Origin of the sequence: Rhodococcus coprophilus NBRC 100603 (assembly GCF_001895045.1) — a bacterium.
Classification (GTDB): domain Bacteria; phylum Actinomycetota; class Actinomycetes; order Mycobacteriales; family Mycobacteriaceae; genus Rhodococcus; species Rhodococcus coprophilus.
In genome coordinates this window covers 1-57,671 of sequence record NZ_BDAM01000011.1, presented here as the reverse complement: position 1 = coordinate 57,671, position 57,671 = coordinate 1, and the positions used below count along the sequence as shown (strand labels likewise).

Annotated in this window: 53 protein-coding genes and 1 riboswitch; of the genes, 21 read left to right on the top strand and 32 right to left on the bottom strand. The window is 67.2% G+C overall.

What is annotated here, in order from left to right:
• Positions 1 to 319: 319 nt before the first annotated feature.
• The 7 genes from groL to RDCOP1_RS18740 form a co-directional block, all read right to left on the bottom strand.
• Positions 320 to 1,945, bottom strand: a complete 1,626-nt coding sequence (groL, locus tag RDCOP1_RS18770) for a chaperonin GroEL (protein ID WP_072704038.1) — start codon at positions 1,943 to 1,945, stop codon at positions 320 to 322.
• 220 nt (positions 1,946 to 2,165) lie between these two features.
• Positions 2,166 to 2,693, bottom strand: coding sequence for a DUF6764 family protein (locus RDCOP1_RS18765; RefSeq protein ID WP_072704036.1), 528 nt, complete (start codon positions 2,691 to 2,693; stop codon positions 2,166 to 2,168).
• 120 nt (positions 2,694 to 2,813) lie between these two features.
• On the bottom strand, positions 2,814 to 3,590 hold the full coding sequence (locus tag RDCOP1_RS18760) for an HAD-IIA family hydrolase (RefSeq protein WP_072704034.1): 777 nt from the start codon (positions 3,588 to 3,590) through the stop codon (positions 2,814 to 2,816).
• A gap of 85 nt (positions 3,591 to 3,675) precedes the next feature.
• Positions 3,676 to 5,601 carry a molecular chaperone HtpG gene (htpG, locus tag RDCOP1_RS18755; RefSeq protein WP_072704032.1) on the bottom strand — a complete coding sequence of 642 codons (1,926 nt, stop codon included), beginning with the start codon at positions 5,599 to 5,601 and terminating at the stop codon, positions 3,676 to 3,678.
• A 54-nt stretch (positions 5,602 to 5,655) separates the two neighbouring features.
• A complete protein-coding gene (gene fmdA, locus RDCOP1_RS18750; protein WP_072704030.1) occupies positions 5,656 to 6,909 on the bottom strand; it encodes a formamidase in 1,254 nt (417 codons plus the stop codon).
• Between the two features lie 38 nt (positions 6,910 to 6,947).
• Positions 6,948 to 7,238 (bottom strand): FmdB family zinc ribbon protein, encoded by a 291-nt coding sequence (locus tag RDCOP1_RS18745; RefSeq protein WP_084722724.1) that lies wholly within the window; start codon positions 7,236 to 7,238, stop codon positions 6,948 to 6,950.
• Between the two features lie 188 nt (positions 7,239 to 7,426).
• Positions 7,427 to 8,797: a cytochrome P450 gene (locus tag RDCOP1_RS18740; RefSeq protein WP_072704027.1), complete on the bottom strand. Its 1,371-nt coding sequence runs from the start codon at positions 8,795 to 8,797 to the stop codon at positions 7,427 to 7,429.
• Positions 8,798 to 9,109: 312 nt separating this feature from the next.
• Here RDCOP1_RS18740 and RDCOP1_RS18730 point away from each other — a divergent pair, with 312 nt between their 5' ends.
• Positions 9,110 to 10,351 carry an NAD(P)/FAD-dependent oxidoreductase gene (locus tag RDCOP1_RS18730; protein ID WP_072704021.1) on the top strand — a complete coding sequence of 414 codons (1,242 nt, stop codon included), beginning with the start codon at positions 9,110 to 9,112 and terminating at the stop codon, positions 10,349 to 10,351.
• A gap of 306 nt (positions 10,352 to 10,657) precedes the next feature.
• Here RDCOP1_RS18730 and RDCOP1_RS18725 read toward each other — a convergent pair whose 3' ends face one another.
• Positions 10,658 to 11,128, bottom strand: coding sequence for a pyridoxamine 5'-phosphate oxidase family protein (locus RDCOP1_RS18725; RefSeq protein WP_072704626.1), 471 nt, complete (start codon positions 11,126 to 11,128; stop codon positions 10,658 to 10,660).
• A gap of 294 nt (positions 11,129 to 11,422) precedes the next feature.
• Between RDCOP1_RS18725 and RDCOP1_RS18720 the strand changes: the two genes are divergently transcribed.
• The 11 genes from RDCOP1_RS18720 (at position 11,423) to mnhG (ending at position 23,523) form a co-directional block, all read left to right on the top strand.
• Complete coding sequence (locus RDCOP1_RS18720) at positions 11,423 to 11,887, top strand: SRPBCC family protein (RefSeq protein ID WP_072704018.1); 465 nt, start codon at positions 11,423 to 11,425, stop codon at positions 11,885 to 11,887.
• A gap of 124 nt (positions 11,888 to 12,011) precedes the next feature.
• The gene (locus RDCOP1_RS18715) at positions 12,012 to 12,740 is read left to right on the top strand and encodes a phosphatidylserine decarboxylase (protein ID WP_072704015.1); all 729 of its coding nucleotides are present in this window, start codon (positions 12,012 to 12,014) and stop codon (positions 12,738 to 12,740) included.
• Positions 12,741 to 12,799: 59 nt separating this feature from the next.
• On the top strand, positions 12,800 to 13,654 hold the full coding sequence (locus tag RDCOP1_RS18710) for a CDP-alcohol phosphatidyltransferase family protein (protein ID WP_231922899.1): 855 nt from the start codon (positions 12,800 to 12,802) through the stop codon (positions 13,652 to 13,654).
• A gap of 20 nt (positions 13,655 to 13,674) precedes the next feature.
• Positions 13,675 to 15,861, top strand: coding sequence for an AAA family ATPase (locus RDCOP1_RS18705; RefSeq protein WP_072704012.1), 2,187 nt, complete (start codon positions 13,675 to 13,677; stop codon positions 15,859 to 15,861).
• A 1-nt stretch (position 15,862) separates the two neighbouring features.
• Positions 15,863 to 17,044: a hypothetical protein gene (locus RDCOP1_RS18700; protein WP_072704009.1), complete on the top strand. Its 1,182-nt coding sequence runs from the start codon at positions 15,863 to 15,865 to the stop codon at positions 17,042 to 17,044.
• A gap of 277 nt (positions 17,045 to 17,321) precedes the next feature.
• Positions 17,322 to 20,159 carry a Na+/H+ antiporter subunit A gene (locus tag RDCOP1_RS18695; protein ID WP_072704006.1) on the top strand — a complete coding sequence of 946 codons (2,838 nt, stop codon included), beginning with the start codon at positions 17,322 to 17,324 and terminating at the stop codon, positions 20,157 to 20,159.
• The gene (locus tag RDCOP1_RS18690; RefSeq protein WP_072704003.1) at positions 20,159 to 20,803 is read left to right on the top strand and encodes a Na(+)/H(+) antiporter subunit C; all 645 of its coding nucleotides are present in this window, start codon (positions 20,159 to 20,161) and stop codon (positions 20,801 to 20,803) included. Before RDCOP1_RS18695 ends, RDCOP1_RS18690 begins: the two co-directional genes overlap by 1 nt.
• Positions 20,800 to 22,389: a Na+/H+ antiporter subunit D gene (locus RDCOP1_RS18685; RefSeq protein WP_072704000.1), complete on the top strand. Its 1,590-nt coding sequence runs from the start codon at positions 20,800 to 20,802 to the stop codon at positions 22,387 to 22,389. The genes RDCOP1_RS18690 and RDCOP1_RS18685 overlap by 4 nt, the downstream gene beginning before the upstream one ends.
• Complete coding sequence (locus tag RDCOP1_RS18680; RefSeq protein WP_072703997.1) at positions 22,389 to 22,937, top strand: Na+/H+ antiporter subunit E; 549 nt, start codon at positions 22,389 to 22,391, stop codon at positions 22,935 to 22,937. The genes RDCOP1_RS18685 and RDCOP1_RS18680 overlap by 1 nt, the downstream gene beginning before the upstream one ends.
• Positions 22,934 to 23,194, top strand: coding sequence for a monovalent cation/H+ antiporter complex subunit F (locus RDCOP1_RS18675; RefSeq protein WP_072703994.1), 261 nt, complete (start codon positions 22,934 to 22,936; stop codon positions 23,192 to 23,194). The genes RDCOP1_RS18680 and RDCOP1_RS18675 overlap by 4 nt, the downstream gene beginning before the upstream one ends.
• Entirely contained in the window at positions 23,191 to 23,523 is a 333-nt protein-coding gene (mnhG, locus tag RDCOP1_RS18670) for a monovalent cation/H(+) antiporter subunit G (protein ID WP_072703991.1), read from the top strand. The genes RDCOP1_RS18675 and mnhG overlap by 4 nt, the downstream gene beginning before the upstream one ends.
• Before the next feature lie 10 nt (positions 23,524 to 23,533).
• On the opposite strand, the gene RDCOP1_RS18665 is transcribed toward mnhG, so the two are convergent.
• The 4 genes from RDCOP1_RS18665 to napA form a co-directional block, all read right to left on the bottom strand.
• Positions 23,534 to 24,655, bottom strand: a complete 1,122-nt coding sequence (locus tag RDCOP1_RS18665; RefSeq protein WP_072703986.1) for a glutamate--cysteine ligase — start codon at positions 24,653 to 24,655, stop codon at positions 23,534 to 23,536.
• 91 nt (positions 24,656 to 24,746) lie between these two features.
• Positions 24,747 to 25,406, bottom strand: a complete 660-nt coding sequence (locus RDCOP1_RS18660; RefSeq protein ID WP_072703984.1) for a superoxide dismutase family protein — start codon at positions 25,404 to 25,406, stop codon at positions 24,747 to 24,749.
• A gap of 115 nt (positions 25,407 to 25,521) precedes the next feature.
• The gene (locus tag RDCOP1_RS18655; protein WP_072703980.1) at positions 25,522 to 26,127 is read right to left on the bottom strand and encodes a LytR C-terminal domain-containing protein; all 606 of its coding nucleotides are present in this window, start codon (positions 26,125 to 26,127) and stop codon (positions 25,522 to 25,524) included.
• Between the two features lie 32 nt (positions 26,128 to 26,159).
• Positions 26,160 to 26,519, bottom strand: a complete 360-nt coding sequence (gene napA, locus RDCOP1_RS18650) for a nucleoid-associated protein NapA (protein WP_072703977.1) — start codon at positions 26,517 to 26,519, stop codon at positions 26,160 to 26,162.
• Positions 26,520 to 26,649: 130 nt separating this feature from the next.
• Between napA and RDCOP1_RS18645 the strand changes: the two genes are divergently transcribed.
• From RDCOP1_RS18645 to RDCOP1_RS18635, 3 genes are read left to right on the top strand one after another with little or no spacing between them, the layout of a single operon-like run.
• On the top strand, positions 26,650 to 27,246 hold the full coding sequence (locus RDCOP1_RS18645) for a peptide deformylase (RefSeq protein ID WP_072703974.1): 597 nt from the start codon (positions 26,650 to 26,652) through the stop codon (positions 27,244 to 27,246).
• Positions 27,236 to 28,225 (top strand): N-acetylglutamate synthase, CG3035 family, encoded by a 990-nt coding sequence (locus RDCOP1_RS18640; RefSeq protein ID WP_072703971.1) that lies wholly within the window; start codon positions 27,236 to 27,238, stop codon positions 28,223 to 28,225. The genes RDCOP1_RS18645 and RDCOP1_RS18640 overlap by 11 nt, the downstream gene beginning before the upstream one ends.
• A gap of 35 nt (positions 28,226 to 28,260) precedes the next feature.
• On the top strand, positions 28,261 to 29,073 hold the full coding sequence (locus RDCOP1_RS18635; protein WP_072704623.1) for an exodeoxyribonuclease III: 813 nt from the start codon (positions 28,261 to 28,263) through the stop codon (positions 29,071 to 29,073).
• A gap of 18 nt (positions 29,074 to 29,091) precedes the next feature.
• On the opposite strand, the gene RDCOP1_RS18630 is transcribed toward RDCOP1_RS18635, so the two are convergent.
• Positions 29,092 to 29,469 (bottom strand): GNAT family N-acetyltransferase, encoded by a 378-nt coding sequence (locus RDCOP1_RS18630; RefSeq protein ID WP_072703968.1) that lies wholly within the window; start codon positions 29,467 to 29,469, stop codon positions 29,092 to 29,094.
• A gap of 151 nt (positions 29,470 to 29,620) precedes the next feature.
• Between RDCOP1_RS18630 and thiD the strand changes: the two genes are divergently transcribed.
• A complete protein-coding gene (gene thiD / locus RDCOP1_RS18625) occupies positions 29,621 to 30,466 on the top strand; it encodes a bifunctional hydroxymethylpyrimidine kinase/phosphomethylpyrimidine kinase (protein ID WP_072703965.1) in 846 nt (281 codons plus the stop codon).
• Between the two features lie 24 nt (positions 30,467 to 30,490).
• Here the strand turns inward: thiD and RDCOP1_RS18620 are convergent, their stop codons facing one another.
• From RDCOP1_RS18620 to thiO, 6 genes are all read right to left on the bottom strand, one after another.
• Positions 30,491 to 31,984, bottom strand: a complete 1,494-nt coding sequence (locus tag RDCOP1_RS18620; protein WP_072703962.1) for a M20/M25/M40 family metallo-hydrolase — start codon at positions 31,982 to 31,984, stop codon at positions 30,491 to 30,493.
• 40 nt (positions 31,985 to 32,024) lie between these two features.
• On the bottom strand, positions 32,025 to 32,792 hold the full coding sequence (locus RDCOP1_RS18615; RefSeq protein ID WP_174555838.1) for an ABC transporter permease: 768 nt from the start codon (positions 32,790 to 32,792) through the stop codon (positions 32,025 to 32,027).
• Positions 32,793 to 32,806: 14 nt separating this feature from the next.
• Positions 32,807 to 33,736, bottom strand: coding sequence for an ABC transporter ATP-binding protein (locus tag RDCOP1_RS18610; protein ID WP_072703956.1), 930 nt, complete (start codon positions 33,734 to 33,736; stop codon positions 32,807 to 32,809).
• Positions 33,737 to 33,784: 48 nt separating this feature from the next.
• Positions 33,785 to 34,585, bottom strand: a complete 801-nt coding sequence (locus RDCOP1_RS18605) for a thiazole synthase (RefSeq protein WP_072703953.1) — start codon at positions 34,583 to 34,585, stop codon at positions 33,785 to 33,787.
• A complete protein-coding gene (gene thiS / locus RDCOP1_RS18600; RefSeq protein ID WP_072703950.1) occupies positions 34,578 to 34,793 on the bottom strand; it encodes a sulfur carrier protein ThiS in 216 nt (71 codons plus the stop codon). Before thiS ends, RDCOP1_RS18605 begins: the two co-directional genes overlap by 8 nt.
• A complete protein-coding gene (thiO, locus tag RDCOP1_RS18595; RefSeq protein ID WP_072703947.1) occupies positions 34,790 to 35,854 on the bottom strand; it encodes a glycine oxidase ThiO in 1,065 nt (354 codons plus the stop codon). The genes thiS and thiO overlap by 4 nt, the downstream gene beginning before the upstream one ends.
• Positions 35,851 to 35,963, bottom strand: a riboswitch (TPP riboswitch). Its footprint overlaps the gene before it by 4 nt.
• A 28-nt stretch (positions 35,964 to 35,991) precedes the next feature.
• On the opposite strand from thiO, the gene thiE reads away from it, so the two are divergent.
• A complete protein-coding gene (gene thiE, locus RDCOP1_RS18590; protein ID WP_072703944.1) occupies positions 35,992 to 36,681 on the top strand; it encodes a thiamine phosphate synthase in 690 nt (229 codons plus the stop codon).
• 10 nt (positions 36,682 to 36,691) lie between these two features.
• Here thiE and RDCOP1_RS18585 read toward each other — a convergent pair whose 3' ends face one another.
• Positions 36,692 to 37,549, bottom strand: a complete 858-nt coding sequence (locus RDCOP1_RS18585; protein WP_072703941.1) for an NUDIX hydrolase — start codon at positions 37,547 to 37,549, stop codon at positions 36,692 to 36,694.
• 135 nt (positions 37,550 to 37,684) lie between these two features.
• On the opposite strand from RDCOP1_RS18585, the gene RDCOP1_RS18580 reads away from it, so the two are divergent.
• From RDCOP1_RS18580 to RDCOP1_RS18570, 3 genes are read left to right on the top strand one after another with little or no spacing between them, the layout of a single operon-like run.
• Positions 37,685 to 39,037: a GlnX family signal transduction membrane protein gene (locus tag RDCOP1_RS18580; RefSeq protein ID WP_072703938.1), complete on the top strand. Its 1,353-nt coding sequence runs from the start codon at positions 37,685 to 37,687 to the stop codon at positions 39,035 to 39,037.
• Positions 39,034 to 40,005, top strand: coding sequence for a glutamate ABC transporter substrate-binding protein (locus tag RDCOP1_RS18575; protein WP_494410401.1), 972 nt, complete (start codon positions 39,034 to 39,036; stop codon positions 40,003 to 40,005). Before RDCOP1_RS18580 ends, RDCOP1_RS18575 begins: the two co-directional genes overlap by 4 nt.
• Positions 40,006 to 40,013: 8 nt before the next feature.
• Positions 40,014 to 42,296 (top strand): serine/threonine-protein kinase, encoded by a 2,283-nt coding sequence (locus RDCOP1_RS18570; RefSeq protein ID WP_072703935.1) that lies wholly within the window; start codon positions 40,014 to 40,016, stop codon positions 42,294 to 42,296.
• Between the two features lie 18 nt (positions 42,297 to 42,314).
• Here the strand turns inward: RDCOP1_RS18570 and RDCOP1_RS18565 are convergent, their stop codons facing one another.
• The 10 genes from RDCOP1_RS18565 to RDCOP1_RS18520 form a co-directional block, all read right to left on the bottom strand.
• Positions 42,315 to 42,980: an SRPBCC family protein gene (locus tag RDCOP1_RS18565; protein ID WP_072703932.1), complete on the bottom strand. Its 666-nt coding sequence runs from the start codon at positions 42,978 to 42,980 to the stop codon at positions 42,315 to 42,317.
• Between the two features lie 27 nt (positions 42,981 to 43,007).
• A complete protein-coding gene (locus RDCOP1_RS18560; protein ID WP_072703929.1) occupies positions 43,008 to 43,502 on the bottom strand; it encodes a (2Fe-2S)-binding protein in 495 nt (164 codons plus the stop codon).
• Positions 43,499 to 45,880 (bottom strand): xanthine dehydrogenase family protein molybdopterin-binding subunit, encoded by a 2,382-nt coding sequence (locus RDCOP1_RS18555; RefSeq protein WP_072703926.1) that lies wholly within the window; start codon positions 45,878 to 45,880, stop codon positions 43,499 to 43,501. The genes RDCOP1_RS18560 and RDCOP1_RS18555 overlap by 4 nt, the downstream gene beginning before the upstream one ends.
• Positions 45,877 to 46,728 carry an FAD binding domain-containing protein gene (locus RDCOP1_RS18550; protein WP_072703922.1) on the bottom strand — a complete coding sequence of 284 codons (852 nt, stop codon included), beginning with the start codon at positions 46,726 to 46,728 and terminating at the stop codon, positions 45,877 to 45,879. Before RDCOP1_RS18550 ends, RDCOP1_RS18555 begins: the two co-directional genes overlap by 4 nt.
• Positions 46,728 to 48,089: an MFS transporter gene (locus RDCOP1_RS18545; protein WP_231922898.1), complete on the bottom strand. Its 1,362-nt coding sequence runs from the start codon at positions 48,087 to 48,089 to the stop codon at positions 46,728 to 46,730. Before RDCOP1_RS18545 ends, RDCOP1_RS18550 begins: the two co-directional genes overlap by 1 nt.
• A gap of 92 nt (positions 48,090 to 48,181) precedes the next feature.
• A complete protein-coding gene (locus RDCOP1_RS18540) occupies positions 48,182 to 49,441 on the bottom strand; it encodes an FAD-dependent monooxygenase (protein WP_072703919.1) in 1,260 nt (419 codons plus the stop codon).
• A gap of 1 nt (position 49,442) precedes the next feature.
• Entirely contained in the window at positions 49,443 to 50,474 is a 1,032-nt protein-coding gene (locus tag RDCOP1_RS18535; RefSeq protein WP_072703916.1) for a 2,5-dihydroxypyridine 5,6-dioxygenase NicX family protein, read from the bottom strand.
• Position 50,475: 1 nt separating this feature from the next.
• A complete protein-coding gene (locus tag RDCOP1_RS18530) occupies positions 50,476 to 51,351 on the bottom strand; it encodes a carbon-nitrogen hydrolase family protein (RefSeq protein WP_072703913.1) in 876 nt (291 codons plus the stop codon).
• Entirely contained in the window at positions 51,348 to 51,980 is a 633-nt protein-coding gene (locus RDCOP1_RS18525) for a flavin reductase family protein (RefSeq protein WP_072703910.1), read from the bottom strand. Before RDCOP1_RS18525 ends, RDCOP1_RS18530 begins: the two co-directional genes overlap by 4 nt.
• A gap of 150 nt (positions 51,981 to 52,130) precedes the next feature.
• Positions 52,131 to 53,165, bottom strand: a complete 1,035-nt coding sequence (locus RDCOP1_RS18520; RefSeq protein ID WP_072703907.1) for a formamidase — start codon at positions 53,163 to 53,165, stop codon at positions 52,131 to 52,133.
• Positions 53,166 to 53,297: 132 nt separating this feature from the next.
• Between RDCOP1_RS18520 and RDCOP1_RS18515 the strand changes: the two genes are divergently transcribed.
• Entirely contained in the window at positions 53,298 to 54,290 is a 993-nt protein-coding gene (locus RDCOP1_RS18515) for a LacI family DNA-binding transcriptional regulator (protein ID WP_084722708.1), read from the top strand.
• A 16-nt stretch (positions 54,291 to 54,306) separates the two neighbouring features.
• On the opposite strand, the gene RDCOP1_RS18510 is transcribed toward RDCOP1_RS18515, so the two are convergent.
• Together RDCOP1_RS18510 and pta are read right to left on the bottom strand one after the other, a co-directional pair.
• On the bottom strand, positions 54,307 to 55,515 hold the full coding sequence (locus RDCOP1_RS18510) for an acetate kinase (protein ID WP_072703901.1): 1,209 nt from the start codon (positions 55,513 to 55,515) through the stop codon (positions 54,307 to 54,309).
• On the bottom strand, positions 55,512 to 57,596 hold the full coding sequence (gene pta, locus RDCOP1_RS18505; protein ID WP_072703898.1) for a phosphate acetyltransferase: 2,085 nt from the start codon (positions 57,594 to 57,596) through the stop codon (positions 55,512 to 55,514). The genes RDCOP1_RS18510 and pta overlap by 4 nt, the downstream gene beginning before the upstream one ends.
• Positions 57,597 to 57,671 lie beyond the last annotated feature (75 nt).

Sequence of the window (57,671 nt, the reverse complement as noted above, 5' to 3'; positions counted from 1 at the left end):
TCAGGGCTACGTGTGGGATATCGAGTCGCAACCGCACTGGTCGCAGCCGTAAGCAAGGCATCGGGCCCGGCGTACGGGCCTCCATTTTCCAGGTACAGGAAGACGCCGGAACCTTGCGGGAGCTACATATTCCAGTCCCGGTACTCCCGCAATGCGTTCCTGGCGAACGCATCAGGAATTCGCGCCGGAGATCCACGCCCGAAAATGGTCTACCGCGTCGAATTGTGAAGACGATTCCCCGGATATGCCGCGAGGCCCGACCCCACCGGAGTGGGATCGGGCCTCGCGGAGGACTACCTGGCAGATGCCGGGGGCTGGATCAGAAGTCCATGCCGCCCATGCCGCCGGTCGGATCGCCGACCGGAGCGGAAGACTTCTCCGGCTTGTCGGCGACGACGGCCTCGGTGGTCAGGAACAGAGCCGCGATGGACGCCGCGTTCTGCAGTGCCGAGCGGGTGACCTTGACCGGGTCGTTGATGCCGGCAGCAAGCAGGTCGCCGTACTCGTTGGTCGCGGCGTTGAGGCCGTGACCCGCGGGCAGGTTGCGAACCTTCTCGGCAACCACGCCGGGCTCGAGGCCGGCGTTGAAGGCGATCTGCTTCAGCGGAGCTTCGAGAGCGACGCGGACGATGTTCGCACCGGTGGCCTCGTCACCCTCGAGCTTCAGGTCGTCCAGAGCCGGAGCGGCCTGCAGCAGTGCAACGCCACCACCGGCGACGATGCCCTCTTCGACGGCTGCCTTGGCGTTACGCACGGCATCTTCGATGCGGTGCTTGCGCTCCTTGAGCTCGACCTCGGTCGCAGCGCCGGCCTTGATGACGGCGACGCCACCGGCCAGCTTGGCGAGGCGCTCCTGCAGCTTCTCGCGGTCGTAGTCCGAATCCGACGCCTCGATCTCGGCGCGGATCTGGTTGACGCGACCGGCGATGGAGTCGGGATCGCCCGCACCCTCGACGATGGTGGTCTCGTCCTTGGTGACGACGACCTTGCGTGCCTGGCCGAGCAGCTCGACGCCGGCGGTCTCGAGGGAGAGGCCGACCTCTTCGCTGATGACCTCGCCACCGGTGAGGATGGCGATGTCGGCGAGCTGAGCCTTACGGCGGTCGCCGAAGCCCGGAGCCTTGACGGCGACAGACTTGAAGGTGCCGCGGATCTTGTTCAGCACGAGCGTCGACAGGGCTTCGCCCTCGACGTCCTCGGCGATGATCAGCAGCGGCTTGCCCGACTGGATGACCTTCTCGAGCAGCGGCAGCAGGTCCTTGACCGTGGAGATCTTGGAGCTGACGAGCAGGATGTAGGGATCCTCGAGGACCGCTTCCTGACGCTCTGCGTCAGTGGCGAAGTAGAGGGAGATGTAGCCCTTGTCGAAGCGCATGCCCTCGGTCAGCTCGAGCTGGAGGCCGAAGGTGTTGGACTCCTCGACGGTGATGACGCCTTCTTTGCCCACCTTGTCGATGGCCTCGGCGATGAGCTCACCGATCGCGGGGTCACCGGCGGAGATGCCGGCGGTAGCAGCGATCTGCTCCTTGGTCTCGACTTCCTTGGCGGTGTCGAGCAGGCGAGCCGTGACGGCCTCTACAGCCTTCTCGATGCCGCGCTTGAGGCCGAGGGGGTTCGCGCCGGCTGCAACGTTGCGCAGACCCTCGCGCACCAGCGCCTGGGCGAGAACGGTGGCGGTGGTGGTGCCGTCACCCGCAACGTCGTCGGTCTTCTTGGCGACTTCCTTGACCAGCTCGGCGCCGATCTTCTCGTACGGGTCCTCGAGCTCGATCTCCTTGGCGATGGACACACCATCGTTGGTGATCGTGGGAGCGCCCCACTTCTTCTCGAGAACGACGTTGCGACCCTTGGGGCCCAACGTCACCTTGACTGCGTCGGCGAGGCTGTTGAGGCCCCGTTCGAGGCCGCGACGAGCCTCTTCGTCGAACGCGATGATCTTGGCCATTGCGAAGTGATCCTCCGGGTATGGGGGTGACACGCTTGCCGGCCGGGTTCAGTGCCCGCGACGGACGACCAGGGAGTGTCGTTATTCCCGGTCTCACCGTCCCGACCTGGCACTCACGTGTTGCGAGTGCTAAGTGCATTCTTAGCACTCGGGGGTGGTGAGTGCAAGATTACAGGCACTCACCACCCCCGTCACAGTGCAGCGGAAAAACGGGAAATCTTTATCGAGGCGTGGAACCGACCCCCACCGCGCACCACTGGCCGGTTCCCGTATTCATTGCGAAGGATTGCGCGCCGACGCAGGTGACGCCGGTCGTATCGGCGGTCGCGCCCGATCCCCAACCCGACACCGACACCGTCATCGCGGGGCCCTGTGCCCACGAGTGACTCAATCCGCCGCCGAGTGCGAGTGCATACGAGCGACCCCCGTCGGCCGCTCCGCTCAGAGCGGTACCGAATCCGGTCGCGTGCGACTCCGCAGCGCCACCTTGCTGCGCGACAGACACCGCAGTGCCGCTGTCTGCAGCGGACGCGCGGGCCGACGCACCCGGAGCAGCCGTCGCGCCGCAACTCGCCGTCTCGGAAACGAGGATCTGATTGTCGGACGGCGGAGACAGGCACGTCACCGGGGCGGCCGCCGCAGTCCCGGTGCCCATGAAGGCGGCCGACGCAACGCCGATTGCGACGAGCACGCCGGCGCGCGCGACACGGCGACCGGTGAGAACGGATCGGAACGAACGAATGGACAAAGAGCACTCCTCTGCGCTGGATTGCCTCTACAGGAGACGGTGAGGGCAGATCCCCCGGCGGAAGGGTACCGATCACATCGGCCGGGCGCGAGGGTCCGTGTCACACGGCGCGGACGGTCGTCAGAGCGTGTCGAGGAGCGTCGGCAGATCGGCCACCGAATCGATCACATGGTCGGGCAGGTCGATCGACAGCTCGAGAACAGATTGGCGAAACTTCCCGGTACGCACCAGAACTCCGGTCATACCGAGGCGCTGGCCCGGAACGACTTCACCCGCGAGGTCGTCACCCACCACGACCACCGAGTCCGGCTCGACGCCCATCAGGTCAGCTGCGACGAGGAACCCTCTCATCGAGGGCTTACCCACCGTGACGGCGGTCCGGCCGGTCAATTCTTCGAGGCCGGCAAGATACGCGCCGGTGTCGAGGCGCAGCCCGTCGTCCGTCTGCCAGGACATGGCCCGGTGCATTGCGACGACCGGTACTCCGTCGAGCATCAGTTCCGCCACCCGGCTGAGCGTCCGGTGATCGTATCGAGGTCCCGCACCCCCGAGGACGACGACCTCGGGATCCGCGTCGTCCTGCACGATCCCCTCGAGGTCGTCCGCGATGTCACCGTCGTTGAGAATCCAGCAACGCCGTCCCGGGTAGGTCTGCCGCACGTATTCCGCCGTGAGCCACGCTGCAGTGACTATTTCGCCGGGGTCGACGGGCATTCCCAGGTCGGTGAGGCTTCGCGCGATAGCGGCGCACGTGCGCGAGGTGGTGTTGGTGAGGAACGCACGGGTCACGCCGTCCTCGCGCAACCGGGCCAGCACATCAGCGGCCCCGGGAACCGGTTTCCACGAGGTGACGAGCACGCCCTCGATGTCGAACAGAACTCCACCCACGGCACTCATGATCTGACCCTATCGGGGAAGTTCGGACAGGAGCCAGCCGCCCGGGGCCGGAACGGATCCTTCGCGCCGTTCCGGCCCCGGTCGCTCACACCGTGCGGGCGAGGCGATCGGCGAGGAGCCGGGTGAAACGCGCCGGGTCCTCCACTTCACCGCCTTCCGCGATGAGTGCCATCCCGTAGAGCAGTTCCGCAGTCTCGGCCAGCGCAGGATCGTCGTTGCGTTCCCCGTGCGCCGTGCGAAGTCCCGTGACGAGGGGATGCGCGGGATTCAGCTCGAGGATGCGTTTGGTCCGGGGCATCGGCTGGCCGGAGGCCCGGTACATACGCTCCAGGGCCGGCGACATGCTGAAGGTGTCGCCGACGATGCAGGCCGGCGATGTCGTCAGGCGCGACGAGAGCCGCACCTCCTTGACGTGCTCGTCGAGCGATTCCTTCAGCCAGGTGAGCAGCTCGCCGAACTCCTTCTCCTGCTCTTCGCGTTCGGCTTCCGCCGCCTTCTTCTCGTCGTCGGTGCCGAGATCCACTTCCCCCTTGGCCACCGAGCGGAAGGGCTTGCCGTCGTACTCGGGAACCGATGTCACCCACATCTCGTCGACCGGGTCGGTCAGCAGCAGCACCTCGATTCCCTTCGCTTCGAACGCCTCCATGTGCGGAGAACTCTCGAGCAGCTGCCGGGACTCGCCGGTGATGTAGTAGATCTCTTCCTGGCCGTCCTTCATGCGCTCGACATAGCCTGCCAGCGTCGTCTGCTGGTCCTCGCTCGCCGTGGAATCGAAGGACGCGATCTCGAGCAAGGTCTCGCGGTTGTCCGTGTCGGAGATCAGGCCTTCCTTCAGGACGCGGCCGAATTCCTTCCAGAAGATCCGGTACTTGTCGACGTCCTGTTTCGCCATGTCCTTGACCGTGGACAGGACCTTCTTGGTGAGCCGGCGGCGGATGGCGCGGATCTGCCGGTCCTGCTGCAGGATCTCGCGTGAGACGTTCAGCGACAGATCCTGAGCGTCGACCACACCCTTGACGAACCGCAGGTACTCGGGGACGAGGTCCTCGCAGTCGTCCATGATGAACACGCGCTTGACGTAGAGCTGGATGCCCGTCGTCCGTTCGCGAGCGAACAGGTCGAACGGTGCGTGCGTCGGAACGAACAGCAATGCCTGGTACTCGAAGGTGCCCTCGGCGCGCAGGGGGATGACTTCGAGGGGTTCGTCCCACGCATGCGCGACGTGCTTGTAGAACTCTGTGTACTCCTCGTCGGACACCTCGTCCTTCGACCGTGCCCACAGTGCTTTCTGGGAGTTGAGCGTCTTGGTCTCGACGCTGACCTCGTCGGTACCGTCCTCCCCCTTCGTGGTGCGCGTGACCTCCATGCGGATGGGCCAGGCGATGAAGTCGGAGTACTTCTTGACGATCTCCTCGAGTTTCCACTGCGAGGTGTAGTCGAAGAGGTTGTCGTCGGCGTCCTCCGGCTTGAGATGGAGGACGACCGATGTGCCCTGCGGCGCATCGTCGAGCGTTTCGATGGTGTAGGTGGATTCTCCGCTCGACTCCCACCTCGTTCCGGTGTCCTCGCCCGCCTTGCGGGTCACCAGCGTGACCTTGTCGGCCACCATGAACGAGGCGTAGAAACCGATGCCGAACTGGCCGATCAGTTCCTGCGACGCCGCGGCGTCCTTGGCTTCCCGCAACTTCTGCCGCAGTTCGCCGGTGCCCGAGCGCGCGAGCGTACCGATCAGATCGACGACTTCGTCGCGGGTCATGCCGATGCCGTTGTCCCGGACCGTGAGGGTGCGGGCGTCCTTGTCGACCTCGAGTTCGATATGCAGGTCGGACGTGTCCACCTGCAGATCCTTGTCCCGGAAGGACTCGAGACGAAGCTTGTCCAAGGCGTCGGACGAATTGGAGATCAACTCGCGAAGGAAGGTGTCCTTGTTCGAGTAGATCGAGTGGATCATCAGATCGAGCAGTTGGCGCGTCTCGGCCTGGAACTCACGCTGTTCGACGTGTGTGCTCATTCTTGTCCCCTTCGGCAGCAGAACTTTCGAACGGGGATCTTAGGACGCGATCGATCATGCCGGGGAGCGGGGCGCCCCCGCGCCGGGATCGATCCGGAACGGACCGTCGGCACTCGGCGCGACCGGGAAGTCGAAGATCGAGGTCGGGATGTAGACCGTCGCGCACGAGTTCGGGATGTCGACGACCCCCGAGAACCTGCCTTCGATGGGTGCCGCACCGAGCAACAGGTATGCCTGCTCCGGGGTGTACCCGAACTTGGTGAGGTAGTCGATCGCGTGCAGACACGCGCGCTGGTATGCCAGTTGGGAGTCCAGATAGCGCTGTTCACCGTCGAGCGTCACCGACGTTCCGGAGAAGGCCAGCCACTCCGAGAACCGCGGATCGGTGTTGCCCGGCATGAAGATTGCGTTCTCGCTGACGCCGTAGGTCGTCATCCCGCCCGCAATGATGTCGACACGCAGATCGATGAACCCGCCCATCTCGATGGCGCCGCAGAACGTGATCTCACCGTCGCCCTGCGAGAAGTGCAGGTCGCCGACCGACAGATTCGCCCCGTCGACGAAAACGGGGTAGAAGATGCGGCTGCCCTTGGTGAGGTTCTTGATGTCCTGGTTGCCGCCGTTCTCGCGCGGCGGTGCGGTACGAGCACCCTCCCCTGCGACCCGGTCGAACTCCGGACCTGCCAGAGCACCGAGGATCGCTCCGTTCGGCTCCGGCGGAAGTGCAAGCGGCGGAACACGATCCGGGTCCGTCGCGATCAGCGCGGCCTCACGGGTGTTCCACGTCGAGAGCAGGTCGTGCGACGGGGAGGTTCCCATCAGTCCCGGATGCACGATGCCCGTGAAAGACACGTGCGGAATGTGCCGGCTCGTTGCCGTCTGACCGGAGAAATCCCAGACCGCCTTGTACGCGTCGGGGAACTGGTCGGTAAGGAACCCGCCGCCGTTCGGCTTGGCGAAGATGCCGGTGTACCCCCACCCCTGGCCGGCCAGCGGCCCGGAGTCCTCCTGCGGGATCGGGCCCAGGTCGAGAATATCGACGATCAGCAGATCACCGGGTTTTGCGCCCTCCACCGCGAACGGCCCGGACAGCGCATGCACGGTGTGCAGCGGTGCATTGCGGATGTCGTCGGCGGAGTCGTCGTTGTGGATCTCCCCGTCGAACCACTCGCGGCAGTGCACGCGGAACGAGTCGCCCGGCTTGACCGTCGCGACCGGAGGAATATCGGGATGCCAGCGGTTGTGACCGATCTTCTCCTGCTCGGTGAATTTGCGAGTGGAGTCGAGCGGGAAGATGACGTCGGGCAAGGGAACCTCCAGGGAGTGTGCGGCCGGGATACGTTTCTTCAGCGACGCGGCAGCATCCGGTGGCGGGGGTCGGTGCTGACCGGGCGCGGCGGAGTCCGCGGGCGGCCCGGTATCGAGCCCGACACCACCGCGGGTTCGGACGCGGTCCGCGCCGTCGAGTCGAGCAGTCGCATTGCCGTCGTCCGCCCGTGCCCGAGCCGGGGTGCGGTGACCGCTCGCCGCGATACGCCGGCACACGAGGGACACGCTGCATCCGGCCGAACCTCGCTCATCGGGACGAAAAGGTCGAACGGGCCGCATTCGGCGCACCGGTATTCGTATAGCGGCATCGGCATCGACCCTTCGGGCAGCATTGACCTCGCGCTGCGGCAACCTCTTGCCCAGCAACCGTTCCCGACCGTAGCCGACGAACGTCCGCAAGGTCGGGTGTCGCCGGAAGTCGTTACGAGGCAGAAACACTGCGGTCAAGTTACGTGCTGGCGCCGGACCAGACCTTGCGTCGCTGGGGCAGCGTTCTTCATGCCGCGGTTCTGGTGTGTATGCGTGCTGGCACCGGACCCTCGGCAACCAAAGTGAACGGGGTCTTCACCGGGAAGTCATCGATGACCGACTCCACACGCACTCTTCGGAGGATTCCGGCCAGAGCCAAGGTGGCTTCGAGCATGGCGAAGTGGTCACCGATGCAGGTACGCGGCCCACCACCGAACGGTAGGTACTGCCAGCGCGAGCGCAACTGGAGTCGGTTCCGGTCGAACCGGTCCGGATCGAACCGTTCCGGATTGTCCCAGAGTGCACGATCATGATGGAGCGCGTAGACCCCCACTACCACGTTCGTGCCTGCGGGAACCCGATAACCGTCGACTCCGACATCTCGCATCGCCATCCTCGCGACGGTCGCCGCCGGCGGGCACATCCGCAACGCCTCGTGGATCACCTGAACGGTGTACGGCAGCTTGGCTACATCGGCGGCCTGGAGAGGCATCTCTCCCACCGCTGCGGCCTCCTCTGCCACCCGATCTTGCATCTTCTGATGGCGGCCCAGCTGCCACAAGCCGTAGGTCAGCGTGGTGGCGGTGGTGTCGTGGCCGGCGAACAGGAACGCAAACAGTTCTTGGCGGATGGCCTGGCCGGTGAAGGCTGCTCCGGTCGCCGGATCGGTGAGCTCGAAGAATCGCCGAATCAGTTCAGCACTGTTCTCGGATCCTGTGCGTGCGGCCGCCATCGCGTCTTCGAGTGCGTCGGCAACGACGGCCATCGAGGTGCGGTATCGGTGCCGGGCAGGGGTCGGCATCCAGGCGGGGGCCTGCAGCGGTTGCAGGCCGCGACGCGCGATGAACTGCACCACCCGGGTGAGATGCGGCCCGAGGGCCTCGGAGCGATCACTGAGGTCGACTCCGAACAGGGATCGTCCGAGGACCCGCAGGGTAAGTCGCCGGGTAGCCCAGTCGAGATCGATGCGATCTGTTTCGAGCCATTCGGTCGCCGCCGCTTCGGCGACCTCTGCCATGCGATCGGCGTAGAGCGCCACGTGCTGTTTGGTGAACAGCGGTTGCAGCACTCGACGGCGGGGCATCCACGGTTCGTAGGTGAGATTGAACAGGTTGTCTCCGGCCCATATCCTCGCCTGTACGTGGACGCTCATCTCCTTGTCGAAGGTGCCGTCGGAGCCGCCGAGCACGTCGTGGGCTCCCTGCGGGGAGGTAACGATTGCGATTGTCGGTGTCCATCGCGGGGGACCAAGATGGACAAGGGTGACCGGTCCGCCGGCATCACGGAACTTTTCGGGACCGGTATCGAGTTCGCGGAGTGCTCGGATGCGGCTGATCCACGGCATCGGCACGGCGGGCGCGAGGGGAAAATTCTGGGCCTGTGCGCGTGTCCTGGCCATGATTCAAGTGTGATCCTGCAGCGGGATGCGCACCAGACCTGGCCCGGACAAACCCCATCTGTTTTCCACCGAAAGTGGCACGTGCGATGCCGGGTTCGATGGCATCGGGTACCGGCGCGGGGGTCGGTACCGGGAAGGTTCGCACCCACGTCTCGCGGGCGATGCCGAAGCTCGGTGTGCGCACGACCGCGCCAGCTCATGGTGTTCGCGATCCGGTCGGGGTCGCAGCCCTGACGGGCGGCGGGCACGGCGTACGCGTCCGTACCGGTCCATGATGGAGGACACGGGTATCTCGGACGACGGGAGTGTGCCATGGCAGTTCGCCGAGTGGTCGTCGTGGGTGCCGGCGCGGTGGGGTTGTCGGCCGCATGGTTTCTCCAGGAGCACGACGTCGAGGTCAGCGTGCTGGACCGGGCCGGGGTGGCAGCGGATGCGTCGTGGGGCAATGCGGGCTGGCTCGCTCCGGCTCTGACACTGCCGTTGCCATCCCCCGAGGTCCTCCGGTACGGGATGCGGTCCATGTTCACTCCGTCGTCACCGGTCTATGTTCCCCCGACGACCGACCTGCGACTTGCGCGTTTCCTCTTGGGTTTCGCGCGCCACTGCACCGCGCGGCAATGGCAGTCGACGATGGCTGTGTTCGCGCAACTCAATCGTCGTGCGCTGGATGCGTACGACGATCTCGCGCACGGAGGCCGGGTGGCCGAGACGACGCGGACCGCCGATCCGTTCCTCGCCGCGTTCACGTCCGACTCGGACCGAGACCATCTGGTGGCGGAGCTCGAGCAGGCACGTGCGGCGGGAAGCGATATCGAGTACGACCTCCTCGACGGCACGACGACGCGCTCGCTCGAGCCGCTGCTCGGGGAGGCGATCGGCGCCGGGGTCAGGATCCGGGGCCAGCGGTACATCGATCCACCGCGCTTCGCCGACGCCCTGGCCACATCGGTCCGGGAGCGCGGTGGCGAGATCGTCACGGGTTTCGACGCGGTGGAAGTGCGCGATACCGGCGGCGGGGTGGTGGCGCGTGCCGCCGATGGAGATGAAAGAGCCGCCGACGCAGTGGTACTCGCGACGGGCGCACGATTGAACGCGCTCGCCCGCCCGTTCGGGGTGCGTACGCCGGTCCAGGCCGGTCGCGGGTACAGTTTCAGCGTCCTGCCCGTGACCCTGCCGAAGAACCCGATCTACTTTCCGGCGCAGCGCGTGGCATGCACACCGTTGCACGATCGCTTTCGCGTCGCGGGAATGATGGAGTTCCGCAATCCCGACACGCCCCTCGATCCGCGGCGGGTCCGCGCGATCGTCGATGCGACGCGGCCGCTGCTGCGGGGTGTCGATTGGGAAGCGCGGCGCGAGGAGTGGGTGGGGTCGCGGCCCTGCTCGGTGGACGGGCTTCCGTTGGTAGGCGCAACCCGGTCGAAGCGGGTGTTCGTTGCGGGCGGGCACGGCATGTGGGGAATCGCGCTGGGACCGACGACGGGCCGGATGCTGGCGAATGCGATTACGGGACAGCCTGATCCGTTGCTGAAGTGTCTGGATCCGCTTCGGTGACCGCCGCATCGAGCCGTGCGTCCATGCCGTCGAGCCAGCTGAGTACGGCACGTTCGTACGCCACTCCGAATTCGACGACACACGGCCCCACCTCACACCGAACCAGCGAATCGAGTGGTCGGTGTGGCTGGGAGTGGGTGCGATCGACATCCTGATCTGGGGGATCATCTCCCTCGCGACCACATCGATGATCTACCCGTGGCCGCTCTGGTGTGATCGGACCGTGGGGTCTCGTACTCCTCGGCCGCACACTGCTCGGCATCGACAGCTCACCGCACGCGATCGCCCTTCGTCATGTGCGCGCCCTCAGTTCCCCCTCCGGAACTTACGGAAATCCCAGCTTGCAATCGACTCGGGAGTGACCCGGAGCCAGGCGTGCCGGCCGTCCGCAACGAATTCGTCTTTGCCCGTGTACTTTCGGGCGAACGCCAACTCGACGCCGTGGAGCGCGCCGTCCGGATCCGTGCCGCGAGGCACGTCACCGACCACCCTGACGGTGCCCCGGATCTCCACCCCGCGGAGATCTCCGAACTCCTCCCCTCCGTCCACCACGACGGCGATACGAGGATCACGCTCGAGATCGGTCCATCGCTGACTGCGCACCACCGAGTTGAGCCATACGAAAGTTCCGTCCCACACGAACCACAGTGGTGCCACGTGCGGGCTGCCGTCCTTCCCGACGGTGGCCGCTCGGCACGTCCGCTCCTCCGCGAGGAAAGCGTCGACCTCTTCCGGAGTCATGGCGATCGCGCGACCCCGTCGCTGCTGCCGGACCATTTCACCTGACGTCACCGCATACCTCCCGAGAATCATATTCTTGATTTTGAGATAGATGCTCTCATCGAGGGTGCTCGCGGCACAACGCTTCGTCGGAGATCGAGTCACCGGCGAGGGGACCGCCGCGGCAGTTCGGACTCGCCCCCGGGCGGCACGCAGCACGCCCGGCACGCGTCGGCTGGGGCGGTGACCCGCAACACAATGTCCGTTACGATCGGCCGATCTGTAACCGGAGGTATCAGGTATCGATTCCTGGGGTACACCCGGATGGAACCCGACGAGTAGGAGCCGCAAGTGTCCAAAACCCTCGAAGCCACCGTAGAGATCGCCGCACCTCCGGAGCGTGTCTGGACCGTCATCTCGGACCTGAAGCGCATGGGCGAGTGGAGCCCGCAGTGCCGGAAGATGATCATCCGGGGAGGAAACGTGGCGCGCGGCACCAAAACGATCAATATCAACAAGAAGGGCCTGCTCGTGTGGCCCACCACGTCCGAGGTCATCACGTTCGAACCGGGACGCGAACTACAGTTCCGGATCAACGAGAACCGGTCGATCTGGTCGTTCGTCCTCGAACCGACCGCCACCGGCACCCGGATCGTGCAGCGTCGCGAGGCCCCGGGGGGCACCAGCAAGGTTTCGCAGACACTCGTCAAATACGTTCTGGGAGGCCAGGAGCCGTTCGACGACGACATGGTGCAAGGGATGAACGCCACCCTCGCGCGCATCAAGAACGAGGTCGAAGCCGGAACCTCCGTCTGACGCTTCGACTCGCGCATCCGGGATCTCGCTCACGTACTCTGTGGTAGCCCTCGGCCCAGCGGCCGGGGCAGCTCGGGGCCTCGCGGTCCGGGCGACACAACGAACGCGACACATAAGAGGAGCCGTGGCACGTAAGCCGACCCCCGCCGGAACACCCCCCACCAGCGGTGTAGCCCACCTAGTCGATCTGGTTCGGCACGTGATCCCGCCGCTCCACCCCGGAGGCGTCCCCTTCGTCGCGGCGCCCTTGGCGGTGGCAGCGCTCGGCCGTCGCCGCAAGTGGGTCCGCCGCGCCGGACTGGCGTCCGCAGCCGCCACCGCGACGTTCTTCCGTCACCCGCATCGAGTACCCCCGAACCGGGTCGGAGTCGTGGTGGCACCCGCCGACGGCGAGGTCGCGCTCGTCGATACCGCGCCGCCTCCCGCAGAGCTCGGCCTCGGCCCGGAGCCACGCCCCCGGGTGAGCATCTTCTTGTCGGTGCTCGACGTGCACGTGCAGCGCAGTCCCGTCGGCGGCACCGTGCGGAAGATCGTGCACACGGCCGGCCGCTTCCTCTCCGCCGACCTTGCCGACGCGAGCGAAGTGAACGAACGCAACAGCATGCTGCTGGAAACGCGTGACGGATGCGAGGTGGCAGTGGTGCAGATCGCCGGCCTGCTCGCGCGGCGAATCGTGTGCGACGCGCAGATCGGCGACACCCTCCCGATCGGCGACACGTACGGCCTCATCCGGTTCGGCTCGCGCGTCGACACCTACTTCCCGCCCGGGACCACGCTGCTCGTCGAGCGGGGCCAGCGCACGATCGGCGCCGAGACGGTGATTGCGCAGTTGCCGACTTCCCCGGTGTCGTGAACCCTCCCAATTCAGCGACTCGCCCGGCCGCCGTTCGGAAAACCCGTAACCGGCCGCAGGTGGTTCGCCTCCTCCCCAGCGGCATCACCATCCTCGCGTTGTCGGCCGGCCTGTCGGCGGTGAAGTTCGCGCTCGACGGGCAGCTGGGCATCGCGATCGGTCTCATCGGTGCTGCCGCCGTACTCGATTCGCTGGACGGCCGCATCGCGCGCATGCTAGACGCGACCAGCAAGATCGGCGCCGAACTCGATTCGCTGTCCGACGCCATCGCCTTCGGTGTCGCGCCCGCCCTGGTGCTGTACGTGACGTTGCTCGACGGCAGTGCCTTCGGCTGGATCGTCGCACTGCTGTACGCGGTGAGCATCGTGCTGCGGCTGGCGCGGTTCAACACACTGCTCGAAGACGACAGCGTGCCCGCATACGCGCGCGAGTACTTCGTGGGTGTGCCCTCTCCCGCGGGAGCGCTGGTCGCGCTCGCTCCGGTCGCCGCGTACATCCAGTGGGGTGACGGCTGGTGGTCGTCGATGCCGCTCGTCGCCGTGTGGACCCTGATATCGGCGGCACTGATCGTCAGCCGGGTGCCCACGCTCGCGATGAAGTCGGCGTCGGTCCCCGCACGCCTCGCGGTGGTACTCCTCGCCCTCATCGCCGTGGCGGCCGCCGCACTCGTCACGTACCCGTTCGTGCTGATGTTGGTGCTCGTGGGCTGCTACCTCCTGCACATTCCGTTCGCGATCCGCTCCAAGCGGTGGGTCGCGGCGCGGCCGGAGACGTGGGACATCAAACCGTCGGAGCGACGTGCCATCCGGGCCCGCAGCCGGGCGGCACGCCCCTACCGCGCAGGTGCCCGCCGGGTGACCACGACCGCGCGGTCGGCGACTCGCCTGGGCCTGCGTCGACCCCGCGGAGACTGAGCACGTTCTAGGCTCGGCGCGTGACTTCTCCCCAACTCGCGCTGACCGTCCGACTCAACACCTCCGCGGCCGACGCGCGCCGCGGCGTCGTCCGCCTTCACGCGGAGGCTCTCGCCGCGCTGGGGTTGCGAGAGTGGGACGCGATCGCGCTGGTGGGAGCGCGGCGCACCGCCGCGGTCGCGGGGCTCGCACCCCCCGGCACGCCCACCGGCACGATCCTGCTCGACGACGTGACGCTGTCCAATACCGGACTGCGTGAGGACGCCTCGCTGGTCGTCGAACCCGTCACGGTGTACGGCGCACGCACCGTGACGGTCACCGGGTCCGTACTCGCGCGACAGTCGATCTCCGAGTCGACTCTCCGGCAGGCCCTGCTGGGCAAAGTCCTCACCGTCGGTGACGCGGTGTCGCTACTCCCCCGCGATCTGGGGCCGGGGACGAGCACTGCCGACACCACTCGGACGTTGTCGCGCACGTTCGGGGTCGCGTGGACCTCCGAACTGCTCACCGTCGCCACCGTCGATCCGGCCGGCCCGGTGAGCGTGCAGCCCAACAGCGCGGTCACGTGGCGGGGCAACGGCGGCGGCGGCTTGCCCGCCGTCGCACAACCCGGCGCGGCCACCGTGCAGACGCCCACAGAGACCCCTACCGCACCGCCGCCGCCCCCGGTCGAGGACCTGGTCGGCGTCCAGAGCCAGGCGGCCAAGCTCACCGAATGGCTCACGCTCTCACTCGACGAACCGGAACTCCTCCGCACACTCGGTGCCTCTCCACACCTCGGCGTCCTGGTGACGGGTCCCGCAGGCGTCGGCAAGGCGACCTTCGTGCGTTCGGTACTCGCGGACAGGCGCGTCGTCGCGCTCGACGGACCCGGCATCGGCGCGCTCGCAGCCGATGAGCGTCTGCGCCGGGTGTCCACCGCTGTCCATGACGTCCGCTCCGGCGGGGTCCTGGTGGTGACCGATGCCGATGCGCTTCTACCTTCCGACGCCGAACCCGTCGCCACTTTGATCCTCGACGAACTGCGACGCGCGGTGGACACGTCCGGCGTCGCGCTCGTCGTCACCACGGCGCACCCCGACGATCTCGACGCGCGCGTCCGGGCCCCCGAGATCTGCGACCGTGAACTGTCGCTGCCCCTCCCCGACGGCGCCACACGACGCGCGCTGCTCGACGTGCTGCTGCGTACGGTGCCCGCGGCACAACTCGACCTGTCGGCCGTCGCGGGTCGCACCCCCGGGTTCGTCGCCGCAGACCTCGCCGCGCTGTGCCGCGAGGCCGCCCTGCGGGCTGCCTCGCGCGCAAGCCGTGAGGCGGACGAACCGAAACTCACGCAGGACGACCTGTTGGGCGCGCTCGACGTCATCCGCCCGTTGTCGCGGTCGGGAACGGAAGAACTCGCGATCGGCAGCGTCAGCCTCGACGACGTCGGGGACATGGTGGAGACCAAGCAGGCGCTGACCGAGGCGGTCCTCTGGCCGCTGCAGCATCCCGACTCGTTCGCCCGGCTCGGGGTGGACCCGCCACGGGGGGTACTCCTCTACGGGCCTCCCGGCTGCGGCAAGACCTTCCTGGTCCGGGCGCTCGCCGGCAGCGGCCAGCTGAGCGTGCATGCCGTCAAGGGCGCCGAGTTGATGGACAAGTGGGTCGGCGCATCGGAGAAGGCCGTGCGTGACCTCTTCCAGCGGGCGCGGAACTCGGCGCCGGCACTGGTGTTCCTCGACGAGGTCGACGCGCTCGCTCCCCGCCGGGGGCAGAGTTCCGATTCGGGTGTGGCCGATCGGGTGGTGGCGGCACTGCTGACCGAACTCGACGGTGTGGAACCGCTCCGCGATGTCGTCGTGGTGGCGGCTACCAACCGTCCCGATCTGATCGATCCGGCGCTGTTGCGTCCCGGCAGGCTCGAGCGCCTGGTGTTCGTGCCACCGCCCGACGCCGACGCCCGCGCTGCCATCCTCGCCACCGCAGCCCGATCGGTCCCCCTGGCCGACGACGTAGACCTCGACGATCTAGCGGAACAACTCGACGGATACTCCGCGGCGGATTGTTCCGCACTGCTGCGCGAGGCGGCACTGGCGGCGATGCGCCGCAACGTCGACGCCGCCGTGGTGACCTCCGCCGATATGGCAGTGGCCCGCGAGAACGTGCGGCCGTCGCTCGACCCGGTGCAGGTCGAACACCTGCGCACCTACGCCGAGGGTCGCTGACGTGTCGCCCGCCTCGACCGCCGTCCGACTGTCCGACCCCGCTTCCACACTCGCGGGCGTCGCTGCGGCGGCAGCCGCCGTGATGGTCCTCGCAGTCGGCGACTCCGTCCTGCCCGCGGGCACCCGCAACGACTACGCACCCCTGGTGACCGCGATGCTCGCGGTCCTTGCGGCCATCGGGTTGCAGCGGTCCGGGTCGCGGCGGACAGCCTGGGCGATCGGGGCAGGCGCCGTTCTGGTGCTCGGCTCGGTGCGGTACATCGTGCCGGTGGACGCGTCCTCCGAGACGCTCACCGTGGTGGGATTCGTCGCGGCCGCATCGAGCGGGGTGCTGCTCGGTGCGGCGGTCGCGGGCGCCTGGGGTGCTGTGAGCAACCAGGGGGCGCTGATCATCGGTGCCTGGGCGGCGTTTCTGACAGCGGCCGCCGTCGGCGCGCAGGTTCCGCTCGCCGCGATGCGGTGGACGGTGCCGCAATGGCTGCTGGTCGTGGCACTCGTCGCACTCGTCGCGGCCGCGATCACAGTCCGGCCCGGGATGCGGGTGCAACGGCCGGACCCCCGGTTGTCGGTCGTCGCGGTCGTGGCCGCCGGGGTCCTCACGCTCGGTTACCGGCTTCTCGGTGAGCTCGTGACGTCGCAGGCCGTGGCGGGTGCGGTACGGATGTGGCTCGTCACCGCGGTGGCACTCGTCGCGATCGTGATCGGAGCCGAACTGGTCTCACGACTCGTCCCGCCGGGAGATGCCCGGTTCGTACTCGCCGCGACCGGGGCGGTCGCTGCGGGCTATCCGCTCGTCGTCGAACTGTGGGCGGGCGCACCGTGGTGGGTTCTGCTCGTCACGGTAGGTGCCGTGCTCGTGGGTGTTCGTCTCGCTCGGTACTTCCCCTACGCCCTCGCGGGCTTGCTCGTCGCCGTGGTCGTGTCCGTCGCCACGGTCTGGTTTCCGGACGAGACCGGCGACGGGATTCCGCTGTGGGTGCGTGCCGCGCTTGTCGCCGCAGGGACAGGGATGGCACTCGCAGCGTCGCTACCGGGATCGGTCTCGATCGCGGCACTGGGGCTGTCGGTACCGGTGCCGGCAGCGGCGGTGATCGGTGCGGTCTGGGTGTTGCCGGCCGATCCACGGTGGATCGTGCTCGCCCTCGCCGCGACCGTCGGCGCGTGTGCGTGGCAGGTGCGTTAGGCCCACACCGAGGCAAGGCAGTTACGTCCGATTCGGTGGCCGTCACTACCAATGGGAGGCGCTGGACCGGCACGTATTGCGAAGGCGGCTCGCACCCGATTCGCAAGCGTGCAAAGCCGGCCGCTAAGATGGAGCCATTCCGTTTAGCCCGCCGAGGGCAGAACGAACGCATGTCGGGGCGTCCCGCGTTTCGGCATTGTGCCGTGTTTCTTGACAAACCTGCAACGCCGAAATCAGTCGAACACCGCCGCCTGGCTCGACCCCGACGGAGTGCCTTTTGCTCGCCATACTCTTCGCTCACGCGGTAGCCGCACTACTGGCACCGTCTCTGGTCAGAGTCATGGGGAGAAATGCCTTCCTGCCGTTGGCGCTCGTGCCGCTGGGCAGCCTGGTCTGGGTCATCGCGAACTGGGGTACCGAGCAGCGGGTACAGATTCCGTGGGCGACGACATTGTCGATGGATTTCGACCTCCGGTTCGATGCGCTCGCCGCGATCATGTGCCTGTTGGTGCTCGGCATCGGATCGCTGATCCTGCTCTACTGCTCCCGGTACTTCGAGGACGACGAGCCGCGGCTCGGATTGTTCGCCGCCGAGATGGTCGCCTTCGCCGGCGTGATGTTCGGCTTGGTCGTCAGCGACAACATGCTTCTGCTCTACATCTTCTGGGAGTTGACGACGGTGTTGTCGTTCCTGCTGGTGGGGCACTACGCCGAACGAGCGTCGAGCCGCCGCGCCGCGACGCAGGCCCTGCTGGTCACCACCGCGGGCGGGCTGGCGATGCTCGTCGGCATCATCATCCTCGGCCAGATGGTGGGCAGCTACAACCTGTCGGCGGTCGTGGCCGCCGCCCCGCACGGGTGGCTCGCGGGCGTCGCCGTCGTGCTGGTCCTCATCGGGGCACTGTCCAAATCGGCCGTCGTACCTCTGCACTTCTGGCTGCCGGGCGCGATGGCAGCACCCACACCGGTGTCCGGTTACCTGCATGCCGCGGCGATGGTCAAGGCAGGCATTTACCTCGTCGCCCGGCTGGCACCCGGATTCGCCGACAGCGCGGCATGGCGTCCCATCGTGATCGGGCTCGGCCTCGCGTCGATGATCCTCGCCGGCTGGCGGGCGTTCCGCGCATTCGACCTCAAACTCATCCTCGCCTTCGGCACGGTCAGCCAGCTGGGATTCCTCACTGCACTTGTCGGTATCGGTAGTCGTGAGGCAGCGCTCGCCGGACTGACCATGGTCATCGCGCACGCGATGTTCAAAGCATGTCTGTTCATGGTCGTCGGCATCATCGACCACTCCACCGGCACCCGCGACATCCGGAAACTCGCTCACCTCGGGAAAGCCACTCCGGTGCTCGCGGGCGTCGCGGTGCTTGCCGCCGCCAGCATGGCGGGTCTGCCACCCCTCATCGGGTTCGTCGCGAAGGAAGCCGCCCTGGAGGGCGCGCTCGTCGCCGACGTCCTGCCCGACTGGGCGAGGACGGCCACCACCGCGGGCATCGTGGTCGGTTCGATCCTCACGCTCGCCTACAGCATCCGGTTCGTCTGGGGCGCGTTCGGGCGCAAGCAACTCAAGCGCCCGAGTCCGGCGGTTCAGAACGTGCATGCCCCCGGGTGGCTGCTGATGTCGGCGCCCACCGCGCTCGCCGTCGCCGGACTCGCCGCCGGGTTCGGTTCGTCGTGGATCGATCACCTGGTCGCCCCCTACGCCGACACGTTGCCGTCGGGTCTCTCGAGTCCCTACCACCTCGCGCTGTGGCACGGGCTGACCTTGCCGCTGGGCCTGACCGCGGTGGTGATCGCGGGTGGTACCGCGCTGTACCTCGCACACCGCACCATCGCGCGAATGAAGTTCGAGCATCCGCCACTCGGCAACGCCGACCGGATGTACGACGCGACGCTGCGCGGCATGGACCTGCTGTCGTTGCGCCTCACCGCTTTTCTCCAGCGAGGTTCGCTGCCGCTCACGCAGGCGACCATCCTCGTCACTCTCGCCGTGCTCCCGACCACGATCATGTTCGTGTTCGGGCTGAGCACGATGCCGGAAACGCGCCTCTGGGACACCCCGTGGGAGCTCGCGGTCGGCGTGATCATCGCCGGTGCCGCGATCACCGCAACCGTCCTCCGGAACCGGCTCGGCGCGCTTCTGGTGGTCGGGGTCACCGGCTACGGCCTCGGTCTGCTCTTCGCGATGCACGGAGCGCCCGACCTCGCGTTGACGCAGTTCCTCGTCGAGACGGTCACCCTCGTCATGTTCGTGCTGGTGCTGCGCAAGCTGCCTCCGGAGTCCGACCCGGCCACCGACGCCCAGAGCCGGCTGCCGCGCGCCCTGCTGGGCATCGCGGTCGGGCTGGTCGTCACCGGCATCGGGGTGTACGCCGTCGCCGCGCGCAGCGTCGACCCCATCTCGTTGCTGCTTCCCGACGCCGCGTACGACATCGGCAACGGCAAGAACGTCGTCAACGTGCTCCTCGTCGACATCCGCGCCTGGGACACCCTCGGGGAGATCTCGGTGCTGCTGGTCGCCGCCACGGGCGTTGCCAGCCTGGTGTTCCGGACCCGGCGCTTCGGCACCGCCCCCCGTGTCTCGGACGCTCCCGCCGCCCAGCTCGATGCGGCGTCCGCGAGCAACGAGACGACGTGGTTGCTGGGAGGCGACCTCATCGATCCGCGGTACCGGTCGCTGGTCCTCGAGGTCACGACCCGTCTGGTGTTCCCCACCATGATGGTGCTGTCCATCTACTTCTACTTCTCCGGGCACAACGCCCCCGGCGGCGGTTTCGCCGGCGGGCTCGTCGCAGGCTTGGCGCTCGTACTGCGTTATCTGGCCGGAGGACGCTACGAGCTCGGAGAGGCGGTTCCCATCGACGCCGGCAAGATCCTCGGACTCGGTCTGACCCTCGCTGCCGGGACGGCCCTGGTGTCCTTGCTGCTCGGGGCGCCCGCGCTGTCGTCGGCGACCCTGCAGTTCACGCTGCCGGTACTCGGTGAAATCAAGCTCGTGACGGCCCTGTTCTTCGATCTCGGTGTCTACCTGATCGTCGTCGGCCTGATCCTGGACGTGTTGCGCAGCCTCGGCGCGCGACTCGACGCCGAGGTCGTGGGGGCGAAGCGATGATGGCCGCGAACCTGACCCTCATGGGCATCGTCGGGGTGCTCGTCGCGTGTGGTGTCTACCTGCTCCTCGAACGCAGCATCATCAAGATGCTGCTGGGGTTGCTGCTCATCGGCAACGGCGTCAACCTGCTGATCCTCACGCTCGCCGGTCCGTCCGGCAAAGCTCCGATCGTCGGCACCGAAAGTGCGTTGCACGAGGACATGGCCGACCCGCTGGGACAGGCGATGATCTTGACGTCCATCGTGATCACGATGGGTATCGCGGCATTCGTGCTGGCCCTGACGTACCGGTCGTACACGTTCCGTGCCCGCGACGAGGTCGAGAACGACCCCGAGGACACCTTGGTGTCGCGGCGGCGCAGCCCGGCCGAAGCCCCGGCGCGCGACCGTTCCGACGACCCGCTCACCGGCGAGCCCAGCAAGAGCGGTGACGCCTTCGACGCGGAAGGCAACCCGATCCCCCTCGAGGCGCTCACCAACATCGAAGACCTCGAGGTGTACGAAGACCTGCACGACGGTGACTTCGACGACCCGACCGACTCGGCCTACGACCCGGTCCACACGGGTGCGGAATCGCATCACGACGAACCCGGCGAGGACACCGACCGGCACGACGACACACAGGGAGAAGGGGATCGCCGATGACACTGACTTCGGCCGCCCTCATCCCGCTGCCAGTACTCATCCCGCTGCTCGCAGCCGCCGTCACCCTGATTCTCGGCCGGCGGCCCCGGGCGCAGCGATTCATCACCGTCTTCGCTCTGGTCGCGACGCTCGCGGTCGCGGTGGCGCTGCTGTACTTCGCCGACCGCGACGGCATCGACGTTATGCAGGTCGGCGGGTGGGAAGCACCGATCGGCATCTCGCTGGTGGTCGACCGTCTCGCTGCCTTGATGCTGGTCGTCTCGGCGATCGTGTTGCTGTCGGTGATGCTGTTCGCCGTCGGGCAGGGCATCCACGACGGCGACGAACAGCAACCGGTCTCGATCTTCCTGCCGACCTATCTCGCGCTCACCGCGGGCGTCAACATCGCATTCCTCGCGGGCGACCTGTTCAACCTGTTCGTCGGATTCGAGGTTCTGCTCGCGGCATCGTTCGTGCTGTTGACCATCGGGGCGAGCGCCGATCGCGTCCGCGCGGGTGTGTCGTACGTGATGGTGTCCATGGTGTCGTCGATGGTGTTCCTCGTGGGTATGGGCTTCGCCTACGCCGCGACGGGCACCCTGAACCTCGCCCAGATGGCGGTCCGGATGGACGACGTGCCGCCCGGTACGCGTGCCGCGATCTTCGGTGTCCTGCTGGTCGCCTTCGGCATCAAGGCGGCTGTATTCCCGCTGTCCTCGTGGCTCCCCGACTCGTATCCCACCGCTCCCGCTCCGGTGACCGCGGTGTTCGCCGGGCTCCTCACCAAAGTCGGCGTGTACGCGATCATCCGGGCGCACACACTGCTGTTCCCCGGTGGCGAACTCGACGGCGTGCTGATGGTCGCGGGCCTGCTCACGATGGTCGTCGGCATTCTCGGTGCGATCGCGCAGAACGACATCAAGCGTCTGCTGTCGTTCACCCTGGTCAGCCACATCGGCTACATGGTGTTCGGCATCGCGCTGTCGTCCGAGGCGGGTCTGGCCGGCGCAGTGTTCTACGTGGGCCACCACATCCTCGTCCAGACGACCCTGTTCCTCGTCGTCGGGCTCATCGAGCGGCAGGCCGGCTCGGCATCCCTGCGCCGGCTGGGCGGACTCGCGCTCGCCAGTCCTCTGCTCGCGGTGCTGTTCCTGATTCCGGCGCTCAACCTCGGCGGAATCCCCCCGTTCTCCGGGTTCATCGGCAAGGTCGCACTGTTGCAGGCCGGTGCCGAGAGCGGCTCGGTCCTCGCTTGGCTGCTCGTCGGTGGCAGTGTGCTGACCAGCCTTCTGACCCTGTACGTCGTCGCGCGCATCTGGACGAAGGCGTTCTGGCGTGCGCGTGCCGACGCTCCCGAGGGTGAACTCGCCGACATCGGACCCTCCGCGCTCATCGACGAGTCCGAAACGGACATCCTTCTCGAGGAGCGGGAGGACGTCGGCAAGATGCCCCCCGCCATGCTCGTGCCCACGATCTGGCTCGTGGCGATCGGCGTGTCCTTGACAGTGTTCGCGGGCCCGCTTCTCGACATCAGCCACCGCGCCGCCGAGAACCTGCTCGACCGTTCGGTGTACATCGAGGCCGTGCTGGGAGGTGACGGACAGTGATGAAACGCGCCAATGTCGTCCGGCTGTTCGTGCTGGGCTGGACGACTTTAGTCTGGGTGCTGCTGTGGGGCACGTTCAGCATCGCCAACATTCTCGGCGGATTGGCCGTCTCGATCATCATCATGGCGCTGCTGCCGCTCCCACGCGTCCCCGTCGAAGGCCGCGTGCATCTGCTTTCGGCCGTGCGACTGGGTGCATACATCTTCATCGAATCGATACGCTCGACGATCTCCGTCGGCTGGCTGGCGGTCCGTCCGTCACCACCGCCGGTCACCGGTGTCCTGCGCTGCCGCCTCACCATCAAGTCCGACCTGGTGCTCACACTGTGGACGGACATCATGAACAACATCCCGGGCACGATGGTGCTCGAAATCGACCAGGTGCGCAGGATCGTGTACGTGCACGTCCTCGACGTGAGCACCGACCGCGCGGTGGCGGACTTCTACCGTTCGGCACGCCTGATCGAACGCCTCCTCATCAGGACGTTCGAACGCGATTCCGAATGGCAGCCGAGCCCCTGGCGAAGCGGAACGGAGGAACTCTCATGACCGTGATGCTGGTTGTTTCCGGCGTACTGCTGTTCATCTCGGCAGTGCTGATCTGCTACCGGGTGTTCGGTGGCCCGAATTCCCTCGATCGGCTCGTCGGCGTCGACGCGCTGCTGGCCATCGGGATCTGCGGGCTCGCCGTGTGGGCGGTCTACAGCCGCGACACCACCGTGGTTCCCGCGATCGTCGCGCTGGCTCTCGTCGGCTTCATCGGCTCGGTGTCCGTCGCACGTTTCCGGGTGCGTGACGAACAATGAGCACTGTCTTCGACCTCATCGGTCACATTCTCATCCTCATCGGTGCGGTCGTCTCGGTCACCGCGGCGATCGGCGTCGTCCGTTTCCGCGACACCCTCTCGCGCATGCACCCGGCGACGAAACCCCAGGTGATCGGACTTCTCTTCGTGCTCGGCGGCGCGATGCTCATCCTGCGCGGATCGGTGGACATCTGGATGATGGCGCTCGCCGGGATGTTCATGGTGCTCACCGCACCTGTGATCGCCCATCGGGTGGGACGCATCGCATACCGCGAGCAACTCGGCCGGGACGGCCTGCTCCAGGAGGAGTTCCCGGGCGAGGGCAACTGACGGGGCGCGCTCAGTCCCGCAGTTCGCCGACCAGCGAGTCGACCACCGCGACGAGGTCGCCTCCGGTGGCCTCCGCTATACGCCGCTGCCGTTGGTACGAGGCCCCGCGCACCGGGATGTCCGCGACCTTCGACAGTTCGTCGGCGCAACCGAGCCGGGCTGCGGTGGGCGCGACCTGTTCGAGCAGATCGTGCAGATCGTCGGTGACCAGACGTTCGCGACAGTCGGGGTCGAGGATGACCTCCGCCTCCAGCCCGTAGCGGGCCGCGCGCCACTTGTTCTCCTTGACGTGCCACGGCTGAAGGATGGGTAGCTCCTCCCCCCGCTCCAGGCACTCGTCGAAGTAGACGACGAGCGAGTGGACGAAGGCGACGAGCGCGGCGAGTTCGGCCCGATTGGTGATGCCGTCGAAGACTCGCACCTCGATCGTGCCCCACTTGGGCGCGGGCCGGATGTCCCAGTGCATCCCGCCGGGCGTGCTGATGACCCCGGATTTGAGCTGATCCTCGATGAAGCGTTCGTACTGTGCCCAGTCGGAGAAGTGATAGGGCAGACCGGCGGTGGGCAACTGCTGGAACATCAGTGCGCGATTGCTGGCGTAACCGGTGTCGTATCCCGCCCAGATCGGCGACGACGCCGACAACGCCAGCATGTGGGGGTACTTCACGAGCAGCGCGTTGAGGATCGGGATGACCTTGTGCGGTGACGACACCCCGACGTGGACGTGGACACCCCAGATCAGCATCTGCCGGCCCCACCATCGGGTGCGATCGATCATCTCGTCGTAGTGCGGGGCGCTGGTGACGATCTGGTCGGTCCACTGCGCGAACGGATGCGTACCCGCGCACATCAGATCGACCCCGTGCGGGTCTGCGGCGCGGCGCAACAGCGACAGCGACTCGGACAGGTCGTCGACTGCCTCGGCGACCGTGTCGTGGACGTCGGTGACGAGTTCGACGGTGTTCCGGAGGAACTCCTTCGTCAGACGCGGGGTCTCACCCGCGAGCTGTCCGACGGAGTCGAAGACGACCGATGCGCTGTTCGACAGGTCGCGGGTGGTCTTGTCCACCAGGGCGATCTCCCACTCGACGCCTACTGTCGGACGGGGAGAACCCGGAAACTCGACTGCCACCGTTCGATCCAACCACAAGGGCCCCGCGAACGAATCATGCTCGCGAGGCCCTGTGAGTGGGATTACCGCCCTACCGGTGTCCGGGGACGTGTCACTCGATCACGCCACAGGCGAGACGCTCGCCGAGGTTGTCCTGGTGCACGACGACCGAGGTGCCTTCCCGGCCCTGGAGATCGTCGAGGGTGAACGCGTTCGTCGTGACCGTGGTGGTCGCCGTGCCGTCTTCGTGGACGACGACGGAAACCAGGTCGCCGCTCTCCGGGACCGAGGTGCTGCCCGCGACCTGCAGGTGGGGACCTGCGGACAGGAACGCGCCCGGCGCGCCACCGGTGGGAGCGGCCGAGTTCGGTTCGCACTTGCCGACCGCGTGGACGTGGACACCGTGGTAGCCGGGCTCGAGGCCTTCGACGTCGATCGTGACCTCGACATTGCCGTCCTGCTCGGCGAAGGACACGGTGCCGGCGCGAGCACCGTCCACCGTCGTCAGGTCCGCCGTGAGGGTGGACGCACCTGCGGAGGAGCCGCCCTGCGCGGCACCTGTCTGTGCGTTGCCCGTCTCGGACTCGCTGCCGTGGGACTCACCGTGGTCGGCGCTCTCGGGCGACGGGGATCCGGTCCACACCGGCGGCGTCGTGCCCGGCACGTCGGTCGGCTCCTCGTTGTTCGAGCACGCGGTCAGGCCGACGGCAGCGATCGCGACAATCGGGGCCAGAGCACGCCAAGACATGCGACGGGTGGAACTGGAGACCATCAAACCGCTCCTTCGAAGTGCCGAAAAGTAAACCGATCATAGCCGGGACCCCGCACGCTGCTCCTGCCCTGTTGCCGGGATCCTCCTGGGTGGCGTCCGGGAGAGTCCCGTCCGTCTACGACGCGGCGACGATGACGATGACGCCCGGGGCCTCGTCGGCGAGTCCCGGAAGGCGAGGTTGCGCGGAGACGCCGAGCGCGTCGGCGACCTCGAGCGCGGTTTCCTCCTCGCCGGGCGTCGTGCCGTAATACACGGTGGTCATGCCGACGGTGCCGTCACTGTAGTTGCCCGTGTCCTCGATCGTGAAGCCTTCGTCCTCGAGCAGACTCGCGGTCTGGGCGGCGAGGCCGGCGACGTTGCTGTTGTTGAGCACGCGGACGGGCGCGGGAGTCGCGGGTGCGGCCGTCGTCGTGGAACCCGAGGTTGCGGCGGTCCCCGGCGTTCCGGCTGCAGGTGCCGGCGCGACGTTCGGCGCAGCCGACGGCGCGCCGCTGCCGAGCATGCTCGCGCCCGATCCCGGGTCCGCGGCCGCTTCGGCGGGTTCGCTGCTCGTCGCGGTGGTGGCCGCGTCCTCGTCGGAGCCGCCGAGCGATGCCATCCCGATCCCGGCGAACAGAATCGCGAGGGAGATCAGCAGCATTGCCAACGCCCGGAGTGGTGGTCCCGAGGTTGCGGGTGCTCGGTTCGGTTTCTCGGCGGTTCTGCTCACGCGTTCGACCATAGTTGGCCGACGGTTCGGCCGCTGACGCTCGGCTAGCGCGTCGTTTCGAATCCGAGGCGGCGTGCGGCACGCGCCTTCTGCCGACTGGCGCGCAATCGCCGGAGACGCTTGACCAGCATCGGGTCGGCGGCGAGCGCCTCCGGCCGGTCGATGAGCGCGTTGAGCACCTGGTAGTAGCGGGTCGCGGAAAGGCCGAACAGCTCCTTGATGGCCTCTTCCTTGGCGCCGGCGTACTTCCACCATTGCCGCTCGAAGGCCAGAACGTCGTGCTCGCGGCGGCTCAGGCCGTCGTCGCCGACTGCGTTCGGATTCGCCTCGCCGACGGTTTCGCCGTCGGTGCGCTGGGGCTCTGCATCGGACCGGCCCCCATCGTGCGCTGCTGCGCCGTCCATGTCACTCCTCGAAGCCTCGAATCACCCCGGTGACAGTTGCACCCGTGTGTTTCCGACCGTCATTGAACCACGCGGGTCGGACACATACCGGCCCGACGAGCGCCCCGGTCGCGCACTATCCTGTTCCACCATGGCCATTCTTCCGATCGTCATCGTCGGCGACCCCGTTCTGCACAACCCGACCGAACCGGTGACCGAATCACCCGCCGAGCTCGCCGAGTTGATCGCCGACATGTACGAGACGATGGATGCCGCGAACGGCGTCGGGCTCGCGGCCAATCAGGTGGGAGTCGCCAAGCGTCTCTTCGTCTACGACTGCCCCGATCGGGACGCGTCCGGCCAGGTGGCCCGCCGCCGCGGAGTGGTCGTCAACCCCGTGCTCGAAACCTCGGAGATCCCCGAGACCATGCCCGACCCGGAGGACGATCTCGAGGGTTGCCTGTCGGTGCCCGGCGAGAACTTTCCGACGGGCCGCGCCGAATGGGCCAAGGTCACCGGCACCGACGCCGACGGCAACCCCGTCGAGATCGAGGGCCACGGCTTCTTCGCCCGGATGCTGCAGCACGAGGTCGGACACCTCGACGGCTTCCTCTACGTCGACATGCTGATCGGCCGCAACGCGCGTGCCGCCAAGAAGACCATCAAGCGCGCCGGCTGGGGAGTCCCCGGCCTGACGTGGCTGCCCGGAACGGTCGAGGACCCGTTCGGGCACGACGATGACGACTGACGGACCCGCCGCAGCCGGGGTACCGCTCGGCAGCCGGGTGGTGCTGCGGTACCGCTTGCCGGCGGGTTACAGCCATCCCATGACCGACGTCCTCGGCGAACTCGTCTCCGTCGACCCGGTGGTCGCGGTGCGCACCGCCGACGAGCGACTCGTGCAGGTCTCGCCGAGCGCCGTCGTGGCCCTGAAACCGATCGGCACTCGCCCGATCCGCACCTCGGAGATCCGTTCGCTCGAACATGCTGCGGCTGCGGGATGGCCGGGGCTGGAACAGCAATGGATCGACGGGTGGTTCCTGCGAGCGGGAGGCGGGTTCACCGGACGAGCGAATTCGGCGGCACCGCTCGGGGAGCCCGGCACGGTCGCCGACCCGGCCGATCCCCACGTACGCGCCCGGATGCGCGACTGGTTCGCCTCACGTGGCCTGCCGCTGCGTCTTCTCGTCCCCGAGCGACTGGCCCGGATTCCGGAGGGCTGGCCGACCGGCGACCGGGTCGTGGTGATGGGCGCCGACCTCGACAACGTGCCGTTGCCGGAGGGCCCGGCACCCGTCGCCGTCGCCGCGGAACCGGACGACGACTGGCTGTCGCTGTACCGGGGCGGGACGGTGCCGCCGGTCGCACGGGCGGTGGTCGGAGCAGTCGCCGCGGGCACTCTCGGCTTCGGCCGGATCGGCATGCCCGGGCAACCGCCTCTCGCCATCGGACGGGCCGCGGTGACCCACGCGCCGGACGGACGGCGCTGGGTCGGGTTGTCCGCGGTGGAAGTCACACCCGAGCACCGTCGCAACGGTCTCGGCACGTTGTTGTGCGGCGCGCTGCTGGGCTGGGCGCGCGGCGCGGGTGCGACCCACGCATATCTGCAGGTCCACGAGGACAACGCGGCTGCTCGCGCGATGTACCGCGAACTCGGGTTCGTCGACCACCACCGCTACACGTACGCGACCGAGCCGACGGGTTCGCCGGGCACCGTTCGGGTGTAGGCGTCCCGTCGGACCTCTCGCCTAGAGTTGTGGGCGTGCGATTGGCAACGTGGAATGTGAACTCGGTCCGGGCCCGAACCGACCGGATCGTCGACTGGATGCAGCGAACGGGCACCGACGTGCTCGCGATGCAGGAGACGAAGTGCAAGGACGAACAGTTCCCGCACGAACGGTTCGGAGAACTCGGATATCAGGTGGCGCACGTCGGGCTGAGTCAGTGGAACGGCGTCGCGATCGTGTCCCGGGTCGGACTCGACGACGTGCAGATCGGCTTCGAGGACCAGCCGGGATTCTCGAAGGATCCCGAGATCAGTCCCGCCCTCGAGGCACGTGCGATCGGCGCGACGTGCGGGGGCGTGCGCGTGTGGAGCCTGTACGTCCCCAACGGTCGTGCGCTCGACGATCCTCACTACGCCTACAAGCTGGATTGGCTCGCGAAACTTCGGGCCGACGCGCAGACCTGGCTCTCCGCGAACCCTGATCAGCAGATCGCCCTGGTGGGCGACTGGAATGTCGCGCCCACCGACGACGACGTCTGGGATCCCGCGTTCTTCGAGGGAAAGACCCACACTTCGCAGGCCGAGCGCGACGCTTTCCACTCGTTCGCCGAAGCCGGCTTCACCGACGTGGTGCGCCCGCACGCGCCCGGCCCCGGTGTGTACACCTATTGGGACTACACGCAGTTGCGGTTCCCCAAGAAGCAGGGCATGCGCATCGACTTCGTGCTCGGTTCCCCGGCGTTGGCCGCACGGGTGACAGGTGCCGAGATCGATCGCAACGAGCGCAAGGGCAAGGGCGCGAGCGACCACGCGCCCGTCATCGTCGATCTCGCGGACGAGGGCTGGTAGCCGGAGCCGGCGGCGGTGTCAGGCTTGTGCTTTGCGCGCGACTGCTTTGCGCGCGGCCGGGCGGATCGGTACCACGACGTTCTCGTAGCCGGCGTGCCCGTCGAGAAAGCGCTGTACGTAGGTGCAGACCGGCCGGACCCGCCAGCCGCGCTGCCGCGCGATATCGAGGGACCCGCCGACGAGTACGGCAGCGAGTCCGCGGTGACCGAAGTCCTCGACGATCACCGTGTGCATGAAGTCCACGACGGGATCGCACGGCCCGGGCACCCCGGAGGGACAGTTGGTGTCGTAGTACCCGAGGATGCCGACGAGATCTCCGTTGAGCCGCAATTCGAAGCGGTTCTGGTCGGCGTTGTCGGACACATCGGCGCTCGACGTACTGGTGTCCAAGAGCATCTCCCAGCGACTTCTTCTTGATCGAACTGTGACCTACACCACTATAGGACACGGCCTTCCGGATCAACCAGGCTCCCCGTTTTTTCGTGACAGGCCCGCTGAGGAGCCGCTGCCGGGGGTGAGTATCCACAGCCTCGGTAGGGTGAGCGCCGTGGAACTTCTGCCCTTGTCACGCGCCGGTGAAACTCCGGTTCGCGCGCTCACCATCGCAGGTACCGACTCCGGTGGCGGTGCCGGAATCCAGGCCGACACCCGCACCATGGCGATGTGCGGCGTGCACGCCTGCGTCGCCGTCGCCGCGGTGACGGTCCAGAACTCGGTGGGGGTCGAAGGCTTTCACGAGATCCCGCCGGAGACGGTCGCCGCACAGGTCCGCTGCGTGGTCGGCGACATCGGAGTCTCGGCCGCCAAGACCGGAATGCTCGCCTCCACCGCAATCATCGAGGCCGTCGCCGAGGTATGCACCGAAACGGGTATCGGCCGGGGCCTGGCGGTGCCCCTCGTCGTCGACCCGGTGTGCGCCTCGATGCACGGCGACCCGCTGGTCCACGCCGACGCCCTCGACGCGATCCGGTCCGTGCTGATCCCGCGGGCCACCGTCGTCACCCCGAACCTGGACGAGATCCGCCTCATCACCGGTATCGAGGTGGTGGACGACCCGTCGGCGCGCCGCGCGGCCGAAGCCCTCCACGCGCTCGGCGCGCAATGGTCCATCGTCAAGGGCGGGCATTTGCGCACGTCCTCGTCGAGCACCGATCTGTTGTTCGACGGTGACCGCTTTCTCGAATTCAGCACGCCGCGTATCGACACGGGCAACGATCACGGCGGCGGCGACACCCTCGCCGCCGCGATCGCCTCCGCTCTCGCGCACGGCCGGTCGGTGCCCGAGGCGGTGGCGTTCGCGAAGGAGTGGATCACCAAGTGCCTCGAATGGTCCTACAACCTTGGCCACGGTCACGGACCGGTCAATCCGCTGTGGCGGCTTCACGAGAAGTGATCGCCGCCGGACGCGGGCCGTTCGTCACTCGGTGAACGTCTCGCGGGCCTGCACTCGCGCGTCGCCGACGGGCACTCCGTCCGGCCCTTCCACCGACTGCGCGTAGAACGCCGTGCCGTACCCCACCGACGCGGCGGCCGCGGCAAGCGCGGCCCGATCCACGTTCGTGGTGTCGTCCTGCGCGGTGTGGTAGTTGGGGTCGAAGGTCTCACCGGCTGTACCACCCCACAGTGCGGCCTGCTCATCGCTCTTGACGTCGTCGGCCCCGCTGAACACACCGCCGGCGGGGATTCCGGCGGCGACGAACGGTCCGTAGTCGGACCTGCCGTCGAAGTCGGTGCCCGACACGGTGATGCCGCGTTCGCCGAGGAATCGCGCGAAGGTCCGCTCGATCCCGGCCGAACCGTCCGGTCCCGGCCCCTCCCCCTCACGGTCGGAGTCGTCGCCGTCGAAGACGAGGTAGCCGGGATTCGGGGAGCCGAGCATGTCGAAGTTGAGGTACAGCGCGATGTCGTCACGCTCGTCGTCGGACAAACCCTGGACGTACCGCGTGGACCCGACCAGCCCGACCTCTTCTGCGCCCCAGAACGCGAAGCGAACCTTGTTGGCGACGACCGGTTCCGCACCGAGTTGCAGGGCGGTTTCGAGGACGGAGGCGACCCCGGTGCCGTTGTCGTTGATCCCCGGCCCCTCCGGCACGCTGTCGAGGTGCGCGCCGACGACCACCACGTCGTCGGGTGATCCGGTGGTGGTCTCGGCGATCACGTTGCGCGAACTCCGTCGCTCGGTGGTGGTGTCGAGGACGAGTGTGAGCGTCTGCGCCGCCGCCACTGCGTCGGCTTCCCCGGCGGCGAGCCCGCCCACCGGGATTCGCGGGTCTGTGTCTTCTGCCAGTCCGGCGTCGGAGAGCGGCGCGTCCTCGCTGTTGACGACCAGCAGTGCCGCCGCGCCCCGGTCTGCGGCGACCTGTTCCTTCACAGCGAAAGTGCACGAACCACGGTCGACGAGTACCACCGATCCGGCGACCCCCTCGATACCGTCGTAGTCGGCCGGTTCGCAGCCGGGTGTCTCGTCGGCAGGGATCCGCACGGGCCGCGCGGTCAGTCCGTCCGGCCCGGTCGACGGCGAGAAACCCAGTGCGCGCACGTCGAGCGAACGCCCACCGGCGTCCAGAGTCTCGGTCTCCACCTCGAAAGTACTGACGTCGAATTCCGGTGTCTGCACCTCGAATCCGGCGTCGCGTAGCGAACCTGCGACGTAGTCGACGCTCGCATCGTAGCCGGAGGTAGCGAGTGCGCGATTGCCGTCGTGCTCGGCGGCGATCCGTTCGAGCTCGGTCAGGTGCGCCGTGACCGCGTCGATTCGAACCGTGTCGGCGAACGTGTACGGGTCGAGGGAGGACTCCCTCGACCCGTCGTCGACACCGACGCTTGCGGCGTCGTCGCTCGCACATCCCGCCACCAGCAGCAGCACGACCGCGATGGTCGGCCCCGCCTGCCCCCACAGTCCGCGTGCCATGGCCAGAGCGTAATCCTCCGGAGGCGCCGGCGCGGGTCGGTCAGGCGTCGCGCCTGTTCACCACCACCAGCGACACCGCGAACACCACCACGGTGAAGAGGGCGAAGTACACCATCGAACCCCATGGGCCCCAATGGAAGTCGACGCCCTGTGCCGTCCCGAGGAAGTGATTGGCGTTGGAGAACGGCAGGAACGGCTGGATCTCTCGCCCGACCGAACCGAACAGACCGAACAACGATTCGATGAGCAGCGGCCACAGGAGCAGCAAGGCGATCGTCCCGGCAGACTGACGCAGCAAGGTGCCCACACCGACCGCGAGTACGACACAGAAGAACGCGTAGAGGGGGATGCCGTAGAGCGCCCGCAACGCCGGTTCACCACTGAGGACGAGGTCGCGTCCCGCATCCGGTCCCGCAAGCGCCTTCGCGAGGAAGAACGATGCGATACCCAGCACGCCCGTGAGAATCGCGCCGAGAACACCGATGAGCACCGCTTTGACGATCAGAAGCATCGTGCGGTTGGGAGTGGCCTGGAAGGTCGTGCGGATGACCCCGAAGCGGTACTCGCTGGTGACCGACAACGCGGCCAGGATCATCAGCACCATCACGCCGAACCCGGTGATGCCGCTGACGGCGACATCGACGGTGGGATAGAACTGCCCCACTTCCTCCTGCATGGTCAGCGAACTGCGGGCGACCGAACCGAGGATCGCCGCCAGTCCCAGACCGAGCGCGACGATCACCACCGTGCACCACAAGGGCGACTGCACCGTAGTGAGCTTGATCCGCTCCGCCCGCAATGTGTCCAGCACGGTCCCGGCCATCACAGCCCGCCTTTCATGACGTCGTCGACTCCGCTGCCGTGGAACTCCACGTCTCCACCGGTCAGTTTCAGGAATGCGTCCTCGAGCGACGCGTTGCGGCCGGACAGTTCGTGCAGCACAAGCGATCGCGAGGCGGCCAGCTCACCGACCTCCGCGATGCCCACACCCGCGACCAGGAGCGCACCGCCCTCCTCGCGGACGGTGTACCCGCGCTCGGTGAGTGCAGCGCGCAACTCGTCGGCCGACGGGCTGCGCACCACGACGACCGACTCGGAGGCACGGTCGACGAAGTCCTTCACCGACGTGTCGGCGATCAGGCGCCCCCGCCCGATGACGATCAGATGGTCGGCGGTCTGCGCCATCTCCGACAACAGGTGGCTCGACACCAGCACCGTCCGGCCCTCCGCGGCCAGCGCGTGCATGAAACGCCGGATCCACATGATGCCCTCGGGGTCGAGCCCGTTCACGGGTTCGTCGAAGAGCAGAACCTGCGGATCACCCAGCAACGCCGCGGCGAGACCGAGCCGCTGCGACATGCCGAGGGAAAAACCCCCGGCGCGTTTCCCGGCGACCTCCGTGAGACCGACCTGGCGCAACACCTCGTCGACGCGCGAGGTGGGCAGTCCGTTGGACGCCGCCATCCATTTCAGATGCGCGCGCGCAGAGCGGTTGGGGTGGACCCACTTCGCGTCGAGAAGCGCTCCCACCGTCTGCAACGGCCGCGTCAGGCTCCGATACGGCTTGCCTCCGATGAGCGCGCTGCCCGACGTCGGCCGGTCGAGCCCGAGGATCATGCGCATCGTCGTGGATTTCCCGGCGCCGTTGGGGCCGAGGAACCCGGTGACGATTCCCGGGCGGACCGTGAACGTCACATCGTCGACCGCGGTAGTGGACCCGAAGGTCTTGGTCAGTCCGGTCACTTCGATCATGGCCCCACTCTGCCCGATGACGATCAGGTGCGCAGCCGTCGCCCCGCGTCAGGGTTCGAGGGGTGACGATGCCTGTGCCCAGAAGCGTTTCGGGATACGTCCCGCATGTCGTGCACGGAAGCCCGCTTCGACCGCATGCCGCATCGCCGAGGCCATCAGTGCAGGATCCTTCGCGCGTGTGACGGCAGTAGCGAGCAGCACAGCGTCGCAACCCAACTCCATCGCCAGTGCCGCATCGGATGCGGTACCGATACCGGCGTCCAGAACCACCGGCACCCCAGCGGCTTCGACGATCATCTCGATGTGATGCGGGTTCGCGATGCCCAGTCCTGTGCCGATGGGAGACCCGAGCGGCATCACCGCTGCACAGCCGACGTCCTCGAGACGGCGGGCGAGCACCGGATCGTCGGTGGTGTACGGCAGGACGACGAATCCGTCGTCGACGAGTTGTTCTGCTGCCGCCACCAACTCGATCGCGTCGGGCAGCAGCGTGCGCTCGTCGGCGATGACTTCGAGCTTGACCCAGTCGGTCTCGAGCGCCTCACGGCCGAGTTGTGCGGTGAGCACAGCCTCCTTCGCGCCACGACAGCCCGCGGTGTTCGGCAGCAGGGCGATACCCAGACGTCGCACCAGATCGAGCACGCCGGTACCCGACGTCGCGTCGACGCGGCGCATCGCGACCGTCGTCAGTTCGGTTCCCGACGCGACCAGTGCTTCCTCGAGTGCAGCCAGGCTCGCCGCTCCACCGGTTCCGGTGATCAGCCGGGACCCGAAGGAGCGACCGGCGATGGTCAACGGGGGAAGATCCGCCGCCGGGTCGCCGGAGGCAGCCGCGTGGAGTTCACCCACCTTGCACCGCCGTGAGGATCTCGATCCGGGCACCAGGAGTTACCTGTTCTGCCCAGCGGCTGCGCGGGAACACCACGCCGTCGACAGCGACGGCGATGCCCTTCTCCGGTAGTCCCATCTCCGACAGAAGTTCCGACATCGTCGGCGCCACCGCGAAGTCCTTGTCCTCACCGTTGACGGTGACACCCACCGGGGTTCGGTTCGTCATTGCGCACTCACTTCCGTGAATCGTCGAGGGGAAGCAGGCTCCGCCTCGATCAAGGGGTCTTCGGACAACTCTGCGAGTACCGCGTCGACGGTGAGCGGCGTGAGCAGCACACCGTTGCGGCCGTGTCCGGTCGCCGCGATCACCCGTTCCGACAACCGCCCGACGAGCGGCAGGTTGTCCGGTGTCATGGGACGCAGGCCCGCACTCGCCTCGTGCAGTTCGTACTCACCGATCGCGGGCAGAAGCGCCTCGGCGTCGGCGATCAGGTCTCGTACTCCCGCGACCGTCACCTGGGTGTCCGCGGCCTCGTACTGGGTGGCGCCGACGACGAGACCGTCGCGGCGCGGCACGAGGTAGGCGGGCCTGCCGTGAACGCTGCCGCGAATCGTGCGTTGCGGCAGCGGAGTTGCACCGGGCCGCATCCTCAGCCGCAGGATCTCGCCCTTGACGGGCCGCACCGGCAGTCCCGGCCACAGCCGCGACGAGGCGGAGCCGGCGGCGAGAACCACGCGATCGGCTGCGAGTTCGGCGAGATCGGTGACCGGCGCTGCGGAGAACCTGACCCCGGCGCCGGCGGCGGCACCACGAAGGGCGACGACGAGTGCCCGGTTGTCCACCGACAGTTCCGCCGACGCCAGCAGGCCGAGCCGGATGCGCGGACCCAGCGAAGGCTCGAGTTCCCGGACCTCGGCGCGGGAGAGCACCCGCATCTCGTGCCCCTGCGCCTGCACCCATTCGGCGATCGTGCGCAGGTCCGCGGCGTCCGCCGCGTCGAGTGCGACGGTCATCGACGCCGTAGAGGTCACCAGGTCGGCGCCGGTCTCGGCGCGGAGCAGGGCGGCGAAACCGGGCCAGCGATGCAAGGACGCGGCGCCGAGTTCGAGGACGTGCCCTTCGCCGGGCCACCCTTCCGACAGCGGAGCGAGCATGCCGCCTGCCACCCACGACGCACCCGCACCCGGATCGGGGTCGTGGACGGTGACGCTGTACCCCGAGCGGGCCGCTCGCCACGCGATCGACAGGCCGATCACGCCGCCACCCACGACTGCCACTGTTGTCATCGGTCCACCTCACTCCCTGCGCCGGCATGATCCGGTTCAGGTCATAACGGTCGGGGCCGGCAGGCCCCCTCTCAGCCCCGTGTACCTCGGGACTCCCGTGTCGTATCTCGTCTACCCGAGAGGCTACCGTCTTGACCGTGACCACCTACCGCGGCAACCATCCCGATCCTCGCGGCCGTCTCGCGACTGCCCGGCTGTATCTGTGCACCGACGCGCGCCGCGACACCGGCGACCTCGCCCGATTCATCGACGAGGCGCTGACCGGTGGGGTCGACATCGTCCAGTTGCGCGACAAGGGTTCGGCGGGCGAGAAGAAGTTCGGGCGGCTCGAGGCGCGCGACGAACTCGCCGCGCTGTCGATTCTGGCCGCCGCCTGCGCGCGGCACGGTGCGTTGCTCGCGGTCAACGATCGCGCGGACATCGCCCTCGCTGCGGGCGCCGACATTCTGCATCTCGGCCAGGGCGACCTGCCGGTCGAGCACGCACGGAAGATCCTCGGCGACGACATCGTGATCGGCCGCTCCACCGGAAGCCGGGGGCAGGCGTCGCTCGCCGACATCGAAGAGGGCGTCGACTACTTCGCGTCGGGTCCGGTGTGGGACACCCCGACCAAACCGGGACGCCCGGCCGCCGGCCTGAATGTGCTGCGCGAGGTCCACAACTCGCATCCCCGGAGGCCGTGGTTCGCGATCGGTGGAATCGACCTCGAACGTCTGCCGCAGGTGCTCGAGGCGGGCGCCACCCGGATCGCTGTCGTGCGGGCCATCACCGAAGCCGCCGATCCGCGTGCCGCCGCCGCGGCGCTGAAGGCCGCATTGCCCGAGTAGCGAACAAGCCTTACCGGAGCCAGGCGAGCACGACCGACGGGGGCAGCGCCACCGTGTCGTCCGGAAGCCGGTCGCGCAACCCACGGTCCGCCGTCACCACGACCGTCACCGACGGATCGACGGCGGTCGCGGTACTTGCCGCGAGCCGGGCCAGTTCGTCGTCCCCGCTGCCGTCCGCCGTGTGCACGGGGATCCGGGCGTCGTCTGTCATCGCTGCGCGCGCAGCTCCTTCGAGGACCACCTCGACGCGCGGCACCCACCCGAACACGCCGTCCGGAAGCTCGACGGTGCGCGGGAGGACGGCGGCGAGATTCTCGAGCAGAGTGGTGGTCGCACCCGGCCGGTCCCGCCACCAGCCCGTCGGCCCGGTCGAGCCGAGGACGTTCGCGGTGTCGAGGAGCATTCGGACAGGCCGGGTGCGCAGGTTCGGCCAGGCTTCGGCGAAACCCGCATGCAACGGCATCTCCTCGACCTGGTCCTCGGGCACCCACCTGAGTTCGGTGCTCTCCCCGTTGAGGGTGGTGGCGAGCGGAACGGCGGCGTCCGCGACGACCGTGGTGTAGGTCCAGCCGTCGGCCGTCCCGGAGGTGATGCGCACGGCCCGGACCGCGACTGCGGCCACCTCGATACCGGTTTCCTCGTGGGCTTCACGGACCGCGGCGTCGACCGTGCTCTCGTGCGAGTCGCGGGCACCGCCGGGCAGCGCCCACGTCCCGCCCTGATGACTCCATGCGGCGCGGTGCTGGAGAAGAACCGCGGGAGTCCCGTCGGGTAGCGGCGCGCGCAGCAACAACCCGGCGGCACCGTGCCTTCCCCACCGCTTGTCACCGTCCGGCCCGACGGCCCAGCCGTCCCCGTCACCGCGCATCGTGTCCGTCTCCCTGCTCCCGGCCGTCACGGAGGTGATCCGGGCGCCGAGATCCCGTGTCCGTGGTCGGCAACATTCTGTCCCGTGCTGCTTATATGCTCCACAAACCGGCAACCTGAGAAGGAGGGTTATGCGGTGGATATTCGCCTGACCCCTACTATCCTGCCGGTCGAGAGCAATGCCAAGCGTACCGAGGATATGAAGAATCCGGTCGAGCGCGCGGCCCGGTGGCGGGGGCTGCTGCGGTCGACTCCCGTCCTGTTCGTGGTCCTCGCGGGCGTGCTCGCCGTGCTGCTCGTCGCGTCCTGTGTGGTGACGGTGCAACTGGTGGGTGCGCGCCAGGACACCCACGGCCGGTTGCTGGCGACCATCGAACCTCTCGCGAACGCCTCCCAGAACCTCTACAGCGCGCTGTCCGTCGCGGACGCCGCAGCGGTGACGGGCTTCATCTCCGGCGGCATCGAGCCCGCCGACGTCCGCGAGCGCTACCTCGCGGCGCTCTCCGAAGCCTCCGATCATCTGGTGATCGCAGCGACCGGTCTCACCGCGAACGACGCCGACAGCACCCGCAACCTCACCGAGATCGGGCGCATGTTGCCGGTGTACACCGGACTGATCGAGACGGCGCGCACGAACTCCCGCATCGGGAATCCGGTCGGCTCCGCGTATCTCGCCGAGGCGTCGTACATGATGCAATCGGTGCTGCTTCCCGCGGCGCAGGAACTCCAGACCGAAGGCGTCGCCGCAGTCGAGGCCACCCAGCGTGCGGCGGTGCGGCCGCCCTGGGTGGCGATCGGGCTGCTGCTCGTCACCGTCGCCGCACTCGTCGCGGTCCACGTCCTCGTCAGCCGTAGGACGCGCCGCACGTTCAATCCTGGACTGCTCGTCGCCATCGCTGCCGCCGGGTCGCTGCTCGCATGGTTGCTGGTCGCCGGCTTGGTGTCCTCCGACGCGACGCAGCGCGCGCTCGAACAGGGCGCCCAGCCCCTCGCCGTTCTCACGGAGAGCCGGATCCTCGCCCAGCAGTCGCGCACCGCCGAAACGCTGTTGCTCGCCCAGCGCAACACCACCAGCGCGTACGACGGAGCATACGAAGAGAGGATCACCCGCCTCGGCGATCTTCTCGAGCGGTACGGCGGGCCCGGCACGAGCGCAGCAGGGGCCGCGGCGGTGGACCGCGCCCAGGCGGCGCGCGATGCGTGGATCAACTCGCACGCTCGCACGACGGACGCTCTCGAGCGTGGCGACTACGCGGCGGCGGTCGTCCTCGTGATCGGGCCGGGACCGGACGAATCCGCGGCACAGTTCACCGCGCTCGACGATGCCCTCTCGACCGCGATCGAGGAATCCCGTACCGAACTCCGGGACAACGAGTCCCGTGCTTCGCGCACGTTGTCGGGCCTCGTGCCGGCGGCGGTGATCCTGGTGGTCGTCGCGCTCGTGGGCACGGGTTTCGGCCTGTGGCGACGGATCAAGGAGTACCAATGATGTCCCGGCGCGCATCCGTTCTCGCCGCTGCACTCTGCACCGTCGCGGCAGTGCTGTCGGCGTGTGCCACCCAGCCTCCGGCCGCAACATCCGTGGTCGAGACTCCCGGGAACGCCTTTCCGCTTCCGGAGGGTGCCGAGATCGCCGAACCGTCCGCCCCGGCACCGACGTCCGACTCCTGCGGCGACCCCAACGCGAGCCTGCGCCCGGACGGCGTCACCACCGGGCCCACCCTCGACGCGATCCGCGCCCGGGGGCGGCTGATCGTCGGACTCGACGCCGGGAGCAACCTGCTCAGTTATCGCGACCCCGCGACAGGGGAGATCACCGGATTCGACGTCGACATCGCTCGCGAAATCGCCCGTGATCTTCTGGGCAACCCCGACCTCGTCGATTTCCGGATTCTCAGTTCCGCGGAACGCGAGGAGGCGCTGCAGAGTTCGACGGTCGACATCGTCGCGAAGACGATGAGCATCACGTGCGCACGACGCGAACTGGTGGACTTCTCGACGACTTACCTGCGTGCCGACCAGCGCGTGCTGGTGGTGAGGGACTCCGGTATCCGCAACGTCTCGGACCTCGTCGGCCGACGTGTGTGCATCGTCGACGGCACCACTTCGCTGGAACGGATGCGCGAGGTGCAACACGCCGCGTCGATTCTGACGGTTCCGTCGTGGGCGGACTGCCTCGTCGTGCTGCAGCAGGGACAGGTCGACGCCGTGAGCACCGACGACACGATCCTGGCGGGTTTCGCCGCCCAGGATCCGTACCTCGAAGTCGTCGGTGAATCGCTGGGCACCGAGTCGTACGGCATCGGCATCACCCGCGGCAAAGACGATCTCGTCCGTTTCGTCAACGGCACGCTGGAGCGTATCCGCGCCGACGGCACGTGGGCCGACTTGTACGACAGGTACCTTTCGGTACTGGGGCCTGCGCCGGAGCCTCCGGCCCCCACGTACGTGGATTGAGGGAAGTGATGTCCGGTAACCGCCCGCCCGACGAAGCCGAACCCGGTTCGGCGAACGCGCCGAGCGACACGGCACCGGGCCAGGGCACGCAACGGGCCCCGCTCCCGGTCACCGGCCCGTCCGAACGATCGATCCCCTCGCAGCGGACGGGAAGCCGTCGCAACCGGGCGCGGGGAACCGGGCGCCGGCGGATCGCAGGTCTCGTCGATGTCCCGGTCGCCGCCCCGCAGGATCCGATGCAAGCCGTTCTGCGCAGTCCGCATGTCGCCGAGGGCAAGCGGTTCTGCTGGAAGTGCGGTGAACCGGTCGGGCGCAGTACGCCGTCCGGACCGGGGCCCGCCACCGGCACCTGCCCGCGGTGCGGGTCGCCCTACTCGTTCACCCCGGCGCTGCAACGCGGGGACCTCGTGGCAGGTCAGTACGAAATCCAGGGGTGTCTTGCCCACGGGGGGCTGGGCTGGATCTACCTGGCTGTCGACCGCAACGTCAGCGACCGGTGGGTGGTGCTCAAAGGTCTGCTGCATTCCGGTGACGCCGAGGCTCAGGCGGTCGCCGTTGCAGAGCAGCAGTTCCTCGCGGAGGTCAGCCACCCGAGCATCGTCAGGATCTACAACTTCGTCGAGCATCCCCTGCCCGACGGCACGCCCATGGGTTACATCGTCATGGAGTACGTCGGCGGGCACACGTTGCGAGAAGTCCTCGACACGTACCCGAAACCGCAGCGCATGCCGGTCGAGCAGGCGATCGCGTACATTCTGGAAGTTCTTCCGGCACTTCAATATCTCCACGACATCGGGCTCGTCTACAACGACCTCAAACCCGAGAACATCATGGTGACCGACGAGAATCTCGAACTGATCGACCTCGGCGCCGTCGCTGGAATCGAGGACTACGGCTACCTGTACGGCACTCCGGGATATCAGGCACCCGAAATCGTCCGGACCGGACCCACCGTGGCGAGCGACATCTACACCGTGGGCCGGACACTGGCGGTGCTCACACTGGACATGCCTTCGGAGAAGGGTCGCTATCTCGACGGGATACCCACTCCGGCGCAAGCTCCTCTGCTCGCAGAGTACGACTCCTACTATCGGCTGCTGCTGCGGGCGACGAACGGTGATCCGGCGCAGCGCTTCTCGTCGGCAGACGAGGTTGCCGGCCAGCTCACGGGAGTGCTCCGCGAAATCCTGTCGCGGCAGACCCGCACCGAACACCCCGGCTTCTCCACGATGTTCAGTCCGCAACGCACCACCTTCGGCACCGACGAGGCCGTGGCCCGCACCGACGTGCTCGCCGACGGCGTCGACCGGGTGGTGATGCTCTCCGCCCGTGACGTCACCGCCGCACTGCCCGTCCCGCTGCTCGATCCTGCCGATCCGAGTGCCGCGTTGCTCACCGCCGCCGTCCACAGCGAACCCCAGCAGACGCTCGACTCACTGCGGCACGCCCGCGACAACGGACTCGAGCGTGTCTCCGGGACCACGGACGTCGCCTTCTCGCGTGAGATCACTCTCGCCGAAGTGCGCGCAAATCTGGATCTGGGCCGGGGAGAACAGGCCATCGAGATCCTCGACCGGCTCGAGCGAGAGGCCGGCGCGGACTGGCGCATCGACTGGTACGCGGGCAATGCCGCGCTGCTGCAGGAAGATTACGAAACCGCTTTCACGCGATTCGACCGGGTGCTGCAGACTCTTCCGGGTGAGCTCGCACCCAAACTCGCGCTGGCCGCCACCGCAGAACTGACCCTCGGTCACTGGGAAAGCGACGATCCCGCAGCCTGGCGATCCTTCTGCGAGAACTCCTACCGCACCGTGTGGGGCACCGACCACAGCGTGGTCAGTGCCGCTTTCGGCCTCGCCCGCCAGCTCGCGAGTCGCGGTGAGACCGGCGACGCCGTGCAGGTCCTCGACGAGGTCCCGCACACATCGCGGCACCACAACGTCGCGAACATGACTGCGGCCCTGATCCTTCTGCGCGACGGCAAGGTCGACGAACTGACGGATGCCGACATTGTCGACGCCGCACATCGGGTGTCGTCGCTACCGGCGGACGAGGGCCGCGCCCTCCAGATGCGCGCTCTGGTTCTCGGAACCGCGCTCGAGTGGGTACGTGCCGGACACTCCCCGCGGCGGGATCACGATCGCCTGCTCGGCAGCCGATTCACCGAGAACGGTCTGCGCCGCGGTACCGAAGCCGCACTGCGTGAACTCGCCCGCAAGTGCCCGGAGCGCACCCACCGCTACACCCTGGTCGATCTCGCGAATGCCATCCGGCCTCGCAGTCTGATCTGAGGGGCCGACGCGTTCTCCCTATCGACGACCGAAGGCACGTGTGACCAGCCAGCCCTCCACCATGCCGGCGAGAAATACTGCGGTGACGAGACCGTATTTGCGTGCAGGCGCGGGGAGCAGCGCCATCGCGTCGAACTCGCCGGCTGCGAGGGGAGCAGCGGCCGCCGGAGCGGTCTGCAGACCGGCGGGAGTCCGGGGGGTGGGTGCGGTTCCCGCCGCGACGGGCGTCGCCTGCGGGCTGCCCGCCAGCATCGCACCGAGGTTGACGGCGAACTGCTGCAGCACCTTGTTCGACACGGCCACGATCGCGCCCTTACCGAAGGAGACGATCTTGCCGCTGATCACCAGGTCGGTCCGGAGAGTCAGGCGCGAACCTGCGCCTCTCGGCTCGATGGTGATCGCCACTTCCGCCTCGGCGTCGCCGTTGCCGTGCGAGTCGGCACCCTTCGCGGCCAGCCTCAGCGTTTTCGCGTCGGGATCGATTTCGAGAAAGCGGATCGTGCCGGAGTACGACGCGCTGATCGGCCCGACCTTGACTTTCACTCCTCCGAGAAAGGTCTCACCGTCCTTGCCGGTGATCGCAGCGCCCGGCACACAGGTCGCGACTCGTTCGACGTCGTCGTTGATCAACCGGAACACGTCGTCGGCGGACGCGTCGATGTCGAGCGTATTGGTCAGTAACACAGCAATTCTCCGTTTCGGGGACAGTCCTCAGGACTTCGGGCAGGCGGCGCACCGACGTTGCTCGGCGCACGAGTCGATTGCCTCCACGATGGTCTGATAACCGGTGCAGCGGCAGTAGTTCGAGGCGACGACCTCGCGGATCTCTTCCTTGGTCGCGTCCGGGTTCTCGGCGAGGTAACCCTCGGCGAGCATCAGGAATCCCGGGGTACAGAAACCGCATTGCAGACCGTGATGATCGGCGAACGCCTGCTGCATGTCGCTCAACGTGTCGTCGGTACTCAGCGACTCGACGGTGCGGATCTCCGTGTTCTCGACCTGCGCCGCGAATGTGAGGCATGCGCGGGCGGGCTTGCCGTCGATCAGAACGGTGCAGGCCCCGCACACTCCATGTTCGCAGCCCACATGCGTACCCGTCAGCCGCAGGTCGTGCCGCAGTACGTCCACGAGAGTGCGACGTGGTTCGGTGATCACCTCGTGATCGACACCGTTGACGGTCAGTTCGATCAGTTGTTTGTTGCTCATGCGATCTCCTTCCGCAGGGCGCGTTGCACGGCTACCGGCGTGATCGGCGTGTTGTCCAGTTCGACACCCGTTGCCCGCAGTCCGTCGTTGACGGCATTGAGCACTGCGGCGGGTGCGCCGATCGTGCCACCCTCACCGGCACCCTTGGCGCCGGATTCTGTGAACAGACAGGGGGTTTCGAGGTGGTGGATCCCGATCTCCGGTATCTCACAGGCCGTCGGCACCTTGTAGTCGATGAAGCTCGCGCACAACGGGTTGCCGTTGTCGTCGTAGGAGACCTGCTCGAACAGTGCTCCCGCGATGCCCTGGGCGATACCGCCACGGCACTGTCCTTCGACGACCTTCGGGTTGATGGCGACTCCGCAATCCTCCACACAGAAGTACCTGAGGATCTCGACTTTTCCGGTGCCCTCGTGCAGTTCGACCACGACACCGTGGGTCGCGTTGGAGAACGTTCCGTCGTTGAACACGTCGAAGCTCGCCGTCGCGGACAACCCGGGGTCGACCCCTTTGGGCAGCAACTGGGCACGGAGGTAGGCGACGTCCGCGATGTCCCGGTGGGTGACGAACTTCGAATGGTCGTCGATCTGCCGGACACGACCGGGTGCGAGTTCGACGTTGTCGCGGCGCGTCTCCAGCAGGTGGGCCGCGATCTCGCAGAGCTTGTCACCGAGTTTGTCGGCCGCCACCGAAACGGCGCTTCCGCCGATGGTGATGGAACGGGACGCGAACGAGCCGAATCCGTAGGCGATCCGGTCCGTATCGCCCTGGACGATCTTGACCTGTTCCACTCCGAGCCGCAGTCGGTCCGCGACGATCTGCGCCATGGTCGTCTCGTGGCTCTGCCCGTGGTTCATGGTGCCGGTGGTCGCCGAGACGGTCCCCGACACATCCATCCGCACCTCGGAGATGTCGAACCCGGGTACCACCTTCATCTTTCGCGCCGCGAACGCGGTGCTTCCGTACCCGGTACGTTCGCTGAAGCACGAGTAGCCGATCCCGATGTGCCGGCCCTCCGCCTCGGCGCGTTCCTTGAACGCGTACCAGCCCTCGTCACGCAGAACCCGCTCACATTCGTCGAGCGCCTCGAGGTACGAGCCTGGGTCGTATGTGACGTTGTTGATCCCCGTGTACGGGAACGCAGTGATGACGTTGCGCCGTCTGATCTCCACCGGGTCGAGGCCCAACTCGCGAGCGGCTCTCTCGAACAACCGCTCCATGACCATCACGTACTGGGGCCGGCTCACTCCGCGGTACGGGGCGGTGGGGGTCTTGTTGCTGAAGACCGAACGTCCGCGGACGCGGTAGGCCGGCACCTTGTACACACCGGGCATTTCCGCCGAGGCCATGAGCGGTTCGATGCCGGCGGTGAACGGATAGCAGGAGTACGCACCCATATCGCAGATCACGTCGGCGTCGAGCCCGAGAATGTGGCCGTCGGCGTCGAACGCGGCCCGCACGTCGTACTGCTGTTCACGCGCCAGGAACGACGCAGTCAGCGCGTCCTTGCGGTCCTCGATCCATTTCACCGGTCGCCGCAGTTTCAATGCGGCGGCAGCGACTGCGATCTCCTCGCGCCCGACCACACATTTCTGCCCGAATCCGCCACCCATGTCGGGGACGATCACCCGGACCTGACGCTCGTCGAGTCCGAGGCAGTGGGCAGTCACGGTACGTACCTGGTGGGGAATCTGCGTGCAGATATGGATGATCAACTGCTCGTCGCGGTCGTCCCAGTATGCGATGCATCCCCGGGTCTCGAGTGGAAGCGCGTTCTGCCGGCCGGTGCGCGACTGCACCGATACGACCGTGTGGGCCGAGGCGAAAATTTCGTCGATCCCCTCGGTCGCGAACATCTGTACGTCCACCACCGTGTTGTTCGCCGCCTCGTCGTGCACCAGCGGCACGCCCGGTGTGAGGGCCTGATCCGCAGAGGTCACCGCGGCAACGGTTTCGTAAGCCACACGGGCGGCTTCGAGTCCGTCCTCGACGGTGTAGGCATCGTCGGCGACGACGAGAGCCAGCGGTTCACCGACGTACCGGACCCGATCACTGCTCAGAATCGGCATGTCCGTCGGAACGAACTCCTCGAGCGGTCTGCTCAGCTCGGCCCGGATCGGTTTCAGTGCGAGATCGGAGGCGGTGAACACCGCACGCACACCGTCGACGCCGAGGACATCCGACACGTCGAGCGCGGTCACCGAACCCGCAGCCACCGTGCTGCGGACGAACTGGGCGTGCAGCAGGCCGGGCATGGAGATGTCGTCCACGAACCGGCCGCGGCCGGTGAGCAACCGCGGGTCTTCCCGACGTGCAACGGATCTGCCTACGAACTTGCCCGGGGTGCCCTCCCCATGGCTGGGTGCAACGGTCGTCATGACGAAACTCCTTGGGAGACCAGTGCGTCTTTGCACGCTCGGGCCACCAGCGTGCGGACGAGGGTGCGGCGATAATCGGCGGTGTACGCGCCGTCGTCCTCGAGTTCGAGCGCGTCGGCGGCGGCCTCGGCGCAATCGTCGAACGTGCCGCCGGCGGCGAGTACCTGTTCGGCCTCGGGTGATCGCACCGGCGTGGCCCCGACACCACCCAGTGCGACCCTTCCGCCCACCACCTCGTCACCGCGGAGGTCCAGCGAAACGGCTGCTGCGACGATCGCGAAGTCGCCCTGCCGTTCCGCGAACTCCGTTATCGCGGCGTGAGGAGCCGGGTGCGGGAAGACGACCTCGACGATCATCTCGTCGAATGCCAATTCGGTGGAATAGAAACCGAAGAAAAACGAGCCCGCATCGATCGACCTCCGTCCGCGCACGCTCTCGACGACGATCACTGCGTCGAGAAGTACTGCGAGAAGGCACCATTCCGCCGTCGCGTCGGCGTGCGCGATACTCCCGCCCACCGTGCCCCGCGTCCGGATCGGGTAGTGACCGACCCACCGCATCGCTTCGCTGAGCACAGCGAAGTCTGCATCGAGGCCCCGCGACTCCACTTCGAGATGCGTGGTGAGCGCTCCGATGTGGAGCCCCTCGTCGTCCCTGCGAACGTAACGCAGCGCGTCGAGTGCACCGACGTCGACGAGGTGGGCCGGGCGGGCGAGACGAAAGTTCATCATGGCGACCAGTGACTGACCGCCCGCGATGATCTTCGCGTCCTCACCCAGGTCGGAAAGCAACCGGAGTGCGCCCTGTACGTCGCGTGCGCGGTGATAGTCGAATCGTGCGGGCTTCATCAGACCCGGACCTCTCCACCGACGGTGTCGGGGGTTCCGCCGCCGGCAGCGGAATCGTCTACGAGCGTGTCGAGTTCACGGTTCTTGGTCTCGGGTGCGAAGTACGACATCCAGAGCACAGCGAACACGACGAATGCGGTGACGATGCCGAAGGTGAGAGGCAAGCCGAGGATCGGCCACATCACCGAACCGAACAGCAACGGTGCGAAACCTGTCGCGATACGGCTGACGGACGAGGCGTAACCGAAGCCGGATGCGCGGATCGTCGTCGGGTACAGCTCGGAGACGTAGCAGTACAGCACCGGAATCGTGAGCTGGATGACGAAGCCGAAGATGCCGAGCCAGATCAGGGCGACGGACTGCACGTCCAGCATCATGGCGAACAGCACCAGCGCGACACCGGCGACAGGCCCGGACAACCCGATGACCCATTTACGTCCGAACACCTCGACCAGCAGCGCAGAGGTGAGCACGCCGACGATTCCGACGCCGGTCATCAGGGTGGTGCCGGCGAAGGCCGCGAATTCCCCGTAACCCTCGGCCCGCAGGATCGAGGGCATCCAGCTGAGCGCGGCGTAGTAGAGCAGCATGATCGAGACGAACAGCATCCACGCGGTGGCCGTGATGCCGGGACTGTAGGTCCAGACGGACTTGAGCTGCGTCCAGCCGGCCCTCAGACCGCCGGGACCGCGCGACTCGGTTTCCGGGACGATGACGTACTCGACCACAGGTGCCCCGGTGCGCTCGACCATGTCGTCGATGACCGCACGAGCCTCTGCCTCTCGGCCGACCTTGGCGAGATATATCGGCGACTCCGGAATGCCTCGTCGTACCCAGAAGAGCAGCAGTGCGGGCAGAACCATGAACAGCAGCATGTAGCGCCAGCGAACGTCGCCGTCGATCGGCACGAGAAGCGTGGCGACCACGCCGCACACGGTGGCACCGATCGGCCACCAGACATCCATCGCGGAGAGGACCTTGCCGCGGATCTTGCGTGGCGAGAACTCGCTCACCAGAGCGTAATCGACGGGGATACACCCGCCGAGGCCGAAGCCCGCGAGGAAGCGGAGCAGGATGAAGACCTCGAAGTTCGGCGAGAAAGCGCCGAGCACCGAGAACAGCGCGAAGATCAGCAGTGTCAGGGAGAAGGCGCGCTTGCGGCCCATCCTGTCGGCGAGGGTGCCCCACACCACGGCACCGACCGCCATGCCCACGAGGTTTCCGGTGGCGACCAGGCCCCGCTCGGCGGTGGTCAGATCCCAGTAGGTGCCGAGCAGCGGCGTCAAGAACCCGTTGAGCGCGACGTCCCAGGCATCGAACATGTAACCGAGGCCGCCGATGATGAAGATCTTTCCTTGCACCCCCCACTTCCAGGGGAGCTCCTGTACTACTTGGTCACCAGTTTTCATCGCAACCCTCCGGCGCGGATATGTGAGCGCTGCATCCGATTTCGCTATCGGACGAACGCGTAGTGGAATTTCTCGTCGTCGCTGTCGTCGAGCGGGGTGCCGCGCCAGAGCCAGTCGTACGAGATATCGGATTCCCCAGAGAACGACGCCAGTGTCGCATCCCGCAGCTGTTGCTCGGGTCCGTCGGGTAGGTGATAGAAAGTCTTGTTCTGCAGGCTTGCATCCTGCACCATGCGAGCGTGCCGCGCACGACGGGATACGTAGCGCGCCAACGCTTCGTCGATTCCGGCGACGGTTACCCGGCCGAGTTCTTCCGCGAGGACTGCGGCGTCCTCCATGGCTTGCGAGGCGCCCTGGGCCTGGTAGGGCAGCATGGCATGGCACGCGTCGCCGAGCAGGGCGACCCGGCCTTCGACCCATCTCGGATCGGGCCTGCGGTAGTACAGGGCCTGGCACAGCACGTTCTCGTCGGCCTTGGCCATCATGGCGAGCGCGCGGTCGTCCCAGCCGGGGAAGGCTGCCATCAGCTCTTCGGGCCCCACCAGCCTGGGTCCTCCGTCGCGCACCTCGTCGGTGCACGGGACGAGCGCGACGATATTGAGGCACTCCCCGTCCCGGATCATGTAGTGGACGAGGTGGCGATCGGGGCCGTACCAGATCGTGCTCTGGTAGCGGTCCACGAGCCAGCGAGTCGCGGGGTCCTTGACGATGCGGTCTCCGGGAACCAGCGCGCGGAACGCCATTTCGCCCGAGAAGACCAGCGTGTCCGGAAGGCCGATGACGTCGCGCACGGTCGACCGGATGCCGTCTGCCCCGATGACCACGTCGGCCTCGTACCGCCCGCCGTTCGACGTGACCGCCACCGGGCGTGAGGGATTCGTGCGGTCGACGTCGACCACCTGGGCGTCGGTCACGAACTCCACGATGGGCCCGGGGCCCTCGGGGTCGAGGCACTTGACGTGGATCGCCGAATGCAGATCCGCGCGATGGTAGTGCCAGTACGGCGCGTTGAATTTCTCCTTGCAGTACTCACCGAGCGAGGTGAGCGCGACGACCTTGCCGTTCTCCCATCGGCGTCGCACCTGATCCATGGGCTCGGTCTTGATCGCCTCGAGTTGGCGCCGCATTCCGAGACCGATCAGAATCCGGCTCGCATTCGGCGCGGTCTGGATGCCCGCGCCGACTTCGCCCAGTTCGGCCGCCGCCTCCAGGACGGTGACCTGCAGGCCGCGATGACGTAGTGCGAGTGCCGCCGTGAGTCCGCCGAGCCCTCCGCCCGCGATCACTACTTGGATGGGTGCCATGTCAGTTCTCCACCAATCGGCCTTCGGTGACGACATCGATGCCGTCGATGGACACGGTGCACGAGCGCATTCCGATGTCGAGATGCGCGTAGGAGTCACGCCCGAGAACGGGGTGGGGTCCGGTCGACCAGAGGAAGCTTCCGGCAAACGCCCGGGCATCCATGCCCATGATGTCGTCCTTGCCGTACATCGCTGCGGCGAACCAGTCGCCCGACTTCATCAGGCCCCAGCCCATGTGCGAGAGGTACCGGGCCCACTTGTCGTTCGAATCGGCGAAGAACATGTTCAGCAATGCTGCTTCGGCTCCGCCGGTGACCTCGTCGATGTGGCCGTTCGTCACGGTCAGGGTCGTGGGCTCACGGACGTATTCCTTGAAGGGCAACAGGATGTCGCCCTCGGACAGGACGATTCGGCCGTTGGAGATTTCGGGCCAGCACAACACCATGGTGCTGGGCCAGTGGTCCCATCGTCCCTTGTCGTCCGCGAAGCCGACCTGGAACTCGGGCTGCGAATTGCGCAGTTCCACTGTGAGATCGGTGCCGGCATCGTTGGTGATGCGCATGATCGATCCCTGCCGGACCAGATCGACGCCCGCTTGTACGCGCTCCTTGTCGCCTTCCTGGGGCATATTGCGGATCAGCACGTCCGGTGCGTCGCAGACGAAGATGATACGGGTGCCGGAGGCAAGGATCTCCTGCTGGATGGGTGCGTGGATGAAGCCCTCGCTGGTGAGGTCGACGACGAGATCGGCTGCCTTGAGCAGGTTCTGCGTCGCCACACTGTTCATCACGGAGACCAGTCCGGGGCCGGCACCGGTGTGGGTGCTGGGCATCGGCGCTGCGCTACCTCCCGGGACGGTCGCCGACAGCACCTGAGCGCCGAGACTCTGGGCAGCACCGAACGCAGCGGCAACGTAGTCGCCGCGACTGGCCGGTTCCGCCAGGATCACCACTTGTTCCCCGGGCTGGACCTTGCACAGTTCGAGCTGGCGCGTGAACGCGCGCAGCAGATCGGCTGATCTCAGGTCGAACATCTCAGTTCCTCTCCAGTGTCTTCTCGGTGGTGCTCGTGTGCTCGGCTATTCCGCCGAGACGTAGCAGGTCCTTCAGGTACGGGACTTCCCGGCGGGCTTCGGAAATCGAATTACGGGCGACGACTGCCGCAACGGCACCGACGCTCTCGTCCAGCTCGGCGACGGTGCGGCCGCGTGGGTCGACGATGACGCTGTGTCCGGCGAACCGCGGGCCACCGCCCGTGCGGCCGGTGAGGCCGGCCGCGGCGACGACGACGCCGTTCTCCAGCGCTCGCGAACGCGTCAGCAGCTTCCACACGTGGAGTCGCGGATGACCGAATGCCGAGGGAATCGCGATGATGTCGGCTCCCCGTCGTGCCAGGTCCCGCACGGTTTCCGGGAATCCCGCCTCGTAGCAGATGACCACGCCGATGGTTCCGAACGGCGTGGGCACGAGGAGACCGCTCTGCCCGCCGGGGGCGAACACGGAATTCTCCTGTCCCCACAGGAATCGCTTGTGCCCGAGTGCGAGTAGTCCATCCGGACCGACCACCAGGGAACTGTCCGTGACCGTTCCCTCGGGGGTGCGGTGCGGAAGTGCGGTGACGAGGACGGTGCCTGTCTCGGTGGCCAGGCCGGCCAGTGCGTCGGAGGTTCTGCCGGGCACCGTTTCCGCGACGGACGGGATGTCACCCTCGAGGTCGTATCCGCTGGCGAAGAACTCGGGCAGAACGATGATGTCCGAGCCCTCGGCTGCGAGCCGGCGAACAGTCGCTGCGACATCGTCGATGTTGCGCTGCCACTGTCCGGGGCGCGACTCCGTCTGCACCACTGCGATATTGATGGCGTGCACGCCGGAGGGTGCTTCGCGCGCGTCCAGTTCGCCCGCGGCGGTCACTGCGCGACCCTGTTCATGTCGGTCGTGTAGAACGGGCCGGCGAGGCGACCGAGAAACTGGTGTTCGAGGATGTCGACGTGCAGGTTCTCCGACAGGACACCCGGCCGGGACGTGACAGTCGTGACCGTGCCGAGTACGAGGGTGTCGGTGCCGAGTTCCACTTCCTGGAGCAGTTCGCACTCCAGTGAGATGAGCGATTCCAGCACCGACGGCGCCGACACGGAGTGCGACGCGATCGGTGTCGCGCCGGACAGGGCGAACTCGTCGACGTCCGGCTCGACGGTGGCGAACGATGCGGTGACGGCATCGGCAGCGTCGGCGGAAGGAATGTTCACGACGAAATTGCCGGTCTCGCGAATGTTGACCAGCGTGTCCTTCGGCTCGCCCGGTGCCCCGATGCGTTCGCCGATGGAGATCATCAACGTGGCGGGGCTCCGGGAGGCGACGGTGAAGAAGCTGAACGGTGCGAGATTCCGGACCCCCGCGGCAGAGACGGTCGAGACCCACGCGATCGGCCGGGGTTGAACCGCACACGACAGCAACTTGTACACGTCGCCTTCGGTCATGGCACCGACGTCGTAGCGGGTCCGGTCCGCGACCGATACGCGGTCACCGCTCTGGGAAGTCATACGGGAAGCCTCTCCTCCGAGATGCGCAAATGGTTGTGCAACCGATTGCGTAAGGAGAAGATAGATGCAGCTCGGACTAATTGTCGAGCTTTCGTCGCGTATCCCGAAAGCTTTCACATTGCCGTTACATGCGTGTCACAATCCGCCTCGTTACCGGGCTTCGAGCCCGCCCCGGGCGGTGTCCACGCTGGATCCCGCCTCGCGAGGCGGCCCGTAACCTTCGCCGGTCCCGTCGACGATCTGCACCTCGTCCTCCCACGGCACCCGGTAACGGCCGGACACGAGGTCGCTCATGTAGGTGTAGGGACAATCCGTCGCTCCACCTGCGAGAGCGGTGTATCCGCGGTGGCCGAGCTGGTAGATGTTGTTCTCCACGCCCCACTCGCGCCGGGCGGCATCAGCCCGCGCGGGCTCGATCGTCGCGGTCACGACACGGTCGGGGGTGGAATCTCCGCGCTCGACGATGGTTCCCTCGAAGTCGCAGACCATCGCTTCGCCCATCGAGGGTATGCCGTTACCGTCGTGTCCCGCCAGACACACCGACGCGGTATACGCGAGGTTCTGGAACGCATTGGCCTCGTTGGTGATCCGCCAGGACTGCTTCAGAGGGAACTTGTATCCCGCGGTCCGCAACAAGACATTGGCGCCCCGGTAACACGCCTCGCGCGCGACCTCGGGAAACATTCCGTCGTGACAGATCAGCATCGACAGCACCGAACCCTTCGGTCCCCGGCATACCGGCACCCCGATGTCGCCGGGCTCCCACGGCTCCTTCGGGGTCCACGGATGAAGTTTGCGCACATAGAGTGCGATCTCGCCGGCGCTGTCGACGATGATCCCCGAATTGAACGGCGCCCCCTTCGGATTGCGCTCCATCACACTGAAGCACCCCCACACGCCGGCTTCCCGGCAGGCGAGACGCAGCCGCTCGACCTGCGGACCGTCCAGGTCGCACATGAGTTCGTCCCGCGCCCATCCGGACTTCCGGAGTCCGTGCAGCGAGTACTCGGGAAACACGACGAGGTCGAGAGCGGAGAACCCCTCCTTCGCGGCACGCAACGCCGCGACTACCCGGTCGGTGGCCGCGTCGACGTCCGCTGTTGTTTCGACCAGCGGAACCTGCTGCTGCACGAGGCCCAAAGTCAGGGACGATGGGGACGGATTGAGGCCTCCGAGACCGGTCACTTGTGCTCCTTTGCCGTAGCAATGTGTTGCGCAATCGATTGCACACGGTGCTAGCTTAGGGGCCGAGCAAGATCACGGCAGCACTGGCGATCGGCGGAGGGAACGACCCTGGTGAAAAGGACGTCGGCAAACGTGACGTTGAAAACGGTCGCCGAAGCTGCGGGCGTACATATTTCGACCGTGTCACGTGCGTTGCGACGCGTGGCGGCAGACCCCGGGTCCGCCGCAGAGAGCGACCTTCGGTTGTCCCGGCTCGCACAGGAACTGGGATACGTCCCGAACCCCAATGCCGCAAGCCTGACGACGAAGAAGTCGACCGCGTTCGGTGTCCTCGTCCCCCACCTCACCGACATCGTCCTCTCCGCGATGTACGACGCGATCGAGGACACCGCCAACCGGGCGGGGTACGAAACCTTCGTTGCGAACACCCACGACGACGCCGCTCGGCAACGCCGGCGGATCGATCTTCTCCTCGGACGCAACGTCGACGGCCTCATCTTCGGCGATGCCCGGCTCGACAGCGCCAACCTCGACGAACTCGCCCGGCGCGGAGTGGCGTTCGTACTCGTCAGCCGCCGCTACCCCGGAGCACTGTCGGCGACCTGCGACGACCGGCTCGGCGGGCGGCTCGTCGGAGAGCACCTCGCCCGGCTCGGGCACACACGGGTAGGGATCATCTCGGGGCCGCGGTGGGCCAGCACAGGCATCGACCGGCTCGAAGGTTGCATCGCGGCGCTCGACGAAGCCGGCATCGACGTGCCCGCCCCGTACGTACGCGAAGAGGGATTCGATCCCGCCGCCGGCAGACGCGGGGCCGAAGCGTTGCTGTCGCTGCCCGAGCCGCCGACCGCGATCTTCGCGGCCAACGACTTCAGCGCGATCGGCGTGCTCGGAGTCCTTCGCGAACGCTCGCTGCAACCCGGGCGGGACATAGCGGTCGTGGGCTACAACGACATTTCCATCTGCAGCGAACTGACGGTTCCGCTCACGACGGTACACAGCCCGCACCGGGAGATCGGCGTGCACGCGGCCGAGATGCTGCTGGCGGTCACGCACGGACTACCGGCGTCGTCGGTCGCACTGACGCCGCGGCTCGTCGTGCGGCAGTCCACGGTGCCCGCGTAGCGTCCCGTACCGGACGCTACGCGAATTTCGCTGCGGCCCGGGCGATTGCGAGCTCCTCGTTCGTCGGGATCACGAGAACCTCGACGTCCGAATCGTCCGCAGAGATCCGGCGCTCCCCCTTACCCGGGGCTGCGTTGCGTTCGGGGTCGACAACGATGCCGAGCCGTTCCAAGCCTGCCAGCGCGTCACGCCGGACGTCGACGTTGTTCTCTCCGACTCCTGCAGTGAAGACGATCTGATCCACTCCGCCCAACTCGAAGACGTACGCGCCGATGTACTTCCGCAACCGGTGCACATAGACGTCGTATGCGATCTTCGCGTCTTCGTCGCCTTCCTCGATGAGGCTCAGCAGGGCGCGGAAGTCGTTGACGCCCGAGAGGCCCCGGAGACCGGACCTCCTGTTGAGCAGGTCGTCGATCGCGTCGACCTTCATTCCCGCGACGCGATTGAGGTGCATGACCACGCCGGGGTCGATGTCGCCGGTCCGCGTGCCCATGACCAGGCCCTCGAGGGGTGTAAGTCCCATCGACGTGTCGATGGGACGGCCACCCTCGATGGCCGACGCGGATGCGCCGTTGCCGAGGTGCAGCACGACCTGGTTCAGATCGGCCTGGTCGCGGCCGGCGAACGCCGCGGCGCGCTGTGAGACGAATTCGTGCGACGTTCCGTGGAAGCCGTACCGCCGGATGTCGTGCTCGCGCGCGATGGTGCGTTCGAGTGCGTATGTTGCGGCCGCAGGCGGCAGCGAATAGAAGAACGCGGTATCGAAGACCGCGACGTGCGGGATGTCGGGCAGTTCCTCGCGCGCGACCTCCATCCCGATGGCGTTCGCCGGATTATGCAGGGGCGCAAGGATGGACAACTCGGCGACGGTCTTCACCACGTCGTCGTCGACGAGAGTCGGTTCATGGAACACGGTGCCGCCGTGAACAACCCGGTGCCCGACGGCTGCGACACCGGCTTCCTGCAGTGGCCGGCCCAGCGTCTCGAGCATGTCCAGCACCGCGCGCAAACCGGCCCGGTGGTCGGGGATCTCGCCCACCCGTTCCTCGGTTCCGGTGGTGTGATGGAAGATGATCCGCCCCTCCGGCTCACCGATCCGCTCGATGAGTCCGTGCGCTACAGCTTCCCCGGTTTCGGGGTGTATGAGCTGGAACTTGATCGACGACGAACCCGAATTGAGTACCAACACGGCCCCCGCGGTCGACGAGGTGGATGTGCTCACGATTCTTCTCCCTGCGCCTGAATTGCCGTGATCGCGATGGTGTTGACGATGTCCTGGACCAACGCCCCGCGCGATAGATCGTTGACCGGCTTCTTCAGCCCTTGCAGCACCGGCCCGATCGCGACGGCGCCGGCACTGCGTTGCACTGCCTTGTACGTGTTGTTGCCCGTGTTGAGGTCGGGGAAGATGAACACCGTGGCGCGCCCGGCTACCTCCGACTCGGGAAGCTTGGCGCTCGCCACCGTCGGTTCGATCGCCGCGTCGTACTGGATCGGTCCTTCCACCGCGAGATCTGGACGACGTTCCCGGACGAGTGCCGTGGCTTCACGTACCTTGTCGACGCCCGCACCCGAACCGGATTCCCCGGTCGAATACGACAGCATCGCGATGCGCGGTTCGATCCCGAACTTCGCGGCGGTCGCGGAAGACGAGATGGCGATGTCTGCGAGTTGATCGGCGGTGGGTGCGGGCACGACCGCGCAGTCTCCGTACGCGAGCACCCGATCGGACAGGCACATCAGGAAGATGCTCGACACCGTCGACACTCCGGGCTCGGTCTTGATGATCTCGAAGGAGGGACGGATGGTGTGTGCCGTGGTGTGCGCAGCACCCGACACCATTCCGTCGGCGAGCCCGAGATGAACCATCATCGTGCCGAAATACGATACGTCGCGCATGATCTCGGTCGCGCGGTCGAGCGTCATGCCTTTGTGTTCGCGGAGCCGCTGATATTCCGCGGCGAACCGATCACCGAGTTCGGACGTCCGAGGGTCGATGATCTGGGCGCGGGAGATATCGACACCCAGCTGCGACGCGCGTTGCCGGATCGCGGCCTCGTCGCCGAGAATCGTCAGGTCCGCGATGTGCCGTTGCAGTACCCGCCCCGCGGCCCGCAGGACGCGGTCGTCCTCCCCTTCCGGCAGCACGATGTGCCGCGGCGAACTGCGAGCCCGGTCGATGAGCTGGTACTCGAACATCTGCGGGGTGGTCACCGACAGGCGGGGCAGCCGCAACCGCTCGAGCAGCGCGGCGGTGTCGACGTGCTGTTCCACGATGGCGAGTGCGGTATCGATCTTCCGATGCGCGCCGAGTGCCATGCGTCCGCGTGTGCGGTCCGCGGCCGAGGCGGTGTCGAACGTGCCGAGATCGGTGGTGAGGATCGGCAGGTTCGATCCGAGACCGGACAGGAGCTGGGCGATGGCCGGGTGCGGAAGCAGCCCACCGTTCATGATGATGCCCGACAGTGTCGGAAAGCCTTCTGCCGCATTGGCATTGAGGAGTATCAGGATGACGTCCGACCGGTCCGCCGGGACGATGACGACGACACCCTCGGTGATGCGTTCGAGAATGCGTTCGGCGGTCATGCCGCCGACCATGATGCGCAGTGCTTCTCGCTGCAGCAGGTCGGGATCTCCGCTGTAGAGCTTGCCACCGATCGCGGCCTGCAGTTCGGCGACGGTCGGGGCGTTGAGAACCGGCACTTCCGGCAGGGTCCACACCGGTTCCTTCCGGCCGGACAGTGCGGCAGCGACCTCCTCGAGTGACTCCGGGGGACACCGGTTCACGACGACGGCGCTCAGGTGCGCGTGGTGGGACGCCAGTTCGCTGGCGCACAGGTCGGCGAGGTGGGCGATCTCCTCGGGAGTGCGGCGCGCACCACGCAGCACCAGGAGCACGGGCGCGTCGAGGTTGGCGGCGATACGCGCGTTGTAGGCGAGCTCGCTCGGGTTGGCGATTTCGGTGAAGTCGCTGCCGACGACCACCACGGCATCGCACCGGTCGGCGACGGCGTGGTACTTCGTCACGATGTCGCTGAGCGCTGCCTCGGGATCGGCGTGTACCTCGTCGTACGTCACGCCGACGCAGTCGTCGTAACCGAGATCGGCGGTGGTGCGTTCGAGCAGCAGTTCCAGGATGTGGTCGGTGTCGCTGTCGGATCGGGCGATCGGGCGGAAGACGCCGACGCGGGCGGTGGAAGCGCACAACGTCTGAAGCAACCCCAGGGCCACCGTCGACTTCCCGGTGTCACCTTCCGGAGCTGCGATGTAGATGCTCGACACGGGATCTGCAGCAGCACTCATGGGTGCCAGCCTAGTGCGGGGTGCCCCGACTGGAAGGACACCCCGCGTCGATCACGGAGAGATCTCTCAGGCCAA

Bases quoted from the DNA above. Each gene is read 5' to 3' on its own strand.
- groL (WP_072704038.1), bottom strand. From the start codon at position 1,945: ATGGCCAAGATCATCGCGTTCGACGAAGAGGCTCGTCGCGGCCTCGAA.
- RDCOP1_RS18760 (WP_072704034.1), bottom strand. From the start codon at position 3,590: ATGAGTGCCGTGGGTGGAGTTCTGTTCGACATCGAGGGCGTGCTCGTC.
- htpG (WP_072704032.1), bottom strand. From the start codon at position 5,601: ATGAGCACACACGTCGAACAGCGTGAGTTCCAGGCCGAGACGCGCCAA.
- RDCOP1_RS18745 (WP_084722724.1), bottom strand. From the start codon at position 7,238: ATGCCGCTATACGAATACCGGTGCGCCGAATGCGGCCCGTTCGACCTT.
- RDCOP1_RS18740 (WP_072704027.1), bottom strand. From the start codon at position 8,797: ATGGCCAGGACACGCGCACAGGCCCAGAATTTTCCCCTCGCGCCCGCC.
- RDCOP1_RS18730 (WP_072704021.1), top strand. From the start codon at position 9,110: ATGGCAGTTCGCCGAGTGGTCGTCGTGGGTGCCGGCGCGGTGGGGTTG.
- RDCOP1_RS18725 (WP_072704626.1), bottom strand. From the start codon at position 11,128: ATGGTCCGGCAGCAGCGACGGGGTCGCGCGATCGCCATGACTCCGGAA.
- RDCOP1_RS18690 (WP_072704003.1), top strand. From the start codon at position 20,159: ATGGCCGCGAACCTGACCCTCATGGGCATCGTCGGGGTGCTCGTCGCG.
- RDCOP1_RS18685 (WP_072704000.1), top strand. From the start codon at position 20,800: ATGACACTGACTTCGGCCGCCCTCATCCCGCTGCCAGTACTCATCCCG.
- RDCOP1_RS18680 (WP_072703997.1), top strand. From the start codon at position 22,389: ATGAAACGCGCCAATGTCGTCCGGCTGTTCGTGCTGGGCTGGACGACT.
- RDCOP1_RS18675 (WP_072703994.1), top strand. From the start codon at position 22,934: ATGACCGTGATGCTGGTTGTTTCCGGCGTACTGCTGTTCATCTCGGCA.
- mnhG (WP_072703991.1), top strand. From the start codon at position 23,191: ATGAGCACTGTCTTCGACCTCATCGGTCACATTCTCATCCTCATCGGT.
- RDCOP1_RS18660 (WP_072703984.1), bottom strand. From the start codon at position 25,406: ATGGTCTCCAGTTCCACCCGTCGCATGTCTTGGCGTGCTCTGGCCCCG.
- RDCOP1_RS18655 (WP_072703980.1), bottom strand. From the start codon at position 26,127: ATGGTCGAACGCGTGAGCAGAACCGCCGAGAAACCGAACCGAGCACCC.
- napA (WP_072703977.1), bottom strand. From the start codon at position 26,519: ATGGACGGCGCAGCAGCGCACGATGGGGGCCGGTCCGATGCAGAGCCC.
- RDCOP1_RS18645 (WP_072703974.1), top strand. From the start codon at position 26,650: ATGGCCATTCTTCCGATCGTCATCGTCGGCGACCCCGTTCTGCACAAC.
- RDCOP1_RS18640 (WP_072703971.1), top strand. From the start codon at position 27,236: ATGACGACTGACGGACCCGCCGCAGCCGGGGTACCGCTCGGCAGCCGG.
- RDCOP1_RS18630 (WP_072703968.1), bottom strand. From the start codon at position 29,469: ATGCTCTTGGACACCAGTACGTCGAGCGCCGATGTGTCCGACAACGCC.
- RDCOP1_RS18620 (WP_072703962.1), bottom strand. From the start codon at position 31,984: ATGGCACGCGGACTGTGGGGGCAGGCGGGGCCGACCATCGCGGTCGTG.
- RDCOP1_RS18610 (WP_072703956.1), bottom strand. From the start codon at position 33,736: ATGATCGAAGTGACCGGACTGACCAAGACCTTCGGGTCCACTACCGCG.
- thiS (WP_072703950.1), bottom strand. From the start codon at position 34,793: ATGACGAACCGAACCCCGGTGGGTGTCACCGTCAACGGTGAGGACAAG.
- thiO (WP_072703947.1), bottom strand. From the start codon at position 35,854: ATGACAACAGTGGCAGTCGTGGGTGGCGGCGTGATCGGCCTGTCGATC.
- RDCOP1_RS18585 (WP_072703941.1), bottom strand. From the start codon at position 37,549: ATGCGCGGTGACGGGGACGGCTGGGCCGTCGGGCCGGACGGTGACAAG.
- RDCOP1_RS18575 (WP_494410401.1), top strand. From the start codon at position 39,034: ATGATGTCCCGGCGCGCATCCGTTCTCGCCGCTGCACTCTGCACCGTC.
- RDCOP1_RS18570 (WP_072703935.1), top strand. From the start codon at position 40,014: ATGTCCGGTAACCGCCCGCCCGACGAAGCCGAACCCGGTTCGGCGAAC.
- RDCOP1_RS18560 (WP_072703929.1), bottom strand. From the start codon at position 43,502: ATGAGCAACAAACAACTGATCGAACTGACCGTCAACGGTGTCGATCAC.
- RDCOP1_RS18555 (WP_072703926.1), bottom strand. From the start codon at position 45,880: ATGACGACCGTTGCACCCAGCCATGGGGAGGGCACCCCGGGCAAGTTC.
- RDCOP1_RS18550 (WP_072703922.1), bottom strand. From the start codon at position 46,728: ATGAAGCCCGCACGATTCGACTATCACCGCGCACGCGACGTACAGGGC.
- RDCOP1_RS18540 (WP_072703919.1), bottom strand. From the start codon at position 49,441: ATGGCACCCATCCAAGTAGTGATCGCGGGCGGAGGGCTCGGCGGACTC.
- RDCOP1_RS18535 (WP_072703916.1), bottom strand. From the start codon at position 50,474: ATGTTCGACCTGAGATCAGCCGATCTGCTGCGCGCGTTCACGCGCCAG.
- RDCOP1_RS18525 (WP_072703910.1), bottom strand. From the start codon at position 51,980: ATGACTTCCCAGAGCGGTGACCGCGTATCGGTCGCGGACCGGACCCGC.
- pta (WP_072703898.1), bottom strand. From the start codon at position 57,596: ATGAGTGCTGCTGCAGATCCCGTGTCGAGCATCTACATCGCAGCTCCG.